The 57,671-nt window shown below is 32.7% G+C and carries 43 protein-coding genes and 3 riboswitches (2 of these 46 cut by a window edge); of the genes, 24 read left to right on the top strand and 19 right to left on the bottom strand.

All coding sequences use genetic code 11. The features are described 5' to 3' along the window. Nucleotides 1-423: the 5' end (the start) of a sugar transferase gene (locus GCQ56_RS13355; RefSeq protein ID WP_152734971.1), read on the bottom strand. It extends 765 nt beyond the left edge of the window; the window shows 423 of its 1,188 coding nt (coding positions 1-423); it begins with the start codon at nt 421-423; its stop codon lies off the left edge, out of view. Between the two features lie 7 nt (nt 424-430). Continuing rightward, nucleotides 431-793 (bottom strand): PleD family two-component system response regulator, encoded by a 363-nt coding sequence (locus GCQ56_RS13350; RefSeq protein ID WP_152734970.1) that lies wholly within the window; start codon nt 791-793, stop codon nt 431-433. Nucleotides 794-1,350: 557 nt separating this feature from the next. On the opposite strand from GCQ56_RS13350, the gene GCQ56_RS13345 reads away from it, so the two are divergent. The 15 genes from GCQ56_RS13345 (at nt 1,351) to GCQ56_RS13275 (ending at nt 18,828) form a co-directional block, all read left to right on the top strand. Then, the gene (locus tag GCQ56_RS13345; protein ID WP_152734969.1) at nt 1,351-5,697 is read left to right on the top strand and encodes a CusA/CzcA family heavy metal efflux RND transporter; all 4,347 of its coding nucleotides are present in this window, start codon (nt 1,351-1,353) and stop codon (nt 5,695-5,697) included. A 2-nt stretch (nt 5,698-5,699) separates the two neighbouring features. Then, nucleotides 5,700-6,803 (top strand): efflux RND transporter periplasmic adaptor subunit, encoded by a 1,104-nt coding sequence (locus GCQ56_RS13340; RefSeq protein ID WP_152734968.1) that lies wholly within the window; start codon nt 5,700-5,702, stop codon nt 6,801-6,803. Between the two features lie 252 nt (nt 6,804-7,055). Beyond that, nucleotides 7,056-7,463 (top strand): hypothetical protein, encoded by a 408-nt coding sequence (locus GCQ56_RS13335; protein WP_152734967.1) that lies wholly within the window; start codon nt 7,056-7,058, stop codon nt 7,461-7,463. A gap of 335 nt (nt 7,464-7,798) precedes the next feature. Further along, the gene (locus GCQ56_RS13330) at nt 7,799-8,779 is read left to right on the top strand and encodes a Gfo/Idh/MocA family protein (protein WP_152734966.1); all 981 of its coding nucleotides are present in this window, start codon (nt 7,799-7,801) and stop codon (nt 8,777-8,779) included. 122 nt (nt 8,780-8,901) lie between these two features. Continuing rightward, entirely contained in the window at nt 8,902-9,162 is a 261-nt protein-coding gene (locus GCQ56_RS13325) for a cysteine-rich small domain-containing protein (protein ID WP_152734965.1), read from the top strand. A gap of 202 nt (nt 9,163-9,364) precedes the next feature. Further along, nucleotides 9,365-10,120 carry an SOS response-associated peptidase gene (locus GCQ56_RS13320; protein WP_152734964.1) on the top strand — a complete coding sequence of 252 codons (756 nt, stop codon included), beginning with the start codon at nt 9,365-9,367 and terminating at the stop codon, nt 10,118-10,120. A 94-nt stretch (nt 10,121-10,214) separates the two neighbouring features. Continuing rightward, on the top strand, nt 10,215-10,832 hold the full coding sequence (locus tag GCQ56_RS13315) for a hypothetical protein (protein WP_152734963.1): 618 nt from the start codon (nt 10,215-10,217) through the stop codon (nt 10,830-10,832). Further along, a complete protein-coding gene (locus tag GCQ56_RS13310) occupies nt 10,829-11,119 on the top strand; it encodes a transcriptional regulator (protein ID WP_299993631.1) in 291 nt (96 codons plus the stop codon). Before GCQ56_RS13315 ends, GCQ56_RS13310 begins: the two co-directional genes overlap by 4 nt. Nucleotides 11,120-11,172: 53 nt before the next feature. Beyond that, on the top strand, nt 11,173-12,519 hold the full coding sequence (gene creD / locus GCQ56_RS13305; RefSeq protein WP_152734962.1) for a cell envelope integrity protein CreD: 1,347 nt from the start codon (nt 11,173-11,175) through the stop codon (nt 12,517-12,519). A gap of 22 nt (nt 12,520-12,541) precedes the next feature. Continuing rightward, entirely contained in the window at nt 12,542-12,931 is a 390-nt protein-coding gene (locus tag GCQ56_RS13300; protein WP_152734961.1) for a diacylglycerol kinase family protein, read from the top strand. Beyond that, nucleotides 12,928-13,461, top strand: coding sequence for an exosortase K (gene xrtK / locus GCQ56_RS20785; protein WP_152734960.1), 534 nt, complete (start codon nt 12,928-12,930; stop codon nt 13,459-13,461). Before GCQ56_RS13300 ends, xrtK begins: the two co-directional genes overlap by 4 nt. Continuing rightward, nucleotides 13,445-16,273, top strand: a complete 2,829-nt coding sequence (locus GCQ56_RS13290; protein WP_152734959.1) for an MSEP-CTERM sorting domain-containing protein — start codon at nt 13,445-13,447, stop codon at nt 16,271-16,273. Before xrtK ends, GCQ56_RS13290 begins: the two co-directional genes overlap by 17 nt. A gap of 58 nt (nt 16,274-16,331) precedes the next feature. Then, nucleotides 16,332-17,564 carry a hypothetical protein gene (locus tag GCQ56_RS13285; protein ID WP_152734958.1) on the top strand — a complete coding sequence of 411 codons (1,233 nt, stop codon included), beginning with the start codon at nt 16,332-16,334 and terminating at the stop codon, nt 17,562-17,564. Nucleotides 17,565-17,622: 58 nt separating this feature from the next. Further along, a complete protein-coding gene (locus GCQ56_RS13280) occupies nt 17,623-18,354 on the top strand; it encodes a bifunctional 2-polyprenyl-6-hydroxyphenol methylase/3-demethylubiquinol 3-O-methyltransferase UbiG (RefSeq protein ID WP_152734957.1) in 732 nt (243 codons plus the stop codon). Between the two features lie 39 nt (nt 18,355-18,393). Beyond that, nucleotides 18,394-18,828: an SRPBCC family protein gene (locus GCQ56_RS13275; protein WP_152734956.1), complete on the top strand. Its 435-nt coding sequence runs from the start codon at nt 18,394-18,396 to the stop codon at nt 18,826-18,828. Nucleotides 18,829-18,894: 66 nt separating this feature from the next. Here GCQ56_RS13275 and GCQ56_RS13270 read toward each other — a convergent pair whose 3' ends face one another. Next, nucleotides 18,895-20,508 (bottom strand): dipeptidase, encoded by a 1,614-nt coding sequence (locus GCQ56_RS13270; protein ID WP_152734955.1) that lies wholly within the window; start codon nt 20,506-20,508, stop codon nt 18,895-18,897. A 189-nt stretch (nt 20,509-20,697) separates the two neighbouring features. On the opposite strand from GCQ56_RS13270, the gene truA reads away from it, so the two are divergent. Beyond that, nucleotides 20,698-21,495, top strand: coding sequence for a tRNA pseudouridine(38-40) synthase TruA (gene truA / locus GCQ56_RS13265; RefSeq protein WP_152734954.1), 798 nt, complete (start codon nt 20,698-20,700; stop codon nt 21,493-21,495). Here truA and GCQ56_RS13260 read toward each other — a convergent pair. Both GCQ56_RS13260 and GCQ56_RS13255 read right to left on the bottom strand, forming a co-directional pair. Continuing rightward, nucleotides 21,492-23,639 carry a PAS domain S-box protein gene (locus tag GCQ56_RS13260; RefSeq protein WP_152734953.1) on the bottom strand — a complete coding sequence of 716 codons (2,148 nt, stop codon included), beginning with the start codon at nt 23,637-23,639 and terminating at the stop codon, nt 21,492-21,494. The two genes, truA and GCQ56_RS13260, sit on opposite strands and share 4 nt — an antisense overlap. 4 nt (nt 23,640-23,643) lie before the next feature. Then, the gene (locus GCQ56_RS13255; protein WP_152734952.1) at nt 23,644-24,780 is read right to left on the bottom strand and encodes an FIST signal transduction protein; all 1,137 of its coding nucleotides are present in this window, start codon (nt 24,778-24,780) and stop codon (nt 23,644-23,646) included. 242 nt (nt 24,781-25,022) lie between these two features. Between GCQ56_RS13255 and GCQ56_RS13250 the strand changes: the two genes are divergently transcribed. After that, nucleotides 25,023-27,422 (top strand): penicillin-binding protein 1A, encoded by a 2,400-nt coding sequence (locus tag GCQ56_RS13250; protein ID WP_152734951.1) that lies wholly within the window; start codon nt 25,023-25,025, stop codon nt 27,420-27,422. Here the strand turns inward: GCQ56_RS13250 and GCQ56_RS13245 are convergent. The 9 genes from GCQ56_RS13245 to GCQ56_RS13205 all read right to left on the bottom strand — a co-directional run bounded on the left by GCQ56_RS13245 (nt 27,419) and on the right by GCQ56_RS13205 (nt 39,874). Continuing rightward, nucleotides 27,419-28,222: a CHAD domain-containing protein gene (locus GCQ56_RS13245; RefSeq protein ID WP_152734950.1), complete on the bottom strand. Its 804-nt coding sequence runs from the start codon at nt 28,220-28,222 to the stop codon at nt 27,419-27,421. The two genes, GCQ56_RS13250 and GCQ56_RS13245, sit on opposite strands and share 4 nt — an antisense overlap. Before the next feature lie 185 nt (nt 28,223-28,407). Further along, nucleotides 28,408-30,555 carry a TonB-dependent receptor gene (locus GCQ56_RS13240; RefSeq protein WP_152734949.1) on the bottom strand — a complete coding sequence of 716 codons (2,148 nt, stop codon included), beginning with the start codon at nt 30,553-30,555 and terminating at the stop codon, nt 28,408-28,410. Nucleotides 30,556-30,675: 120 nt separating this feature from the next. Beyond that, nucleotides 30,676-30,884, bottom strand: a riboswitch (cobalamin riboswitch). A gap of 135 nt (nt 30,885-31,019) precedes the next feature. After that, nucleotides 31,020-33,119, bottom strand: coding sequence for a TonB-dependent siderophore receptor (locus GCQ56_RS13235; protein WP_152734948.1), 2,100 nt, complete (start codon nt 33,117-33,119; stop codon nt 31,020-31,022). Nucleotides 33,120-33,280: 161 nt separating this feature from the next. Further along, nucleotides 33,281-33,490, bottom strand: a riboswitch (cobalamin riboswitch). 81 nt (nt 33,491-33,571) lie between these two features. After that, the gene (locus tag GCQ56_RS13230) at nt 33,572-34,750 is read right to left on the bottom strand and encodes an ABC transporter substrate-binding protein (RefSeq protein ID WP_152734947.1); all 1,179 of its coding nucleotides are present in this window, start codon (nt 34,748-34,750) and stop codon (nt 33,572-33,574) included. 13 nt (nt 34,751-34,763) lie between these two features. Beyond that, entirely contained in the window at nt 34,764-35,795 is a 1,032-nt protein-coding gene (locus GCQ56_RS13225) for an ABC transporter ATP-binding protein (RefSeq protein ID WP_152734946.1), read from the bottom strand. A gap of 8 nt (nt 35,796-35,803) precedes the next feature. Next, the gene (locus GCQ56_RS13220; RefSeq protein ID WP_152734945.1) at nt 35,804-36,859 is read right to left on the bottom strand and encodes an iron ABC transporter permease; all 1,056 of its coding nucleotides are present in this window, start codon (nt 36,857-36,859) and stop codon (nt 35,804-35,806) included. 7 nt (nt 36,860-36,866) lie between these two features. After that, nucleotides 36,867-38,051 (bottom strand): ABC transporter substrate-binding protein, encoded by a 1,185-nt coding sequence (locus GCQ56_RS13215; RefSeq protein ID WP_152734944.1) that lies wholly within the window; start codon nt 38,049-38,051, stop codon nt 36,867-36,869. A gap of 87 nt (nt 38,052-38,138) precedes the next feature. Beyond that, nucleotides 38,139-38,280: riboswitch (cobalamin riboswitch) on the bottom strand. 117 nt (nt 38,281-38,397) lie between these two features. Next, nucleotides 38,398-38,763, bottom strand: a complete 366-nt coding sequence (locus GCQ56_RS13210) for a group 1 truncated hemoglobin (RefSeq protein WP_152734943.1) — start codon at nt 38,761-38,763, stop codon at nt 38,398-38,400. Nucleotides 38,764-38,875: 112 nt separating this feature from the next. Further along, nucleotides 38,876-39,874 (bottom strand): TIM barrel protein, encoded by a 999-nt coding sequence (locus GCQ56_RS13205; RefSeq protein WP_152734942.1) that lies wholly within the window; start codon nt 39,872-39,874, stop codon nt 38,876-38,878. 381 nt (nt 39,875-40,255) lie between these two features. On the opposite strand from GCQ56_RS13205, the gene GCQ56_RS13200 reads away from it, so the two are divergent. Both GCQ56_RS13200 and GCQ56_RS13195 read left to right on the top strand, forming a co-directional pair. Next, on the top strand, nt 40,256-40,849 hold the full coding sequence (locus GCQ56_RS13200) for a T9SS type A sorting domain-containing protein (RefSeq protein WP_152734941.1): 594 nt from the start codon (nt 40,256-40,258) through the stop codon (nt 40,847-40,849). A gap of 423 nt (nt 40,850-41,272) precedes the next feature. Next, nucleotides 41,273-41,932 carry an acetyltransferase gene (locus tag GCQ56_RS13195; protein ID WP_152734940.1) on the top strand — a complete coding sequence of 220 codons (660 nt, stop codon included), beginning with the start codon at nt 41,273-41,275 and terminating at the stop codon, nt 41,930-41,932. Between the two features lie 106 nt (nt 41,933-42,038). On the opposite strand, the gene GCQ56_RS13190 is transcribed toward GCQ56_RS13195, so the two are convergent. Together GCQ56_RS13190 and GCQ56_RS13185 are read right to left on the bottom strand one after the other, a co-directional pair. Continuing rightward, nucleotides 42,039-42,869, bottom strand: a complete 831-nt coding sequence (locus GCQ56_RS13190; RefSeq protein ID WP_152734939.1) for a thioredoxin family protein — start codon at nt 42,867-42,869, stop codon at nt 42,039-42,041. 120 nt (nt 42,870-42,989) lie between these two features. Further along, the gene (locus GCQ56_RS13185; protein WP_152734938.1) at nt 42,990-43,733 is read right to left on the bottom strand and encodes a hypothetical protein; all 744 of its coding nucleotides are present in this window, start codon (nt 43,731-43,733) and stop codon (nt 42,990-42,992) included. 632 nt (nt 43,734-44,365) lie between these two features. Here GCQ56_RS13185 and GCQ56_RS13180 point away from each other — a divergent pair. The 5 genes from GCQ56_RS13180 to GCQ56_RS13160 all read left to right on the top strand — a co-directional run bounded on the left by GCQ56_RS13180 (nt 44,366) and on the right by GCQ56_RS13160 (nt 51,887). Then, nucleotides 44,366-44,692, top strand: coding sequence for a hypothetical protein (locus tag GCQ56_RS13180; protein ID WP_152734937.1), 327 nt, complete (start codon nt 44,366-44,368; stop codon nt 44,690-44,692). A 904-nt stretch (nt 44,693-45,596) separates the two neighbouring features. Then, entirely contained in the window at nt 45,597-45,890 is a 294-nt protein-coding gene (locus tag GCQ56_RS20305) for a hypothetical protein (protein WP_193323786.1), read from the top strand. Between the two features lie 125 nt (nt 45,891-46,015). Continuing rightward, complete coding sequence (locus GCQ56_RS13170) at nt 46,016-47,539, top strand: efflux RND transporter periplasmic adaptor subunit (RefSeq protein WP_152734936.1); 1,524 nt, start codon at nt 46,016-46,018, stop codon at nt 47,537-47,539. Between the two features lie 87 nt (nt 47,540-47,626). Next, the gene (locus GCQ56_RS13165) at nt 47,627-50,719 is read left to right on the top strand and encodes an efflux RND transporter permease subunit (RefSeq protein WP_299993667.1); all 3,093 of its coding nucleotides are present in this window, start codon (nt 47,627-47,629) and stop codon (nt 50,717-50,719) included. Continuing rightward, nucleotides 50,712-51,887: a TolC family protein gene (locus tag GCQ56_RS13160; protein ID WP_152734935.1), complete on the top strand. Its 1,176-nt coding sequence runs from the start codon at nt 50,712-50,714 to the stop codon at nt 51,885-51,887. The genes GCQ56_RS13165 and GCQ56_RS13160 overlap by 8 nt, the downstream gene beginning before the upstream one ends. A gap of 404 nt (nt 51,888-52,291) precedes the next feature. On the opposite strand, the gene GCQ56_RS13155 is transcribed toward GCQ56_RS13160, so the two are convergent. From GCQ56_RS13155 to GCQ56_RS13145, 3 genes are all read right to left on the bottom strand, one after another. Next, entirely contained in the window at nt 52,292-52,897 is a 606-nt protein-coding gene (locus GCQ56_RS13155; protein WP_152734934.1) for a hypothetical protein, read from the bottom strand. 112 nt (nt 52,898-53,009) lie between these two features. Next, entirely contained in the window at nt 53,010-55,124 is a 2,115-nt protein-coding gene (locus GCQ56_RS13150) for an LruC domain-containing protein (RefSeq protein WP_193323785.1), read from the bottom strand. A 161-nt stretch (nt 55,125-55,285) separates the two neighbouring features. Then, nucleotides 55,286-57,671, bottom strand: partial view of an AsmA-like C-terminal region-containing protein gene (locus tag GCQ56_RS13145; RefSeq protein ID WP_152734932.1) — the 3' portion only. The gene runs 98 nt beyond the window's last position; 2,386 of the gene's 2,484 nt are visible here — the last part of the coding sequence; the start codon falls outside the window, past its right edge — the gene reads right to left on this strand; it ends in the stop codon at nt 55,286-55,288.

Genomic DNA, 57,671 nt, shown 5'->3' with positions numbered 1-57,671 from the left:
ATTTTGGTTTTCTTCTGCCTGATTAAAAGACATGTGCACCGTTAAAACCTTGAGAAAGTTTACTCTATTAGTTATGGTTTCAGCATCAACTGGCTTAGTATATACGTCACTAATTTTTTGCTGGATGGCTTTTTTAATGATTTCAGGTTGTTTTTCATCAACCAACAATATATATGGTATCTTTTGTTGCTTATCGAACTTGTTTACAAAAACATCATTATAGTCCAAACCATTCAGTCCTGGTAATTCCAACTCGCAAACAACACCATCAACCAACCCATTATTTTCAATCCATGAAGAAGCTTCCAATGGATTTGCATGGTGCACAAGATTAACTCTTCCATTCAATCCTTTTAGTTTGGAAAGAACCACATCATCAGAGCCAATATACATCAACTTCATTTGTCTGTTTACTGATTCCATAATATCTCTATTTAATCAAACGTTCAATTCTTATCATCAATTCTTCAGGATTAAATGGTTTCATTATGTAATCTTCCGCACCTAGCTTAAGACATTCAACACGCACATTACTACTTTCCTGACTACTTAAAACAATAATTGGAATATCATTAAAATATCCACTTTCCTTAATTCGCTTGATTAACTCGATACCATCCATATTTGGCATCTGTAGGTCTGTTAAAATGATATCTGGAATGTTACCCGATTGCAACCATGAGATAGCTTTAAGTCCATCATCCTTGGTTGTTACATCGAATGAGTTTTGTAGAAATCGAACCATTAATTGGCTCATAGATGGTTTATCGTCAACAACAAGTATTTTTTTCATAGGTAAATTTAATTGGCTCTCCAGTGAAAGCATTCATCAATTTTAAATAGTAAAGTCTTTGGGCTTCCCACTTTTCAGTGAAAACTACAAATCAGATTTACGGAAAGAAGTAATTTTTGTTTCCTTTTACAGCTATAAAACACAAATTGTTTATAAAACAAAAAATTATTCCAACATTCATACAAATAAGGGACACATCTCAGAAAAATAATTCTTTTGTCACAAGCACAACTATTTATGCATATAAGCGTCTGTGTATAAAATCCCTATTGTATCAAAGCCTAATAAATTAATATCTTTTGTTTTACCAGCCATTACATTACACATCAAAAAACATTAATATTATTTATCATATCCAAATCAATAGCTATCTTTTTTGTCATAGGTGTATTATTTTCATAACTTGGAAATAGTTTAAAATTCTAATCAATTGTCAATTTATTAGTATAAATATTTTAAGGTAGTGGCGAAGAATAGGTGCGATGAATATTTATTGCAATGAGTTTTAAGTTGACGCAAAAATTCAATCAAGAATTAAGATTCAAAAAAACTTCGTCATGTTAGAGAAAATAATTGCCTTTAGTACCAAAAACAAACTAATAGTTATCCTATTTACATTTTCTATCGTTCTTTTTGGTTCCTACTCTATTCTAAAAATTCCCATTGGTGCGGTCCCCGATATAACTAATAATCAAGTTCAAGTTATCACAACTTCAGGAAATTTATCTACTCAGGAAATTGAACAATTTATAACTGCACCTGTAGAATTGGAAATGTCTAATTTACCCGGCATTGAAGAAATTCGCTCTGTATCCAAATTTGGTTTATCGGTAGTGACTCTAGTCTTTAATGATAATATGGGAACCTATCTGCCACGACAGTTAATTGCCGAGAAAATTAAAAATGCTACTGCTAATATTCCCAATGGTTTCGGAACTCCTGAAATGGGACCAATTACAACTGGTCTTGGTGAAATATATCAATACATTCTAGATGTAAAACCTGAATTTAAGGATAAATATACTGCGATGGAACTTCGCACCATTCAAGATTGGATTGTGAGAAGACAATTGTCTGGGATACCCGGAGTAGTGGAAGTTAATAGCTGGGGTGGTTTTTTAAAACAATATGAAGTGCAGGTAGATCCTCTTCATTTAAAATCGATGAATGTAAATCTGATGGAATTGTTTGAGGCACTCCAAAATAACAATAGTATAACAGGAGCTGCTTACATTGAAAAAACGAATCAGAGTTATTTTATAAGAGGCGATGGACAAGTAAAATCGATAGCTGATATCGAAAACATTGTAGTTCAGAACAACAATGGAATACCAATTTTGATAAAAGACATAGCCAAAGTTCATTTTGGTTTTGCCAACAGATATGGAGCCATAACGGCAAATGGTGAAGGCGAGAAAGTACTTGGACAAATAATGATGTTGAAAAATGCCAATTCGAAATTGGTAATAAATGAGGTTAAAAAAAGAGTCGAGGAAATACAAAAAAACCTACCTGAAGGTGTCTTTGTAAATCCAATTCTTGAGAGAAGCGAATTGATTGGAAAAACAACCAACACCGTAATTGAAAATTTAGTTTTAGGATGCTTAATAGTAATGATTGTAGTTATAGTATTACTTGGCAATCTTAGGTCAGCATTAGTTATTGCATCAATGATTCCTCTTTCACTTCTATTTACATTATCCGTAATGTATATTTTTGGAATAGATGCTAACCTAATGAGTTTAGGAGCCTTAGATTTTGGTATTATTATAGACGGAGCAGTTATAATCGTAGAATACATTGCCATCAGAATTACAGTAAAATCCCCAGAATTTAATAGTACCAGTAAAGAGAATCGCCAATCTTTATTAGATAAACTAACCATAAGTGGCGCTTCCAAAATGATGAACTCTGCCATCTTTGGACAAATAATCATCCTTATCGTTTTTATTCCTATTTTATCCTTACAAGGTGTTGAAGGGAAAATGTTCCGTCCTATGGCTCTTTCTTTCAGTTTTGCAATAATAGGCGCAATGATTCTTGGTTTTACATGGCTGCCGGTAGCTTCCTCTCTATTTTTAAAACCTGAGCCAATAAACAAAAGGAATATTTCTTCTCGAATTATGGAATGGTTGTATAAATCCTATACTCCAATTATGAAATGGTCGTGTGGACACAAAAGGATAGTATTAGGTCTATCTCTAATAGCTTTGCTTTTTACTGGGGTGATTTTCTCAAGAATGGGAGGCGAATTTGTACCAACGCTCGATGAAGGTGATTTTGTAATTCAGCCTGTTTTAAAAACGGGAACATCCCTATCTAAAACGGTAGAAATGTGCACCGAAATGGAGCAAATTTTAATTGATAGCTTTCCCGAAATTGATCAAATTGTTTGTAGAATTGGTGCCGCCGAAGTACCAACCGATCCAATGTCGATGGAAGAAATTGACATGATTATTAAATTACATCCTAAAAGTGAATGGACTTCGGCAAAAAACAAAGAACAACTTGCGGATTTATTTAAAGATGCTCTATCAATAATCCCCGGAATTGAATATGAATTCACTCAACCTATAGAGATGAGATTCAATGAATTGATTACTGGAGTAAGAGCAGATATTGCCATAAAAATTTTCGGAGATGATCTAAAGTATTTGAGTGCAAAAGCTACTGAAATAAAAAAAACGATTGAAAGAGTTCCAGGTGCCGCTGATATTATAATCGAAAAAACTGAAGGATTACCTCAGATGAATATTGCTTATAAACGAAAGCAGATAGCAAGATATGGTTTAAACATTCAAACACTTAACAATTATTTAGCTATGGCATTTGGAGGTGCTGCAAGTGGAAGTGTTTTTGAAGGAGAAAAAAAATTCGATTTGGTAGTAAGATTAAATCAAGCAAATCGTGTGGATATAAATAATATCAGAAATTTACCTATTCCACTAAACAAATCTCACCTTATTCCAATGAGTGAATTAGCTGATATTACATATACCGAAGGACCTGCTAAAATTTCAAGAGAGAATACTCACCGAATGGTTGCAATTAGTGTAAATGTAAGAAATAAAGATCTTCAATCTGTAGTAGAAGATATTCAAACTCGTATTGATGAAAACATCCAATTAAAACCTGGAAACTATATTCATTATGGAGGACAATTTGAAAACCTTCAAAATGCAAGCAAACGTTTACTATTTGCAGTTCCTGTAGCCTTATTACTAATATTTATCTTTTTACATTTTGCATTTAAATCTTTCAAAGATGCCATTATGATTTTTACCGCAGTTCCCCTATCATCCATTGGTGGAGTTCTGTTTTTATGGATACGAGGGATGCCATTTAGTGTATCGGCTGGAATTGGCTTTATCGCACTATTTGGAATAGCTGTTTTAAACGGTATCGTTCTTATCGAGCATCTAAAGGATTTACAAAAAGGCGGAATGAGCAACATGAGGGAATTAATCCTGACAGGAACAAAAAATCGTCTAAGACCTGTGATTTTAACTGCTGCCGCTGCTGCAACCGGCTTTCTTCCTATGGCAATTTCAACCGGAGCAGGTGCCGAAGTTCAGCGACCTTTAGCAACGGTAGTTATTGGCGGTTTAATTAGTTCCAGTATGCTAACAATGATCGCACTTCCATTGTTATTCGAAATCTTTTACAATGTTACCGGTATTCGTTTCCGACCTCTTCGATTCATCCGTTCTAAATCTGTAATTACGATTCTTCTTATAGCGATGTCCTGTTTTGGAATTCAGGCACAAACAACAAAAGAGTATGATTTAAACGAAACCATTGAATTAGCATTTAAAAACAACAAAGACCTACAAATTTATGAACTCCAATTAAAGCAAGAAGAAACATTAAAAGCTTCATTTTTTAACCCGGATAAAACAAAATTATTTTACGAATACGATCAAAACAATATAGCTGAAAATGGGCATCCACTAAAAATATTTGGGCTGGAACAAAATTTTAGTTTCCCAACCGTTTATTCTGCACAAAACAAAATTAACAAGCAAAAAATATCCTCAGCAGAATTGATTTTCAATCATCGCAAGCAGTTAATTGTGAGGGATATTTCTTTAGCATACAACCAAATATTGTATCTGACTAACAAAATGGAAGTTTTTAAAAAAATAGATTCCTTATTTTCCAATTACACAAAAAGTGCAAAACTGAAATACAAAAATGGAGAAATTAGTCTTTTAGATTTATTGAATTCCAAGGCAAAACAGGAAAAAACAACATTGAAAGTTAAAGATCTTTCACATAAATTAGTGATTGCTTACACAAAGTTAAATTCAATCACTCAAATACAGACACCTTATAAAATTCAGGATCAAAAATTGGAAAAGATTCAATTAGAAGAATTTAAGCCAAAGTCAAGTTTTACAATGCAAGAGGCTAGATTAGATGTACAGCATAAAGAACTTTTATCAAAGCTTCAAATTAACAAAACATTACCTGATATTTCCTTATCTTATTATCGAGGCTCAAACAGTTATTCCAATCATAAAACCTACGAAGGATTTCAAATTGGTTTATCCATTCCTCTCTTTTATAAAGCTCATAAGTCTAAAATAAAAGCAACACAGATCGGTTTAATTATGTCAAAATTAAGTGAAGCCAATACTTTGATTCAACTACACTCTAAACAACGGGAATTAAAATCAGAATTAATAAAATATAAGGAAACAATACAGTACTTCGAAAACACAGGAATTGACTTAAGTAATGAAATTATTCGTAATGCAGAAAAGACTTTTCAACTAGGTGAAGTAGATTTTTTCCAATTTGCAATTAGTATGGAAAATGCATTAGAACTAAGAACCAAACATTTAGACGACTTGTTTAAATACAATCAAGTAGCAATTGAATTGAACTATTTAAGTAAATAATCATGAGACAGATAATTATAATTACAATATTAATGGTTTTAGCAATTGGATGTAAAAATCAAGATTCTAAAGAATCCATAGAAATTATTCCATCAGAAGAATTGATTCAAATCACCAAGGAACAATTCAATAATGACAAAATGGAAATAGGTAAACCTGAAATCCACCGCTTTACAGACAAGATAAGTTGTACCGGCTATGTTTCGGCTAAACCTGATGGATATGCTGAAATTAGTACTCCAATCAAAGGAATAATAAAATCAATCCATTTTTCGTCAGGCGATTTTGTGAAAAAAGGACAAGTGCTATGCCAACTGGTTTCCAACGATTTTATAAATCTTCAAACTGATTTTGCCAATAAAGTAATAGAAACCAATATGCTAAAATCAAACTACTTAAGGCAAAAAGAATTAATGAATGAAAACATTGGAGCCAAAAAAGAATTTGAAATTTCTCAAAGTAAGTATCTTACATCAAAAATATATCTCGAATCTTTGCAATTAAAACTCGAGCTTTTAGGATTCAATACTAGCCGGATTAAAAATGGAAAATTATATACTTATTTTCCCGTTGTTGCTCCAATAAGTGGATTTATTGAAAATAATAAAATTACAATTGGAAAATATACTGAAAATCAAGAGTTACTTGCTAAAATTGTTAATCCTGATAAGCTACAGATAAAGCTTAATCTTTTTGAGAAAGATATTAACTCAATAAAAAAAGGTCAAAGTGTTACTATTATAAGTCCAGGCAAAAATGAAAGTATAGCAATTATTAAAAGTATTGGAAATACAATTGATTCAAAATCGAAATCTATTATTTGCTTAGCTGATGTAATAAAAGGAAATCTTAATTATGGATCATATGTTGATGCTGAAATTAAAACAAATGAAAAAGATGCTTTGGCATTGCCAATATCAGCTATCTTCAAATCAGGAACGGATTCTTATATTTTCATAATTGATAAAGAAATTGAGAACAATATCTTTTTAAAGAGAAAATTTATCGACGTTGGAATCGAATCAAATGAATATATCGAAATTCTTGATGCACAAAACTTATCCAATGTAATTACTAGAGGAATTTACAATATCACACCACTTTAACATTTAAAACAACAAAGCCTCCAAACACCCTATAACACTCAACATCTGCATATTTACAGATTATTTTTAATAACATATTTTTTGGAATTAATTTTAAATTATATTAACTTTCTTATTCGATTATTGACTACAACTTAAATAAGGGGGATTTACAATATGACAGATCTTACGCACACTAATGAACGATTTAGCCTACTAAGTGGCAGCAGTGATTTCTTAAATATTATTTTAAATAATATAAACAGCTGTGTAATGCTCTTAGATAATAATTTAAAACTAAGAGCATTTAATGATCCTTTAACTACAATTTTTTCGAATAAAAAAGATGAACAACTTTTGTATCGAAAATGTGGAGAAGTACTAGGCTGTGCTTATCACATAGAAGAGAATAGAAACTGTGGATCTACTACTCAGTGCAATAGTTGTGAACTTCGAATAGCTGCTCTTTTATCGTATGCCGAAAACAAACCCGTAGAAAACAAGCATCTTATCAAGCCATTTATTGACTACCATGGAATGCGTTCCGATAAACATTTACAATTTTCAACACGCTTGTTTAATTTCGAAAAGGAAAAGTATATCGTTACAATAATTGATGACATTACTGAATTAAAACAATTGGAAAAAGAATTAGTTGATAATTCTAAATTTCACAATTAATACTTCATCAATCTCTTTATTGAATGTAAATCAATTCCATTACTTACATTAATAATCTGTAATTCGTATACAAGCTTCGGTAATTTGTATACCTCTTTCGCATATCTGCTTATTAATTTTGTTTTATCCAAAAAAAATTGATTAGCAAATATGAAAGAAGAAAAAACAGAACCGTTTTAATTATAGGAGCATCATCAGTTTTTGGAAAACTAACCGCCAAATTACTAAATGTAAAATATAGAACTCTAAAAATTGGGGAAGCCATAACAATAAATTCTGTTCAAATTTCTAGCGCGAAAAAATGGTGGAACTAAGTTTTCTTTTTAAAATTGTGCATGGAAAATAAAACTTTAATTCGTTGGGGTATTTTAGGCTGTGGAAGTGTAACAGAACTTAAAAGCGGTCCTGCTTATCAAAAAACAGAAGGTTTTGAACTTAGCGCAGTTATGAGAAGAAATGCTGATAAAGCAAAAGATTTTGCTCAAAGACATAAAATTGCCAAGTTCTATTCCAATGCCGACGAATTAATTCATGATAAAGAGATTGATGCAGTTTATATTGCCACGCCACCTGACTCACATAAATATTATGCTTTAAAAATTGCGGAGGCAGGAAAAATTTGTTGTATCGAAAAGCCTTTAGTTCCAAATTACAAAGAGTGTGTGGAAATTTGTGAGGCGTTTTCCAACAAAGATCTTCCCTTATTTGTCGCCTATTATCGTCGCTCCTTACCACGTTTTGAGCAGGTAAAAACATGGATTAACAATAATAGTATTGGAGAAATCAGACATATACGCTGGCATTTAAGCAAACCTGCCAATCAACTGGATTTATCAGGTCAATACAATTGGCGAACAGATCCAGAAATAGCTCCTGGTGGTTATTTCGATGATTTGGCAAGCCACGGACTTGACCTTTTCATTCACCTATTAGGTGACATTGAAGATGCATCAGGAATAAGTACTAACCAACAGAATTTATACAAAGCAAAAGATGCTATAACCGCGTGTTGGTTGCATAAAAATGGTATAATTGGAACTGGTAGTTGGAACTTTGGCTGTAGTCAAAGAGAAGATATCGTTGAAATTTTTGGAAGCAAAGGTAAAATTACATTTTCTGTATTTGACGAGGCTCCTCTCCTCTTATCTAATCAAAATGGAACAAATGAGGTATTTATAGATAATCCTGAAAATATACAGCTCTATCATGTTCAGAATATAAGAGAACAACTTATTGGCAATATACAACATCCCTCGAATGGCCTAACTGCTTCTCACACAGCTTGGGTAATGGATAAGATACTTGGGAAAATTTAAAGCTAAAATTTACTGAAATCAGTATGAATAGTTATGTTGCACAAGCTGCTATTTTGACAATAATTATACTATACTTGCAAAAAATCTAATTAAACTATTGATTTTAAAACGGAGTTAACGCTATGTCAGAAAATTATAAATTTTTCCAAAATAAAGAGTGCGAATATTTCCCTTGTCATAAAGGAGTTAAAGAGGAAGATTTCAATTGCTTATTCTGTTATTGTCCGCTTTACATGCTAAAAAATAAATGTGGAGGTAAATTTAAATATACAAACGGATTTAAAAATTGTTCCGACTGCACCCTCCCACATGACAAAGGATCTTATGAATATATCATGAACAAAATGGGAACAGTTTGTAAAATTGGAAGTGAACAGGAATAATCATCTCAAAATATTGAATTAAAAATTGATTTGTTGAAACAGTTTTTAAAAGACAGTAAATCAAAAGCGTTACAGAAGAAAGTTCTATAACGCTTTTAAAATTTATAAAAATCACATTTTTGATTCAAACAGAAATCATTAGTATTTTAGTGTGTAAAGGTATCGAACCTCTCATCCTAATTAAATCTAAGATTTCTAAAACATGTGCTACGATATTCAAGCCAAATTAGAGGCTCAACTTAAAAGAGCCAAACGGATGAATCATAAAGAGATTATTCGCGAATTGGAAACTGATTTGGAACCATACCTTACCCAATGGCATCATGTTTCAGGATTCTCTCATCCCAACCTGATAATTTATACAAATGAATCACCTAAACTTCCGACTATAGCAAAATGGGGACTAATTCCTGAATGGACAAAAAACAAAGAACAAGCCAACAAACTGCATAACAACACTATCAATGCTCGTGGAGAAAGTATTTTCGACAAACCATCATTCAGAGATTCTGCAAACCACAAAAGATGTTTAATTACTATTGATGGATTTTTTGAACATCATCATCGCGGGAAGAAAATCTTTCCTTATTTTATCCGTAAAAAAGATGATGAGCCTTTAAACCTAGCAGGCTTATGGTCTGAATGGCTCAATAAGCAAAGTGGAGAAATTGAACGCACCTTTAGTATTGTAACCTGTAAAGCTAATTCTCTACTTTCCAAAATACACAATAATCCAAAACTTTCCGGACCAAGAATGCCACTAATTCTTAATGAGAAATCTACAGATCTTTGGTTGGACATCAATATTCACAAGGTTATAATCAATTCCTTAATTCAGCCAAGTACTGAAGAACTAATAGCTCATACTGTTAAACCATTGAGAGGAAAACACTATCCAGGTAACAATCCTGAAGTTTCTAAAGAGTTTTTTTACGATGAATTAAATGAACTCTTCTAAGCACTTTTATTTCACTTAATAATTGATTTTAAAAATAAATCTTGCAATTAAATATTTTTTTCATATTTTTACTTTGAATTACAAAGTACTTTTCATGAATCAACAAAAATACATTGAAGATTTAAAGGATATTAAAGAGATGATGAACAAATCATCCAAATTTATATCCCTAAGCGGATTGTCAGGAATTTCGGCTGGTATAATTGCTTTGGCTGGAGCTTATTTTGCCTGGGAAACCATTTATTCGAAAACCGGATATCAAGATTTCAATCGTACTCTTTTAAGTTTTGATCAATTAATTCAGTTATTAGCAATTGGATTTATCACGCTGATTCTTGCCGTAGGATTTGGTATTTTCTTCACAAGATTAAAAGCAAAAAAATCGAAAGAAAACATTTGGGATTCTCAGACCAAAAGGCTCGTTATTAACTTATTGATCCCCTTAATTAGTGGTGGAGTATTTTGTCTCCTCATACTATTAAAAGGTTATGTTGGTTTGGTAGCACCTCTCACTTTGTTATTCTACGGATTAGCTTTGGTTAATGCAAGTAAGTATACTTTAACTGAAGTAAGAAGTCTTGGAATATTGCAAATCGCACTTGGACTAACAGCCACATTCTTTATCGGTTACGGATTAATTTTTTGGTGCATTGGATTCGGACTTTTGCACATTATTTACGGAGTAATAATGGAGATAAGGTATACATCGTGAAAGATATCCTTAAAGATTTAAATAAAGCCTTCGAAAATCGAATTCGATTGGGAATCATGTCTGCATTAGTGGTTAATGATTATCTGGATTTTAACGCCCTGAAAAATTTACTCGGCGTTACCGATGGTAACTTAGCAAGCCACCTTAAGTCTCTCGAAAAGAATGAATACATACGCGTTCAGAAAGAGTTTTTAGATCGAAAACCGAACACAAAATACAGCTGCACCAACGAAGGAAAGGCGGCATTCTTAAAACACATTAAAGCCATAGAACAATTGCTTAACTAATTTTTTTTCTCACTTTACTTTGTATTTCAAAGTACTTTTAAATTTATAAAATAATGAATACAGAACAGAGTCCTTTCGAAAAACTAAACAGCTGGTTAAAACAATCGGTTGGATTAAAACTAATGACAATCACCATATTAATGCTACTTTTATTAATTCCTGCCAGCATGATTAAATCAATCATTCAGGAACGAGAGATTTTAAACAAATCAGTTTTAAATGAAGTAAGCTCAAAATGGGCTGAAGGTCAACAAATAAACGGACCAATTCTTACAATTCCATTAATTTACGAATACCAAAAGGATGAAGGTAAAATCATTACCAAAACGAAACACCTATATATTCTTCCCGAAAATTTAAAAGTTACAGGTGATATTGAGCCTAATAAATTAAAACGAGGAATTTACGAAGTGGTTGTTTATCGCAGTAAACTAAAGGTTACCGGGAATTATAATTTAAAAAGTAAAGTTGACCTGAATGGCTTAAAAGAGATTCAATACGATAAAGCTTTTCTTACAATCGGGATATCAGATCTAAGGGGAATTGAAGATCAGATAATTGTGAATTGGGGCGAAAAAAAATTAAGTGTAGAACCAGGTTCTAAATTATTAGATTTGGTAAACTCGGGAATCAGCATTGATCTTCCAAACCTTACAGATCAGATAAATAAAAAAGTTGATTTCTCATTTGACCTAAACCTTCAAGGAAGTCAAAATCTATCATTTGTACCGGTGGGAAGTACTACCGAAGTCAATTTGAATTCACCTTGGTCCTCTCCTAGTTTTAATGGGAATTTTATTCCTAAAAGCCGTAAAATAGACGATTCCGGATTTAAAGCCAGCTGGAAAGTTCTATTACTCAACCGTAACTATCCACAATCTTGGGTCGATCATAATTTTTCTAGCAAATTAATGAGTTCCAGCTTTGGTGTTGACCTTATCATGCCATTAGACGATTATCAAAAATCGATGCGATCAGCCAAATATGCTGCCATGACCATAGCCTTAATTTTCTTAGTTTTCTTTTTGGTTGAAATCATGAATGGACGCAGAATTCACCCGTTTCAATATACTTTGGTTGGACTTGCACTTTGCTTGTTCTATGTTCTGCTAATTTCTATTTCTGAACATTCCAACTTTAATATTGCCTACCTGATATCTGCTGGAATCAGCTCTTTATTGATATTGCTATACTCTCGTAGTGTTTTTCAATCCGCTAAATTCACGGGTATCCTGTCTGCAACAATTTTAGGGATTTATACATTTTTATTCGTCACGCTTCAATTGGCTGATTATGCTCTGCTAATGGGAAGTATTGGCTTAACAACTATTCTGGGAATCACCATGTACTTCACCAGGAATATCAATTGGTATAAACTTCAAGTTAAATCGGAAGATTAACAACAAATAATACTTAATACCGATGGAGAATAAAAGCAAAAAGTTTTCATTAAGAAATAGGCTAAAAAGTTTTAAACACGCATTTCGTGGATTAAAGATTCTATTTTGTGAGGAACACAATGCGAGAATACATTTAGGAATTGGGATTGTAATGTATGTTCTCTCATCGGTACTTAAGCTAAGAAAAATTGAAATAGTGGCTATCCTAATAAGCATTGGATTTGTCTTAGTTACGGAAACCATAAATACTGCTATCGATAACCTATGTGATTTTGTACAAGCGGAACATCACGATAAGATAAAACGAATTAAAGACATTTCGGCTGCCACTGTGCTAAATAGTTCAATTGTATTCCTAATTATCGGTCTTGTTATTTATTTTCCTTTACTATTAAACTTATTTAATCAATGATAAAAAACAAGAATTTAGTTTACTATTTCCTGGCAATTGGAATTTTTATCCTGCTCAAAATTTGGTTCGCCAATGCCAACACAAACAACTTGATATTTATTCTGAAACCAACTAATATATTGGTTGATTTAATAACTGGGATCAAATCCATTTATATACCCGAAACAGGATATTACTATTCCCACATAAACATGCTAATTGATAAATCATGTTCTGGATTTAATTTTTACGTATTGTGCAATGCCATGCTCTATTTCATTGTAGTTGAATCCTTACAAAAGAATTTGCACAAAGCTCTTGCCCTCCCTATAGTTATGATCTGTTCTTACTTACTAAGCTTATTTGTTAATACTTCCAGAATATTTATCTCTCTAAGTGTACAGAACCTACTAATTAAACTACTAAGCATTGAACAACACATCATTCATGAATCCATTGGAGTTGTATGCAATCTAGGTTTCCTGGTTCTATTTTTCCTTTTAACTAAAAACAATGTCATAAAACTTAAATTAAATGAGAAACTTACTTAACCCTAAATGGCTAATAATTATAAATACCCTACCAATACTAGTTCTTTTATATTTGTTCTTCTCGGAATTTAAAATTATTAAAAGTCTCCTAGATGTTACTAATGTACAGCTCTGGAAAAATTTTGCCTTATCCTTAAGTATTATAAGTACTCTTAACCTAGTCTATGCACTCTATTTAATTCTTAAAAAACAAAAAGTCTCAGCAATTTATGGTATTCTTGCCTTATTAGTATACATTTCGTTTATCTATTTATATGGATACAAGTCCAATGATATTATTCCTTTTTCTATTCCAAGATGGATGATATCAGGAGATTTAATTCTTTATGTTGGCACATTCCTAATGCCTACACTAGTTTACTCCTTGATTATTCTTGTTACGCATTTTACAACAAACTCTCAGAATCCAAAAGCATGGATAAGTTTTACCTCAGCTATATTTGTTCCAATTGTTTGGTATCTGTTCTCACAAATAATACTTCCATTATGGAAACCTGTTGAAGGTAATTTTAGAAATCATACGATTATTATTCTAGTAATAATTGGAACACTCATCTTCTTATTCTTCTTAATTAAAGGCACATATATCATTGCAAGTAAGAAGGTTGAAGTTTGGAAAAACTATGAATTAGCCTGGAAAATTCCTATCTCAATTTTTCTCCCACTATTAGGTCTGGCAATAAACAATGGACGTATTTCAAACTTTTTGGGAACTGGAATTTTTGGTAATTTTAATAACAACTGGTTTTATATACTTGCAATTCTGAACGGAATTTTAATTTGTTTACCCAATTTTGAAACAAAAACATACAGACTATTTCTATTTATTGGAAGAAGCGTTTGTTTTTCCTACACGTTTTATTTCTTTCTTGTTTTCTTACCATTTCTACCCTTATCAATTATTGCAATTATAGCTGTAGGCATAGGTTTTTTAATGCTTACTCCTTTAGTATTATTTGTAATACATATTAATGAACTTTCAAGGGATTTTTCATATTTGCAATCATTCCTATCAAAAAATAAACTCCGATTGATTTCACTTCTTGCCTTTGTAACGATACCTGTTTTAATTACTATCACATATCTTAATGACAAAAATACTTTAGAAGAAGTGCTGGAATACATTTATACACCTAACTATTCCAAATCATATCATATCAACAGATCTTCTCTGCAAAGCACAATCGATATCGTAAAACAACACAAAAATAGGAATGAAGTTCCTTTAATCGGAAGCAAACTACCATACCTATCAACTTACTTTAATTGGTTAGTATTGGATAATCTGACCTTATCCGATAAAAAGATTAATACAATTGAAAAGATCTTTTTTAATCATACCTCATTTAACTTGAGAAAGGAAAATATTCGGAATGATCAAGTAGAAATATCAAACATTAATACAGAATACTCCTATGATAAAAACCAAAAAACATGGAAAAGTTGGGTTAATTTGAAGATAACAAACCACAACAACAGCAATTTTTCCGAATATGCCACAACAATACATTTACCAGAAGGCTGTTGGGTTAGTGATTATTACTTGTATGTAGGAAATAGAAAAGAGATGGGCATTTTAGCCGAAAAAAAATCTGCAATGTGGGTATTTTCTCAAATAAGAAATGAAAACAGAGATCCGGGAATTTTGTACTATTTAAGCGGAAATAAAGTTGCCTTTAGAGTATTTCCTTTTGCAAAAGAAGAAACCAGAAGAACTGGTATTGAATTCATACATAAAGAACCAATGAATATTTCCATTGATGGTAAAACAATTTCTCTTGGGAATGCTATTGAGAACCAAAATTATAATTTCGAAAATAAGGATCTTGTTTATGTATCAGCACAACATAAAAAAACTTTGGAACAAATAGAACGTAATGCATATTTCCATTTTTTAGTAGATGTTTCCGAAGGCAATAAAGCTAATCTAAAATCATTTGCATCACGCATAGAACAGCTTATAAAAAAACATAAATCCCTTTCTTATAACGCCAAAATCAGTTTTGTTAACAGTTATACAAATACAATAGACTTCAACTCAAATTGGAAAGAACATTTTAATTCACAAAATTTTGAAGGTGGGTACTATTTAGATCGAGCCATAAAAAAAACTCTTTTCCAATCATATAAATCCCCGACTAACAATTACCCTGTAATGGTGGCAGTTACAGATTCCCTTGATGAAGCTATTCTTGACCAAGATTTTTCTGATTTTAAACTTAGTTATCCCGATTTAGATCTTTTCTTTTGTATTGATGAAAATAATGAACTACAGGCACATTCATTAAGTTCCAAGCCTAAAAAACAAGTATCCAAATTTGGTAAGAATCTATTCAGCAACTCAGTTTTAAAATATAGTAACACAGATAACTCGATTAGTTATCTTGCCAATAATAATGAGGCAAGTATAATTCTTAAAAAAACTGTTTTTCAGAATTCTAACCTGGAAATACAGGAAAAAAATTGGTATTCTGCTCTAAACATACAAGCCAAATGGATATCACAGGTATTTCATCCTGAAGCTACAAATCAAGAATGGATAAGCTTAGTTAAAAGTAGTTTTTCAGCTAAGATAATGACTCCTGTTACATCATTCCTGGCTGTAGAAAACGAATCGCAAAAAGCAATCTTAAAAAAGAAACAAGAACAAATTTTATCTGGAAACCAATCATTAGATCCTGGAGAGGATACACAAAGGATGAGTGAACCAAAATTATTAAGTTTAATTATTCCAATAATAGCTTTTATGTGCATCTACATAAGAAAGAAAAATGCAAGATTATTCAGAAAGAACACTGCTTTAAAGTGTTAAAATGATAAATTTGCCTTATCAATATAAACAATGATTATAATAACTAACCCTACTTGTTATGAAAAAAACAATCCTAATAATTTTATCCTCCCTAATTTCTATTATTACCTACAGTCAAATTAATTATGAACAAGCTTATTTCATAAAAAACAATGATGAAAAGGTAAGCTGCTTAATCAAAAACCTCGACTGGAAAAATAATCCAAGCAGTTTTAATTACAAAATAAATGATACGACAGAAATATTAACTGCCAATATTGAAGGAGTAAAAGAGTTTGGTTTTACTTCAAATATACAGTACGTCAGATTTAACGTAAAAATGGACCGTTCTTCTGATTTAACGGGAAGTTTAAGTCCAAAAAAAGAACCTGAATTTAATAATGAAACACTATTTCTTAAAGTTTTGGTCAAAGGAATAGCTAATTTATATAAGTACGAAGATAAAAGTTTGATCCGATTTTTTTATTCCACGAATCATACTACACCAGAACAATTAGTTTATAAAAGATATATCACTGATTTAAAATCACATTTAAGTAGATCATATAAAAAAGTGTCAAACGATGATAAAACGATTTGCTTTAATAAATCCTACAAAAAACAATTGTATGATGAATTGAGTTCCTCAAACATTTCAAAATCAGAAATCCAAAAGATTTCTTATAAACAAAAAAGTCTAACTAACTTTTTTGAATCTTACAATAAAAGCAATGATGCGAATTTCAAAGCTTTAACTCCCCAAAAAAGAGATAGATTTAACCTTTACCTAACCGCAGGAGTTGATCAAGTCTCACTATCTGTAATAAACAGTGCTTCTACCAACAGATCTGCTGATTTTGGTGATAAAACTCTTTTAAAACTTGGTTTTGAAGCAGAATTCATTCTTCCATTTAACAAAAATAAATGGAGTGCATTCATTTCTCCTTCATTTCTTAAGTTTAGTGGGACAGAACGGTTAGCTATTCAAACTGCTACTATTGATTACAAATCATTAGAGTTACCTATTGGAATTAGACATTATCTATTTCTTAACAAGAAATCAAAATTTCATATAGACGGACTACTAGCCTTCAATACAGATTTGAATTCAACATTAAAGTATTCTGTAAGTCAAACAGATATTGATATTAAACCAGATTATAATTTCGCAATAGGTATTGGTTATGATTATAAAAACATCGCAAGTATTGAAGCGAGATATTATTCTAATCGTAATTTGATTAGTAATGTGTCTGCAATGAAAGCTAATTATGAAACCTTATCTCTAACACTGAAAATCAAGCTGCTTTAATTCTAGTTAGCAATTACTATTTTTTTATATCTTACCAATTTAATCAGCATTAGTTTAAATGGATTTTTACCAGAGCATTGCCAAATATTATCATCATATATTTCCTTTAAACAAGGTACAAGTTGAGTTTATCAAGAATTCTCATCATGATTCTCCTAATCAATTATCATTATTGGACATTGGTTGTGCAATTGGTGATTTATCCTTGGAGCTCGCTAACAACTACAAATCGGTTACTGCGATTGATTTGGACGAAGAGATGATTAATACTGCGATTGAAAAGGCTAAAGACAAAACCAACTTAGAGTTTCGTGATGAAAACATGTTGCATATTGATGATGCTTTTGGTGAATCATCTTTTAATATCATCGCCTGCTTTGGGAATACGTTAGTTCATCTTGAATCAGAAGAAATGGTAGGTGTATTTTTCGAAAAAGCCAAGGCTGCATTAAAACCTAATGGCAAATTATTATTTCAAATCATTAATTATGATAGAATAATTGATCAGAATGTTAACTTTCTTCCAACTATAGAAAATGACACCATCAAATTCGAAAGAAATTACGAATATCTTAAAGAGCAAAATAAAGTTAATTTCGAAACCATTCTAACCATCAAAGAATCGCAATATCAAATCAAAAACTGTATTCCTCTTCTTGCCATAAGAAAATCGAATATTGAAAAATTATTACTGAGTGCAGGATTTTCGGATATACAATTTTTTGGAAATTTTAAAAGAGATCAGCTAATCGAGAACAGTATGCCTTTAATAGTTGAAGCTAAAGCATAAATTTTCGTATCTTCAATACATCCAAAAACAGATGATAATATGAAGTATACCGTTGAAATAGAAATTAATCAGCCAATTGATAAAGTTGTTGCTCTTTTTAATGATGAAGACAATCTTTTTAAATGGATGCAAGGATTGCAAAGTATAGAACACCTTACGGGAGAACCAGGAAAAAAAGGCTCAACAAGTAAAATGCTTTTTGAAGATGGTAAAAGAGATATTGAAATGATAGAAACAATCATTAGCAATAATTTACCGGAAGAATTAATTGCAACATATGAAGCAAAAGGAGTTTACAATTTGGCTAAAATCAGTTTCATTTCAATTACCGATAATAAAACCAAATATCTTACAGAACAAGAATTTCAATTGAAAGGATTCATGAAAATATTTGGCTGGATAATGCCAGGTGCTTTTAAAAAGCAAACTGCGAAATATCTAAGCATGTTTAAAGAATTCGCCGAAGATAATTAAACAAAAAAATGTGATGAACAGATGTTCATCACATTTTTAATATGATAATCTGGTTCTTAAATCTAATTAAAATCCTAATCCAAATTTCCCCCAATACTTGTTCTCTAATTCTTTCCAACGAAGCATTGTAGCTCCTGTAAAATCGCGAGTATATTTATTCAACAACTCTTTTGCTTCTTCTTTTTTACCCTCTTCAAGAAACTTTTTAACTTGCATCTCAACTCTTTCAGATTCTTCGAACCCTTTATTCTCGAAATAAGCCACTTCTTCCATCATGCCTTCACGAGTTTTCTGCCACTGCAAAGTTGCCAGCTTATTCGCTTTTCTATACTGCCATATTGCTGCATCATCGCGATATCTCTTTTGTCCACAAAACTGAAAGCTTTCAGGCAATTCTGTTGTTCCTGAATAAATAGGAATACGAGGACTCTGACCAGGATTATCAAAAGAAAACCAAGCTCTACCTCCAATTTCATCAGGTAACCAGTCTCTCAACTGAATAATATGAGAATACGAACACCAGGCTACAGCAACAGTTCTTTGGTACTCAATAGTTCCCTCTTTTAAATAGTTACGTAGGTTTCTATGATCTCTGGTTGGCCAAGGATGTGCATTTGGAGCAATAAGTGTATCAACTCCAATTTCTTCCTTATTATCGTTATATTTTTTCTTAATTACTTTAAGGTTTTGAGTCATATCATACTTTGTTCCTTCGTAAGTTTCTCGATAAAGAGCAATTACATCACGAACCGAAACTTTTTTATCTGGCTTTACCGAAAAAGGCAATTCATCAGCCTCAAAATCGAGTCCTAAAGAAGGAGCCAAAGAATTCAAAATAAAAAATTCTCTAATTTTAAATGGCTTTTCAACTTTTCCGTAAGCCTTCCAAAATTTAAATTCTTCTTTACCATCCCAACGTTCTAATTCTTTCGCAACAGAAAAAACATTCTCAGAATACATGAAATAATCCTTATTCTTTTTCTCAATTTTACCAATTCGAGAAATATTTGCAGAAACCCCTACGTGATCGTCAGGAATTCGCTGAGCAGCCCAAACACCACCAATATTATCAGGACCTTCACCAAAAATTTCCAATTGCCAAACTTCTTTTTTATCGGCTATTGTAATACATTCTCCCCAATCTCCATAACCATATTCTTTAATCAATTTTCCGATCAATGTAATGGCATCACGAGCAGTTGTACAACGTTCTAAAGCAATTCGTTCCAATTCTTCAATCAGGAACATTCCATTTTCATTTACCAATTCTTTAGGACCAACAATTGTGGTTTCTCCAATAGCCAATTGCTTTTCGTTTAAACATGGATATGCAGTATTTAAAAAAGAATACGTTTCCTTAGCCTGTGGTATGTTACCCACTATTTTCATATTTCTTCGGTCCCATCGGGTTTCTGTCTTTAGGGTTCCTTTGTAAATATTTACGGTAGTATCCTTTTCGAATTTTTGTCCTTTTTCCACATTCAACCAAGTTCTGTAACGTCCGTCGCAAGTATGACTCGTGATTACTGATCCATCGGTTGATGCTTTTTTACCAACCATGATACTTGTACAACTTTCTCCAAAAAAGGGATCATTAACTTGCTCCAATACACTTTGTGCATTAGAAGTTTGACAGTTAAATGCAACTATAACAAATAGTGCAATCAATAATTTCTTCATTCGTTTGTTGATTAAGGTGTTTGTCTTGTTTAAAATTGAGCCCTAATATAGTTTATTCTGAGATAATTCAGAATCAGTAAAACCTATTTATAAACATTTCAATAAATCAAAAAAGTATTTAATCGAATTAAAATTTCCGCCATTTGATTTTTTAACTTTGCATTCTTAACCCATTCAATACTATTTATAATGAGATACTTTTTCCATGCGGCATACAAAGGCAGTTCATATCGAGGCTGGCAAAAACAGATTAATGCCAAAAGTGTTCAGGAAAGTATCGAAGATATTTTATCCGATTTTCTAAAACAGAAGGTACACTGCCAAGGATGCGGCAGAACCGATGCTGGTGTTCATTCATCGCAATACTATTTTCATATTGATGTAAATAAAGAAATCGATAATCAACTCCTGTTTGCAATAAATCGAATGCTTCCTACAGATATTGCTATTTACGATATTATTAAGGTAGATTCCCGGAATCATGCACAACATAGTGCTTGTGAAAGAACCTATAACTACTTTATTCACATTGAAAAAAATCCTTTCTTAAATGATATAAGCTCTCTTTATAATATTGAAATTGATATCGAAAAAATGCAGATTGCTGCCAATCTTTTAATTGGAGATAACGATTTTCGTGCATTTTGCAAAACGCCAAATAGACACAATCATACCAATTGTGAAATCAGAAAAGCACAATTTTATATAGATCAATCAGGTAAATTTTTCCGATTTGAAATTCGAGGGAACCGTTTTCTGAAAGGAATGATAAGAATATTGATGCATGAATTGATAAAGGTTGGTGAAAATAAAATAAGCATTGAAGAATTTCACCAATGCTTACGAAATAAAATTCCACCAAAGCCACTTAATCTTGCTTATCCTCAAGGTTTATATTTATCGAAAATTGCTTATCCTTTTCTCAAACAAATTCCTTCAAAAGAGTTTTGTCCAATATTGAAAATGCACTCCTGGATTACAATTTAATTGTAATGTTTTGCATATTTCTCTAATTTCAAAAATAGCTCTTCAGGATTAATAGGTTTTGTTACAAAATCGTTCATTCCTGCGGCAAGAACTTTTCCTCTAATTTCATTAAAAGCTGAAGCTGTTACTGCAATAATTGGAATTTCCTTATACTTGTTTGCTTCTAGTTTCCTTATATTTTCTGAAGCAGCATAACCATCCATTATTGGCATTTGCAAATCCATTAAAACCATATCAAAATCTTCTTCCTGTATCTTATCTAATGCCGATTGACCATTTTTAGCAACCTCATATGTAACATTCCATTTCTTTAAAAATTGTTTAATTATCAATACATTCATTGGATTATCTTCTGCAACCAAAACGTGCAAACCTTCAATTTTAGAACATTCCTTAAAGTAATCATCATTAAAATTGACCTGTTGTGCCGATTTCATGCTTGTTTTCAACTCTACATCTACAAAAAAAGATGTTCCTTTATCCAATTCACTTTCAACAGAAATGGTTCCATTCATCAATTCAATGAGCTTACCAGTTATCGCCAATCCTAAGCCTGTACCACCATACAAACGTGTTGTATTAGAATCTGCCTGAGAAAATGACTCAAATATTTGATCCTTTTTATCGGCAGGTATACCAATTCCTGTATCAGAAATTTCAAATTGTAATTTAATATTGTCATTCTTAAAGCTGCTAAAATTCACTTTTAATGACACTGATCCTTCATCAGTAAACTTTATTGCGTTTCCACATAAATTTGTGACAATCTGGGATAAACGTGTCGGATCGCCCATCAAATGAGCAGGAATTTTAGGGTCAACCTCCACAATAAAATCTAAATTCTCCTCTTTCGCTTTCATGTGAAAACCTGCCGCCACATTATTAATAAAATTCCGGAAATTAAAATCAATACTTTCCAATTCTACTTTACCCGCTTCAATTTTACTAAAATCTAAAACGTCGTTAATCAATGTCATTAAATTATCTGCTGATAACTTAAGTATATTCAAATTACTCAATTGATCTTCCCTGGGATTATCTTCTGATAAAAGGTGTGTTACACCAATTACGGCATTCATTGGAGTTCTAATTTCATGGGACATAGTAGATAAAAACAATGCTTTTGCCCTAGTCGCTTCCTCGGCTTTTTCTTTGGCCAAAATAAGTTCTGATTCCACTCTTTTTCTCTCCGATAAATCATTCAAAGCAACAAATAATATATTTCCCTCACTTAACTGAATTGGATTTAAACTCACTTCAACAGGGAACTCTGTACCATCAGCTTTTTTATGAACCCAATCAAATTTATTATAACCATTTTCTTTTGCAATACGAATCATTTCCACTACTTTATCTGATGATTTTGAACCATCAGGTTGATATTCTGGTGAAAAATCCTTTACATATTTACCAACAAGATTTTCTTTCCCATCAACACCATATAAATTTGCACAAGCATTATTGCATTCTATAAATCGTGCCTCTTTTATTATTAAATAAGCAACTGATGATTTTTCAAAAATTAACTTGAATTTCTCAATGGTCAAATTCTTCTCTTTTTCAAGATTTTTTCTAGTGGAAATATCTTTAATAAAACCTGTTAAACCTGTGACTATTCCACTATCATTAATTGATACTCGAGCCAGAAGTTCACACCATTTATAACTTCCATTTCTTGTTACAAATCGAACTTCACCCTGACAATCAACCTCTTCTCCATCGATCAATCTCTTTAATTTTATTTTACACAAATCAATGTCAGAAGGATGCATAAATTCAAAAATATTGATCCCAATACTATCGTTTAAATCAAATCCCGTAATATGAGTCCACGCAGAATTTAGATACAACCACTCACCTTCAACATTTGCCTGAAAAATTATTTCACTAATGTTCTCAACTATAGATTTAAGTCTGGTACTTGCAGTTTTAGCTTCCTCTTTCTGAGATTCCAAACTAATTTGCAGTTCACGATTTACATTAAACAATTCCTGAGAACTCTTTTCTAAAACATTCTCAATTTGCTTTATGTCAGTATCAAAACCGGCATAAGCTGAATCAATGACAAACAGAAAATCTTTAAATCGTTCCTGTTCTTCTTGTGATAAATACTTCCGAATTTGTCTCTTCAATAATCGATGCATAAAGTTATTTTTCAGAAATAGTTGTAATTGTCATAGTCTGATTATGCAATAAACATGGTGTATTGCATCTGAACGGAGAAATTTCCCCATAAGAGTAAAATCCAGTTATATTAGCCTGCTTTCCAACTACATCAGCAACTGCCTCAACTTCCTCTTCTATCAATTGTTTTAGTACTAACTTTCTACCAACACAACTTATTAATATAGCCAATTCTGCATCACCTTTAGGAAGCATTTCGGTTGTTGTTATCGCAGAGCTTTCAGCTCCACTTATTAAACGATCAACGTTTGCTTTCATCAACTTTACATACGAACCTTCAGGAATATCACCTGCAAATATCAACGATTGTTCCTCTTCGTTAATTCCTAAAATGGTTCTTACTACCGGTTCCGACACTCCATTTTCTCTCAAACTTAAAGGAAATAATAAACCTGAAGCTGGCAATTCCGATGCCCTTTCTCCCAAAAATGATTTATAAAGCTCGAGTGCAGGTTTATCATCCAACTCAAACAATATATTATCTTTTGATTTTGTGACTAAACGTTCAAGACCAAAACTATCCCAGCCTCCATTGGAACCATATCCTATCGTTATTTGATCGCCATAAAAACCTAAGGCAGCAATGCAGTTTTTAGAAGGATTTCCGTTTTTATCAAAAACAACAGTTTCTTTAAAATCTGTCCCATCTGCTGCTAATCCACCAGTGACCCTAACCTTCGATGGTAAATGTGCTTCAATTCCTTCAACTAACTTAGCACCATTAATATTTAAGCCATCGGAAAATAGCATAACATGTTTTAAATTGTGAGGTGATAAGCTTTTAATTAGTGCTTCGCTTCCTTTTATACCATCTTCATAATCTAATAATGAGATTGATTCTAATTTTACATGTGATTTTTCAAACTTTACTGCAGTAATGGATACAGATGAATCTTTCACTTCAATACCCGATATTTCACCTGCTGATGAACAACCAAAAACAATTGCCTCTGGAAAAGCAGATCTAATCTCTTTCATCAAATTAGGTTTCAGTAATAATGACCTTTCCCCAAATACAAATAGTAAATCAGGAATAATATTAATATTTCTAACATCCTGGAAATTATTCTGATTTTGTATATTTATTCTTTCAACTTTCATATCCCCCCTGGTAAATTTACAAGTAGTTAAATCTTAACAAAAACTGGTTTTACATTAGATATAAAACCATTCGTCAACAGTAAATTACGAAAACCTTTTCATACTGTTACATAAATTACTTACAATTATGATATTTATTAACTAATTTTAATGCCTGAAAGAAAATATTCGGTCTTTATCTCTATAATCTTTACAAAAATTCTTCGTTACTATTTAATAAACCAGCATTACTCAAAAATATAATGTCCAAAACAAAAAAATCAACTTCTAAAAATACACGCTCTAAAAAAAAGAGTGGAAATAAACGTAAATCAAAGAAGTCATCCTTTCGTCGATTTCTAATAAAATTTGGCTTATTAGGTTTATTTTTTGCCATTTTAGCTTTTGGTCTTTTATTTTCTAGTGTTTACATTGGACTGTGGGGTAAATTACCAGATTATTATACGCTGAAAAACATCAAAAATGCTGAAGCTTCTGAAATTTACTCGGAAGATGGAATTTTACTTGGAAGAGTTTATGCCGAAAACCGAACCAATGTAAATTTTAAAGATATATCACCTAACGTAATTAATTCGCTAATTGCAACTGAAGATGCACGTTTTTATGAACATCAAGGTGTGGATCAAAAAAGCTTGTTGCGTGTTTTGGTTAAATCTTTAATCATGCGAGATAGAAGTGCTGGTGGTGGTAGTACTTTGAGCCAACAATTAGCCAAAAATCTTTATCCAAGGAAGAAACTCGGTGCATTTAGCATGCCGGTAAATAAAATGAGAGAAGCTATCACAGCTTCGCGGTTGGAAAAAATCTATTCAAAAAAAGAGATCCTGCAATTATATCTAAATACTGTCTCTTTTGGCGAGAATGTATTTGGAATAGAAAGTGCTTCACGTCAATTCTTTAGCAAACCGGCATCTGCATTAAAAACACATGAATGCGCTGTTCTTATAGGAATGTTGAAAGCACCAACGTCATACAATCCCCGCTTGCATCCAGAGAGATCGAAAAAGAGAAGAAACACAGTTCTTTCGCAAATGGCGAAATATGATTTTATATCGGATAACAAAGCTGAACAATTAAAAAAGCTCCCACTTGTAATTCAATACAACAAACAATCGTCGAGAAGTGGAATTGCTCCATACTTAAGAGAAAAAATAAGATTAGAAGTCAATAAAATATTAAAAGATTATCCAAAAGATGATGGTACTTTTTATGATATCTATAGAGATGGTTTAAGAATAAAAACAACGTTGGATTATAGTCTACAGAACTATGCTGAACAATCAGTTACTGAACATTTAAAGCGACTACAAACTCTTTTTAAAAAGCATTGGGGTAATACTGACCCTTGGCACGACAATAAAAATATATTAGTTGATGCTAAACAAAACTCTATTCGATACAAAACACTCAAAAAACAGGGGAAAACTGAACAAGAAATAAATCAGAATTTCAATAAAAAAACGAACATGAAAATTTTCACCTGGAATGGTGAAAAACAAGTGAAAATGTCACCTCTTGATTCTATCAAGCATTACGTTCAACTTTTAAACACTGGTTTTTTAGCCATGGAACCTAAAACTGGTAAAATAAAAGTATGGGTTGGGGGAATCGATTTTTCCTATTTTAAATACGATCATGTAACTGCCAAACGACAGGTTGGTTCAGTTTTTAAACCCATTATTTACGCATCGGCTTTGGAAGAAGGTTCATCTCCTTTCGATTATTATAAAAACGAAAGAAAGATTTACAAAGAGTATGACAATTGGTCTCCAAGAAATGCTGATAATCTATATGAAGGTAGCTATAGTATGGAAGGTGCATTGGCTGAATCGGTAAATACAATAGCGGTTGATATTTTGTTGGAAACAGGAATTCGGGATGCCATTGTCCTGGCTGAAGAAATGGGTATTGATAGTCATTTACCTAAAGTTCCATCGCTTGCATTAGGTACAGCTAATATTTCCCTACTGGAAATGATACAAGTTTATGCAACACTTGCAAATAGAGGTCTTCATGTTGATCCCTATTATTTAAGCAAAATTGAAGATAAAAAAGGGAATGTTATTATTGATTTAAATTCCAAGCAAGAAGAACCCAGATATGTATTAACGCCTAAAAATGCTGATATTATTAATCACATGCTTCAGGCTGTAGTAAACGAAGGAACTGGAAAATCCTTACGAGAAGTATACAAATTAGAAGGTGATTTGGCTGGGAAAACAGGAACAACCAACTCTCAAGCAGACGGTTGGTATATTGGATACAATTCCAATTTAGTCGCAGGTGCATGGGTTGGTGCAGATGATATGCGTATTCATTTTAGATCGTTAACTCTGGGACAAGGCGCGAGTATGGCTTTACCAATTTATGGTAAATTCATGAAGAAAATTAGCTCTAACCGTAAATACAATAACTATGGATTCTCATCAATAGCTAAACCTGAACCTGAAATTTTAGCGGAACTAAATATCCCTCATTATCTGCCTGAAAATTCGGGAATATTAAACAATATTTTTGGAGTTAAGTCAAAAGATCATGACAAATTGATGAAACGTAAAGAACGGAGAGAAAATCGTAAAAAAGAACGAAAATCAATTTATCAAAAAATCAAAAACATTTTTAAGCGAAAAAACAAAGACTAATGCTTGAGAAAATGAGTTAACATTTTCTTTTTAAACTCTTTACTTAAGTTGTTTTTTTCGGTTCTATTTTTATTTTTTATTTCACGGACCAATGATTTAAACTCTGCATTTGGTGATGTTGATTGCATTTTGGATAGTTTTTTATCCAAAACATCTCGATCGTGCCAATTGCCAAGAATCGTTTCCGTTTCATTTACAATAGACAATTCACTTTTTAATTTTTCATCATCAAGTAAATTGGTAAGCAACTGAAGAATGGATTTAATTATTTTGAAAAACTTTCGAATATCATGATAATATTCCTCCCCTCGTGAAGATGCCCATAACTTATAAATTAGATCTAATTCATCACGAATTATTCTATCTGCCTTTTCTCTAGCATCCTTAATATCAACTTTATCTAAAGCTGAATTTAGAATATCAACTTTCTTTTGAAATTTGGTAATCTTAAATTTACCAAGCCTCTTGCTTAATTCATCTTCATATTTACTTCTTTGTTCTTCAAGAACATTTACTATTGGTTTTTGATTTTTAAGCTTACAGTTATCAACCAGCAATTTACTCACCTGAATTGAACGTAGACGACCCGAATATTTAAATATTGATTGAAGTTGCTGCAGAATTTTACCAACAGCTTCTCCTTCTATCTCGAATGCATCAACTAACAATAATAAACTTCTAATATTTTTAATATCCACTCGCAATTTGTGAACATCCTCTTCTTTCAATCCCTTAGCCTTCGATAAATGAACCAAAAACGAATTGAATCTCTCCTTATAAAATGCGTTTATTTTATTCATATCCTCCCTGTTTTATATACAAGATACACAAAATCAAAATATTAGAAAAAAAAGATCTGAGTATAGAATAAATTCATTTGCGAAATTGAATATCATATTTATTTATGTTTTTTGATACACTTAACAATAAACAATAAAAAAAAGGGCATTTATATAAAATGCCCTTTTCTATAAGTATTCTCTTATTAGAATTTATATGTAAATCTTGCAGTTACCGTTCTTCCCGGCATATTGTAACCATCTTTTTCTGAATAATTTTCATCAAACAAATTGGCAACAGTAAGCCCAACACCATAATGATCATTAATTTTATAATTTACGCTATAATCAAAAACATAATATACAGGATGACGCAATACATCTTCGTTGATTAGATCGGTTCTTACATTTTCTCCTTTATGGTTTATTGGAGCTCGTGTAATATTTGGCCAATTTGAATAATCTGCAGTATACATGTAATTATCTTCATAACGATGACCAATATATCTTCCATTTAAGCGAGTAGAGAAACCTTTAAGGTTATCAAATTCAACTCCAAAAGATGCGTTATTGTCTCTAACGTAAGTCATTTCGGACTTTAAGTAAGAACCATCCAATTGTTTGTTCTTAACAGTTGCGTCAAAAATATGAGTATAGTTTAAATAAAAACGTAAGGAGTATTCGTAATCAGTTAAAGCGCCAAAATCATATGAAGCTACTATTTCAAGACCATTCATATCCGCTTTATCTGCATTAGCAAATGTTTTATCTCCATTATCCATATCCTCATTAACAATTTTATCGGAATGATGTGTATCAAAGTAGGTTAAATCGAAATTGATTCCATTCTTGAAATTCTTATAACCGAAACCAAAATCCCATGTATTGGATTTTTCAGGATCTAAACTTGCTTTCCCAACCGTTTTTCCAAATGCTGTCTGATACTCTCCTGCCACTTGAAATGCACTCGGTGCAAGAAAAGCATCCCCCCAACTTGAGTGAACTGATAATCCACCAACAATATCATATTTCACGCCAATATTTTTAGTAAACACCCAATAGTCTTCTGAGCTTGAATCATTTCCTAAAAATTCGTTTGCTTTGGTTTTAAACTTTACGTTGTCACCACGCATACCAACTGAGGCATTCAGTCTCCCATTAAAAAAGTTCATTTGAAATTGAGAGTACAAACCTGTAGCAATATTATTATAGTCGGGTTGAAATGGAGATTCCAGACTTCCTTCTGTAGTATAATTTAAACTCTCATATTTTTGAGTGTTATTATCGATCCCAATTGCTAAAATATGATCATTTAAATAAATCGCATCGTTTAATTGAAAACCGTAATTCTTATAAGTATATTTCGTATCGCCATAAGAATCGTTTCCTAAATCAAAATTTTGTTCCTCTTGCTTAGAATAGTATGGCGAAAAAGTCAGGTTGTGAATTCCCTGTTTCCCCTTTAAATCAAAACCAACAGTATATCGTTCTAAATCTTTAGAATCCATACCATATACATGCCAAAAAGAACCTGGAGTTTCAACATCATTTCCTTTAAAGAAGGATCCATTCAAATTCAATTTCCAATCGTATGACAAGTTAACTCCAATTCTTGCATTTATACTGTGCTTCTGGAATTTAGTATTCTCCATTCTTTCACCATAGGTTGTCGGATCTAAAATTGTTTCAGCGTAATCCTTATCGTAAAAATTATTGTCTCCTACCATATAATCTTTACCCTGATTGTGAAAAGCATAAGAGAAATCGAAATCTACATTTTCTGAAACAGAACCACCAATACTTACATTTGCCTTAGATGTTTGGAAACTACCATACTCAAGTCCAACCGAACCACCTAATTCTCCTGTACTTTCTTTGGTTACAATATTCACAACACCACCCATTGCATCGGAACCATATTGCGAAGAAAATGGTCCTTTTAAAATTTCAACACGCTCGACATTGTTTAAATCGATACTAGCAATATTATTGGTTCCTGAAGGCTTACCATTAATCAAAATTACAGCATATTTACTCGAAGTAGATGCTGCGAAACCACGAATACCAATCCCTGCATTAATACCTGAATACTGCTGAATATCAATTGCGGAATTAGCTTTTAATAAATCTGCCATATTTACCGCTGGCGATGATTCGATAACTCGTTTGGTAATTACATCCACTTTTTGCGGTAGATCTTTCATTTTTGCATTAACACGTGATGCATTCACTTTAACTTCCGATAAGTTTAAATGCTTAACAGCCGTTGTGTCATTGAAATTCTTTGGCGTTTCTTCTGCCTTAAGGTTAAAAATAGAAGACAAAGCAAAAACCGCAACAATAATTTTTTTCATAACTAAAATACAGTAATAAATAATATTATTAATGCATTACATTCAGGTACAGATAAAAGAATTGATTAGACAAGATATTGTCCATTTTCTTTTGTCCCTTGCTTCAATACCCGAAAGCAATGACGATAAGTTTGCACTGGCAGGTCTTCTGACTTACTCAACTTTTTCCGCCTTCCCATTCTAAGTTAATTCGAACAGTGGCATTGTAGTGAAAAAGCTTATTTATGAGCTTACAGCTACGGGAACAGCTCCGGACTTTCACCGGATTCCCTTTTCATCTCCATCTGACAAAAATCAGATTCACGAGAACCAATTGCACTGCAAATGTATAAAAAAATACAAAATCAGACTCATGAATCCCTTATTTTTACAACACACTGTATTTCAACTATTAATATAATAAACTAAAAATTCGATACTTTTAAAAAGTATCGAATTGACATAAAAACTAAAAATTGTAAGTATTAGAACTTATAATTGAATTTCATTGTTACTGCTCTACCCGGCATATTATAACCATCTTTTTCGGTATAATTTTCATCTAATAAATTAGCAATGCTTAAACCTAAAGTATATTTATCCTTTATTGTGTAATTTGCAGAGTAATCAAAAGTCATAAAGTCAGGGTGTTTTAACACACCATCTGTAACAGTTGGACGCACTGAATACCAGGTATACCAGTTATCTTCGTAACGATGTCCACTATATCTTGCATTCAAACGGGTGTAAAATCCTTTCAAATTATCAAACTCAACTCCAAAGTTTCCAGATTTTTCACGAACATATCTTAGATCATACTCAGTAGGATCTTTTTCCAGTTTCATTTTTGTATCGAATAGATGAGTATAATTCGCATACAATCTCAAAGAATAGTTATAATCTGAAAGAGCTCCAAAATCGTAGGCAGCTTCTATTTCCAAACCATTCATGTCCGATTCGTTGGCGTTATTATAAGTTTTGATATTATTATCCTGATCCTTCCATTCAGAAACGATCATATCATCATGATGAGTATCGAAATAGGTGACATCAAATTTAATTCCCTTCTTAAAATTATCATAGGTGAAACCAAAATCAACAGTTCTTGATTTTTCAGGATCCAATTCTGAATTCCCTTCATAATTGTAATAACCACTGTATGATCCTGCTACCTGATATGCACTTGGTGCAAGAAAAGCTGTTCCAAAACTAGAGTGAACACTTAGATTCTTAACAATTTTATATTTTAAACCTAGATTTGGATTGAAGGTAGAATAGCTCTCATCTGATTTCTTTGCACTAATCAATTCATTGGCTTCAATCTGAAATTTGATGTAATCATATCTACCACCTAGCGAAATATTTAATGCATCATTCAGCAATTTCATGTTCATTTGAACAAATGCGCCATAGTTTCTATCGTAATTGTCCGGGTTATATGGTGCATCCATAGCTCCATCAGCCTCCCAACGTAAATTTTCATACTTATTGGTTTTGCTATCCAATCCTATTACCAGTGTATGTTTGTCAATCACAATTTTATCTTGCGCTTGAAATCCATACACCTTTAAAACACTATTGCTACTGTTGTAGTATTTCTCTTCCGAATTCAATTCGAAATAATCATTATCCTCCTTACTGTAATAGGGAGCAAAGGAAAGATGATGTTGATTGATCACACCTGTAAGATCAAACCCTACCCTATATCTTTCCAAATCTTTTCGATCCATGCCATTTACATGCCAGAACGATCCGGGAGTTTCCACATCATCAGCAAGAAAATACTCTGTATTCAAATTAAGAGTCCAATCATCATTAATCTCATAACCAAGTCTTAAATTGTAATTTGTCTTAGTGAATTTCGTATTCACCATTCTTTCACCATAAGTATCTTCCGAAATAATAGATTTCTCTAATTTTGAAGTATAAGTGAAATTATTATCACCTATTTTATAGTCTTTATTTTGCTGATGTCTGCTGTAGGCAAAATCAAATGAAAATTTCTCTGATAAGTCACCTCCAACATTTGCAATTACATCAGTTGTCTCGAAACTTCCGTAGGCAAAAGAAATATTACCACCTATTTCACCATCAGATTTTTTGGTAATGATATTAATAACACCAGCCATAGCATCAGAACCATAAAGTGACGAGAATGGTCCTTTTAAAATCTCTACTCTTTCAACATTAGCCATATTCAGAGTCGCAATATTCTCTGTTCCAGCTGGCTTTCCGTTAACCAAAATTACATTGTATTTGTTACTTGTTGATGGACTAAAACCACGCATTCCTACAGCCGATTTTATTCCTGGATACTGTATAATATCCAAACCTGTACTCTTTTTCAACAACTCTCCAATATCATTGGCTGGAGTAGATTCAATACGTCTGGCAGTAATTACCTCAACCTTTTGTGGCAAATCCTTCATTTTTGCACTTACACGCGAAGCGTTGATCTTCACTTCTGATAAATTTAAATGTCGTACCGCCGTAGTGTCGTTTGTCGGATTTGGAATTTCATCAGCTTTAACTGCAGTGTTCAATAGTGATAGCAATGCAAAAGCTGTTAAAAATGTTCTTTTCATGTCTTTTAAGAATAAAATGAAAATAAGTTTAACTAATGCATGCAATCAGGGAGCGAAAAGAAAAATCTAACATGAAGAATTAAGGACCAGTTATGGCAAATCAATCCCAATACTCTTTGTGAAAAGTTTTCGTTCACTTGCTCTTTTTCCCGAAAGCAATGACTTAAAATATTCGCAAAGGCAGGTCTTCTGACTTGTTCTACTTTTTGAGGCCTTCCCATTTCAATTAATCGAAACAGTGGCAATAGGTCATTCAAAAAGCTTTTTTTAGAACTTACAGCTACGGGTATAGTTCCGGATTTTCACCGGATTCCCTTTTCATTTTCACAATCGAATAATGGTTGTGAAAAACCAAATGCGTCGCAAATGTATACATTTTTTAATTATACAATAAAAAATTGCATGCTTTTTTCTCAATTACATATTAACAATCTGAACCTAAGAAGAGAATTTTATTTTTTATTCAAAAAGTGAAGCTTACTAAAGAAGTAAGTGGTATCATTAGGTAACAATTCGGGATGCAAAATCTTAATAAAATCTTTTAAGGCTACATCAGGATTTACACTTCCTCTTTCCCACCAATCACTACCTCCTGTAGCATTGGTTCTTTTGTATATATTATATATTTCCTTTTGTTTAAATGGCTTAAATTGAGTGAAAATTTCACCTCCATTTTCAATATCATTCAAACTTTTACAAACGCCAGGATATATCCAAACGTCGGTATTATTACAAGATTCTAAAACAGATTCTACGCTCATTGGAATATTTCCTCTTGATTCATCATCATAAAGAAAATAATTGGCTCCAGCATCCCTTAAATAGCTAACCATATAATTTCGTCCACCCGGCATAAACCATGTTCCTTTATAACTCCACCCAAGCAATACATTTGGTTTTTGCTTCACTTTTGCAACTCTTGATTTAAGCTTGTTATAGTTATTTTCAATTTCAGTAAACATTGAATCAGCTAAACTCTCTTTATTGAAAAAAGCTGCAGTAAATTTCAACCACTCGGCTCTTGCCAATGGTGTAGATTCCATCCAATTAATTGAATAAGACAACTTTAATCCGTTTTCTTCCAATTGTGCTTCACCAGATTTAACCTCATTATAAGCCGAAAGTATGATCAAATCAGGATTCAAATCTACAATGGTTTCTATATCAATATTTTTATTGTGAGCTCCTCCTAAATTTAGAATCTTTCCTCTTTCTACTTTAGCAAATAGTTTTTCATTAAAAACTTTTCTGGCTCTTGTCATTCCCACAACCTTATCTTCTAGTCCCAACTTTACAATTGGTCCCACATGAGTATTCGAAAATAGAGCTACAGTTTTTACTGGAACATTAACTACAACATGTCTCTTACTCACTTCAGCAGGTACAACTTTTCCTCTTGGTACAAGCGCATATTTCCTCAAGATCTCATCATTCTTCCAAGGATTAAATACCTTTATTTCCTTATAGCCATTTTTCATCTCAATACTAAAACCAATGGCATGATTTACCTTACTTGTAAAAGCAAAGTCAGTTAGATCTTCAACTATATCAATTCTGCTTCGCTCATTGCTGTCATTAGACCAACAGCCCATTAGTATAAGTACCAAAAGCACCAGTAGTATTCTCTGCATGATTTAGATAGAGTTAAGATTTAGTCAAGTTACTGCGTAGGTGTAATAATAATTCCTGAATGCTGGTACATTTTATTGTAGAGCCATTTTGTTCTATTTCCCACTCCATAGAATCTTCCAATAAATTAACACAACAATCACCAACTTTTTCGCAACTCACCTGGTAACCTTCTCGTGATAAAGCCCGTTGTGTCCAAAAACCCATTACATCATTACCCAAAAGCTGGATTCTTTGTTTTTTCTGATAATTCATAATAAAATTCCCTGTTTTTCGATCGAAATTAAATGATTTATTATGAAAGGTGTCTTCAATACTTCCATTTAAAACTAAATCTTCAGGAGCACCTATTTTAACCGGCTGATTTCTTGCCATTAACCATATTACATCCGCAGCCTGTAAAGCCAAATCCAATTCATGAGTAGATAAAAGAATAGCCTTATTGGTCTCTCTTGCCAGGCGATGTAACAAGCGCATTATTTCAACTCTATTTGGTAAGTCGAGATGTGCTGTTGGTTCATCTAGCATGATTAAAGGCGTATCCTGAGCCAAAGCTTTTGCAATCATTACTCTCTGTCTTTCTCCATCACTCAGCTGATTGATAAAATGATTTGCATAGTGTAACAGTCCAACCTGTTCCAAAGCCCATTTTATCTTATCATTATCTTCTTGGGACAATTTCCCCATCCAGGAGGTATAAGGATGACGCCCTAAAGAAACAATGTGATAAACAGTAAGATTTCCAACGTTGATTCTCTCAGTTAAGACAATACTCAACAGTTGAGCAATCTCTTTAAAATTTCTATCTTTTATTGGAATTCCTTCAACTAAAGTGCAACCCGAAAGCGGAGGTTGAATTCCTGCAATGGTTCTCATTAAAGTAGACTTCCCCGCTCCATTGGGTCCCAACAGACAAACCATTTCACCTCTTCTAATGGTTAAATCAATATTAGAGAGTAAGCACAAGGTCTCTTTTTTCCCTTGCTTGTACCCAATGGAAAGATCTTGTGTGACCAGTATATCTTGATTTTCTTTTCTTTCTTTCATAAATCCCTCTATCCTGCAAAAGATGCCTTAACATTTCTACTCCTCATGATTACCCAAATAACAACCGGTCCTCCAAACAATGCAGTTACAGAATTGATAGGCAATGTATTTTGATTCCCTGGAATTTGTGAAATAATATCACAAGACAACATGATGGCTGCACCAATTAAAACTACAGCTGGCATTAATACCTTATGACTTGCTGTTCTGAATATGGCGCGAGCAATATGAGGTACAGCAACACCTACAAAAGCAATTGGACCTGTAAATGCTGTTAAGGTTCCTGCAATTAAAGCGGTGCTAATAATTACTGCTATTCTTATTCTATTAACTGATATTCCCACACCTCTTGCATAATTCTCTCCTAATAATAAGGCATCCATAGGTTTAATTAACAAAAATGCCATTATCATACCGATAAATACAATCGGTCCCATTACCTGCATTTCGTTCCAAGTAACACCAGCTAATGACCCAAATGTCCACACGATAAAACTTTGAATTTGCTCAGGATCACTAAAATACTGAAGAATATTTACCACTGCACCAGTGATACTTCCAAACATGATTCCTATAATTAAAAGAGAAACACTATCAGATATGCGAATTGAAGCTAAAGCAACTAATAGAAACACCAATGAGGCACCAGCCACTGCTGCAACCACTAAAGCCCAACTCCCCAAAAGTGCCGAAATTGTTCCAAAAAATGCTGGAACAATAGCCGAAGCCATTACCATAAGGGCAACTCCAAGACTAGCTCCTGAACTTATTCCTAATACAAATGGTCCGGCAAGAGGATTTCTAAATAAGGTTTGCATCATTAATCCTGTGACCGACAAACCAGCTCCTACAAAAATTGCAGTAAGTGCTTTAGGCAATCTAAAATTCAAAACAATATAATTCCAGGAAGATTTAACATCGCCACCAAAAAGTATGGTAAACACCTTTCTAAATGGAATGCTAACTGATCCGAAAATCAAATCCAGAAGAAAAACTCCTACTATAATCACAATCAGAGCTCCAAATAAGATGGAAACAAGTTGTCCACTTTTTCTCTTTATCATTCTTCTACTATTTCAGTTTTTGATAAAAGTGCAATTCATAATCAGGGAGAATTTCCGGATGCAATATCTTTATTACATCTTTGAAAACAACATCTGGCTGCATTACTCCTGATTCGTACCAATCATTAGCTCCACTTTCTTTCATGCGTTTGGTGTAACAGTAAACTTCTTTGGTTTTATAAGATTTAAACAATGAGTATCTCTCATCTAATCCATTCAAATCTTCAATAGTTCTACACTGCCCAGGTCCAAACCAAATATCCGCTTCACTTTGCTTGTCGAATACCACTTCGAAACTTAAAGGAATACTTCCGCTTGAGCTATCAGAAAACCAGCAGTAATCAGCTTTCCCATCGCGTAAAAACTGAGCCAGATACGATTGTCCTCCAGGCATATACCAAACACCTTTAAAGTTGTATCCAGATAGAATACTAGGTTCATTCGCAACTGTTTTTACTAATGATTTTAGCTGATTATATCTTGAATCAATCTCGTTAAAATGTTTTTCAGCTTCAGCTTCTTTATTAAAAAAGGCAGCAATAAACTTAGCCCATTCGGCACGAGCCAAAGGAGAAGATTCCATCCATTCAATATTGTATGCCACCGGTAAACCTGCATGCATCAATTTGCTTTCTCTCTCAGTAACCTTCATAAATCCAGCAACCATCACCAAATCAGGATCAATCTCAAGAATTTTCTCAAAATTTAAAGTTTCAGCATGACCAACAGCTTGAATATTTCCTGCCTTTACCTTTCGATGTATATCTTCATCGTATATTCTATCCTTTAAGGAGACTGCTACAATTTTATCCTCAACACCAAGAAATTTTAAAATTCCTATCTGAGTACTCGAAAGTGCTGCAATACTTTTTACCGGAACTTCAACTAAAAGACCATCCTTAGGTAAATCGACTTGAATTTTTTCTCCACGATTCTTCAGGTAGTATTTTTGAAAAACTTTGCCTGGATTCCACGGATCCCAAACAATTAATTCTTTAACTCCTTTTTGCAGGATTTTAATTTGAAAGCCTTTGGCATACTTAATATCAGATTGATGATAAAAGGAGGAATCAGCAGTTGATTCCTGAGAAAGCACTTCTTTCTTCTGTTTGGAATCTCCCGATTGACAGGCAGAACACCAAAGAAGGCTGAAAAATAGAATTCCAACACTTAAAGATCTTACTAAATTCATTTTCTTCCACAATAATTGTGGGGAAGGTTGACTAGAAAATACAATTCACAAAATTATACCTTCGTTACTCAGTTCCCCGAAGTTACGAAACAGTTTATTTTATCAGGCAGGTATTCCGACTTACTTTCATTAATCCATAAGAAAGATTACGGCTGCGGGGACAGTTCTGGTTTTACACCAGATTCCCTTTTCATTCCCTCAAGAGGAAACCCAATTGTTGCAAATCTATGCAATATTTTGGAAATAATTAGATGATTTAAAATATCAGGTAGCAAAATGAAGGTATAGAATAAAAAAAGAGAGGTGAAAATTGATTTCCATCTCTCTTAATTTCAATTGCTCATTTTTATACAGCAACAATCTCTTTGCGCATACTATAAAGTACAAACAATACTTCCTCTTTTTCTTTTTGCCCTACATTACTCATGTCAAGTGCTTTTAAAACATCATCGACAACCGCATTAAATTCCGCCTCACTAATATTCATACCTTTGTGTGTTGCCAGCATATCCTTTCCCTCGTAAACCGATGGTCCACCTGTTCCCATTATAAAAAAACTTGCTGCGCCATTCTTTAATTTGGAAACATCCATATTTGAATTCTCAAATCGTGTTGCAATAGCTTTATTTTCAAAATGTAAATCCACCGCATCACCTGCAATCTTTGTAATTCCTTCGCTCCCGCCTAATCTTTCGTAAAGTGATTTTTCCATATCCTAACCTCCTCTATATTTGAAATAAAAGAGAAAATACGGAGATTTAGAACCAATGTCAATTAATTAAACAAAAGGAGAAAGTAAATAAGTGCACCAATGATAGGATACCCTACAACAAATTATTTCTTTGTATTTCCAATTTCTCTGAGAATTCATTCATATTTTTCGAAATGAATTCATGAATTACAATTTCTGGTTCAACTTCTGCTACAATTTCTTTTACACGCTCGGTCTCAAAAGGTAAATGCTGATCTATCTGTAAAACATGATCTCTGGCAACTGAATATTTCTTTGTAAAATTCAAATCATTCCATCCTTCAGGTAACCCACTCATTATTTGATTAATCTGATATTCTCCCGACAAGCTACAATTCAAGTGCAAGCTTTTAATCTTAGTTTGAATATCCTTTGACAACCTTGAGATTCTATCCAACACAAAATCGACAGCTTCATCTTCGCAACGCAAAGCAGAATTTGCATTCATTAAGTGACCTGTATCCAAAAGTAAATTCCAATTTGAAAACTCCAATCTCCCAGCAAAATCATCAGCTTGTGCGGGAAATAGAAAATCCAGTCCTGGCCACCACAAATTTTCGATTGCCAATGTAACAGGTGGTTCTCCATCAGCAAACTCCTGAGCAGTCTTATTTAATAAATCAGCAAACGAATCTAAAACTTCAGTACTTTTATAAGTAAAATCTCTAGTAAAAGCATCTTCGAGTTCAACATGGGCAGCATGCAGCACAGCATGAGTAGGATTAAATAAACTGGCATTTTCCCACAATTGCTTTTGAGAAGTCACCATCTCTGTAGCATTTTTTCCCCCACAACAATATTGTAAATGATTCATTGGAGTATTGGGGAAATAATATTTAGCTGCCTCTTCTCCTTTCCTCCAAACGTCTAACCATGTTACCCAAAATGGCAAATGGATACTTTGTACAATTTCACTGGGTATATCACTTGAAGGCTTATCGTAACCAATTAATAGTTCTATTCCATCAAGTTCTTTTTCCTTTATATAATCTTTCAGACCTTCCCATTTGTTATCAAATTTATTCACATCAGATGGATGAACAGAAAAGTCAATTAGGTTTTGGTAGCTCATTCTTGTAAAATTTGTTCCAAAAATAGTCTTAAATGACAATTTTCATACTACGATTTTGAATCAATTTTATTCCCTTTTTCAGATAAGCTCATCAAAAAATGACGTTTTACCCCATTTCGCAAAAATCCGAAAACGTTATCATAAACATGAAAAATGCTCAAATCATGTTAATAATGACAAAATTCTTTATTAAATCTATGTAACGCAAACAATTTCGGGCGTTTCCGAAACCGTTTTAAGTTCATTTTTTTGTTATTTCTTCCATTTTTTGATTTTCTATTTAGATCATTTCTACAAAAATCATATAGATTTACAATATCAGTTTAAGACAAAAACAAAGAACTGATTTTAATTAACATTTAATTATTAAATTTTATCAAAATGAAAACAAAAAATTTAAAAGGAATTGTATTGGGAGTAATACTATTCTTAGGTGCAAGTTCAGCTTTTGCCACAGGTAATGTTCGTATTAATCCATATTTGGATACAGATCTTTCAATTGTTTCAATTATCAATCCAACTGAATCTGCTCTAAAATTGAAAATTTATGACACAGAAGGAAATTTATACTATTCTAAAAAAGTAAGTGGAGAAACTACAAATCAGAAATTATTCGATTTCTCTTATTTAGAAGATGGTGTATACAAAATTGTATTGACTGGAAATAAAGTAAATGTTGAAAAGAAATTTGAAGTAGAAAACAACAAGTTAATTTCTGAAAAGCAGGAAGAGATAGCGGAGAAAACACTTTTCAGATCTGAAGACAATAATTTATTTGTTACTTATTTATCTTTTGAAAACAAAAACTTCAACCTTTCTATTCTTGATTCATTCGGAAACGAAGTATTTTTAGAATCATACAGCTCAGAACCTACTTTTTCTAAAAAGTTTAATGTAGAAGCTTTACCAAAAGGAGAATATAAAGTACGTCTTATTTCTAACGATAAAGAGTACAACTATGCCTTCAGAAAGTAATGATCAATGCGGCTCGTGCGACCAAATGATTCTACTAAAGAATCACAATTTTATAATAAGTGTATCCCTCCAGAAATAGAGATACACTTATTTTTTTGCCATTTATAAAACAGTACTCCACAAACATTTAACTCGAATTGTAAACTTCTTACAAACGAAACAAAGCTTACTCCCCCAGTAATTAAAACTCTTCCTGTTTAATCAGATTTCCATATCGATAATTCAGACCGCCTACAATACCCCATAAAAAGAGAATTATCAATCACTTACAAATTAAATAAATTTGTTTTTTATGTTGATGTTGATTAAATTAAAGAGACAATACTCAAAGCTTTTTTTCTCTGTTATTAAATAATTGCAGAAAATTTGCCTTACGATTCCTTGACTTTTCAACCAAAACCAATCATAAATTAAATTCACATTATGGCTAAAGTAATTATTTTCGGAGTTTTAGACACAGCAGAATTAGCTCATTGGTATTTAGAAAACGATAGTGAGCACGAGGTTGTCGCATTTACAGTTAATCAAGAATATTTAACCGAAAAAACATTCAAAGGGTTACCTGTTGTTCCATTCGAGGAAATTCAAATTGACTACCCACCAACAAAGTACAAACTTTTTGCTCCTATGACCGGGAGAAAAATGAATCGTTTAAGAGAACAAGTCTATTTAGCAGGCAAAGAGAAAGGCTACGATTACATTTCCTACATAAGTACAAAAGCAACGGTTTGCGATAACGAAATTGGTGAAAATTGCTTTATTCTCGAAGACAATACCATACAGCCTTTTACAAAAATTGGTAATAACGTTGTTCTTTGGAGTGGAAACCACATTGGTCATCATGGCGAGATCAAAGATCATGTATTCTTTACATCGCATGTTGTAATGTCGGGTCATTGCGTAATTGAATCGCATTGTTTTTTTGGAGTAAATGCTACAATAAGAGATTATTCACATTTAGCACAAGGAACTTTACTTGCTATGGGTGCAAGTTTAACAGCACAAAAAACCGAAGACTGGGGTGTTTATGTAGGTAATCCTGCAAAAATGTTAAAAGAAAGAATTAGTCATGAAGTTTATTAAAAATTAACTCACATACAGTTTAGTATTAAAAATAGATTTCAAAAACAGAAGGCTGTTGGTTCATATTATCCAACAGCCTTTATTACTATTTCTATTTAAAACATAACTAATTTAAATCTTTTCTATATCCTCCTAAAAAATCGTAATAAGGCAAACTATAATCTTTCACTTTCATATAGTATTCTTTAGCCTTTTCTACATCCTCCAAATCAAAATAAACTTTTGCAAGAATTGCATCTTTTAGATTCACATTCTCTTCACTTTTAGGTTTACATGAATTCATTATTTTTAATGATTTTTTGGGGCTCTTATTTAGGCAGGATAGTAATTGAACTTTTTGAAATAAATCATCATTTTTAGATTTCTTTAATAACTTCTCCGCCTTCTTAAAGCAAGCGTTGCTTTTATTTTTAAGAACCTTTGTAATCTTAATATCCTTAGCAAAACTACTTTCCTGATAACACATTGCAAGTTTTACGGCTTTTTCCACATTATTGTTTTTCTCAAAATCTATTTTTGCCTTATAGATATCATTAACAGAATAACTGTATGCTTTTAGAAGATTCTCCATTCTACTTTTACTTTGATAACCTGTCATATTTTCAAACTGTTCATTCCAGGCGTCAGTAATAAAAATCTTTGGTATAGCTTTTACCATAAAATCAGGATTATTGAAATCCACACTTAAATCTAACTTTACGAAAACGTACTTGGCAGCGTACACATTCATGGCTTCATCATCCCAAACATCTTTGTCCATTCTTTTGCAAGGACCACACCAGTTTGCCCAACAATCTACAACAATTAGCTTGTTTTGTTTCTTAGCAATTTCTTTTGCCTGACTATAAGAACTTAGCCATTGAATCTGTCCGCTAACTAGCAAACTGCAACTGATACAGAGCGAAAGCAAAATAATTTTTTTTAATTCTTTAATCATTTTTTTGTGTTTTGGTTAATTTGACCTCAATCTTAAAAACAGTTGGTCTTTTTAATAATAAAAGAAGAGAAACATTACGAATAGCACTTCTCTTCTTATTTTTTACTAATTAACTATAAATTATGCATTTTGTGTTTCCTCAATTAACTCCTCCACCATTTCAACTTTTTTCTTTTGCTTCTCCACAACAACTGGCTTACGAGCTTTTTTCAAAATGTGAGTAAGCATGTATTCATCTGCCATTTGTTTATCATGAGCCATCACAAGCTTTCCTTTTTTCGAAATATCCGTAAGCATTTTCCAAAGCACATCATACTCAGCAATATTATCCGCAACATACTCCTTACGCTCTCTTAGCTTTTTTTCCTGTTCCAGATTTTTCTCATAAATATCCTTTGTGGCAGTTTTAATTTCAAGCCCTAACTCCTCTTTATAACCTTCACTTTTAAGTTGTTCTATATTTTTTTCAATATTTTGCTCAATATCCTTATGATGAGCACAGTATGCCTCAACATTTCTTACCCTCAAGTCTTTTCTTGCTTCTTTAATTCCAAAATCAGCATACTTAACCACAAGTTGTTTATTCGCGGACTGTACATAGCTTGCCAATAAATTTAACTTTGGAATCATATCATCCATACTTTGATACAACTCACTTGTAATGGTTTTGATTTCTCCAGTTAATGATTTTGTTGAAGTTAGATCTTTAATTTTTTGTATTTGATTGGTTACAGATACAATAAAATCAGCGTTGTATTTTGGGGAATATTCTTCGAATTTTAGACAATCCCTTTGTAATAAGCTTAGCAATAAATCACCTACGACAGGTAATTCTTCACGTTTGAATTTAAAATAAGTTCCCATTTTACTTTTAGTTTGATTATTATTATTTAGATGGTTAAACAATTATTATTCGAAATTTGCTCTTCCTCCTCCGCATTAATAAATCTCAACTTCACAATCCGTTTTCTTATTTTCGCCTTCCTTTACTCTACCTACACATTCTTTTTTGTTACTAATTCATTCCTTTCCAATACATTCCTCTTACTTCTTGCTACCTACACGTAACTTCCTATTACTAATCCGTTCCTTTCTGTTACCTATAAATTACTTCTTATTACTTATTCATGACTTCTTGTTACAAATCTATTCCCTCAAGCTACTTGCTCTCTATTTATTGAAGAATACAGTAATTTCATTATAATTTATGCTGTCTGACAATCAATTTAACTAGTAACCCATTATTATGCAACACTCTAATTTAATACATTTGTAATTATATGTCAAGCCCTTATTCTAAATTATCTTAAATATAATTCCTATATTATTCCTACAAACACCACCATGACTAAATAATAGAAGATGTACTTTTTTCCAAATAAGTTCATTTTGCCTATTGCAAATACCGCAATTATCAGATATATTCACGATTCCTAATTAGCCATAGGAAACCGATTAAAGAATTACTATAATCAAATCATAAATCTAATATCACTATGAAAAAATTATTATTTGCTATTGCAATCTGCGGATTCGTATTTACTTCTTGTGGAAACAAAACAAAAACTGCTTCAACTGAAGAAAAAGCTTGTTGTTCAAAAGAGAAAACTGAAGTTGTAGCTGAAAAAGAAGAAGGATGTAAGTCTGATTGTTCGAAAGGTTGCACACACACTGCGAAACCAGAATGCACAAAAGATGCTGCTACTGCAGAAACTAAAACAGAATGTTGTAAAGGTCACAAAGCTGAAGAGACAACTGCAACAATTGAAACTAAAAAGGAATGCAAAGGCGATTGCGCAAAAGATTGCAGCAAAAAATCATAAGGTGTAATACCTTCAGAATACAAACCGTGGAGATCTTCTTCACGGTTTTTTTATGTCCTGTAAAATATTCACCTCAAACAAATATTACAATAGCATAGTGTTTTGAATTCAGAAATAGAATAGGAAATTAACAATATTACAAATCAATTCCAACGCAAGGGAGCATGCCTTATTGAGCTCAATTTCAATAATATATTTTTATTTTTTTTGTTAATGATTTATTAATACCTTAATCTAGGTATAGGAAATCAAATTCTGATAAATTATATTTGTCCGCAACATATTACAAAATGAGGAGTTTAAAAAAATACATATTGTGCCTGATTATGGTAATACCTATGCTGGTATTACTAGCACATGATATTATTCCTCACAATCATCACGTTCACCAGCAAGAAAATAATCATGTATCAGTAATTCAGATACATCAACATGCCCATTCTCACAATCATGGTCATAGTGGTTTACATTGGAATCACAGTCACAATACCACTGAAGAAACTTGCTGCATCCTCACTCATAACAGAGTACAAAAGGAAATAAAATACCAGATTTTCCTAAAATCTGATGAAATAAAACTGGACTCAGAAGACAGTCAAAGAGTACAACAATTTAAAGTGTACAACAGTATACTTATACCTGAGCCACTTAAATCACCACCTCTAAGGAGAGGTCCGCCTTCACAACACTTAGCATAGTTATATAAGCAAATTGTTTAGTACAGTTTATGCATTAAAAAAATAATGCTAATTTGTCTCAAACAGTCTTTATACTCTATACTAATCTTCAAGCAGAATACTTTTAATTATTTATATACAAGCACTTTGGTCTTGTTAATTGAAATAATCAGGATTCTATGAAATGTTTCGATTAAACAGATCAAAGACCATCTAAAATTCAATTTATGAAGAAGGTATTATTTGTTTTGGCAATTTGTGGTTTGGTTTTCACTTCGTGCACTAGTACAGGAAAGAAAGCCAAAAAAGAAGAAACTCACCAGCATGACGGACATGATCACGAAGGGCATGACCATGAGGGACACGATCACTCAGGACATGAAGGTCACGATCACGGAACTGAAGGACATGATCATCACCAAGAAGAATTTACGGTAGATGCTGACAGTTCTAAAACTCATTCTGAACATGAAGGACATGACCACGATCACGATCATGAAGGTGACAACCACAAACACTAAGAAATAGAATAGGGTTGGTAAAAGCCTTCCCTACTCTTTTACTTTTTCACATCCTAAACAAAATATCTACTGCAAGTAAGATACTTACAAACGAAAAATTGAATTTCACATTTAAATTGAGAACAATGAATAAAATATATTTGATAGCCATCGGCTTATCTCTATCAATAATAGCTTGCAAACCCTCTACACAATCCGGACATGGACATTCTCATGATGAAGTTTCGGGTGGTGCAACACATGCAGATCACAACAATCAAACAGTAACACTTTTTTCTGAAACAACAGAAGTATTTGCTGAATTTCATCCATTGGTAGCAGGTCAGGTTTCTAAATTTCTAACGCATTTAACTCGTTTAGATACTTACCGACCATATACTGAAGGTAAGCTTAGCATCTCTTTAATTAAAGGCAATAAGGGGATCCGTAAAACGGTAAAATCTCCTAGTTCTCCAGGAATATTTACTCCAAGTCTGAAACCATCTACTGCAGGTTTGTACACACTGGTAATTGAGGTAAACTCAAAGTTTGGTAAGGAAAGATTCGAAGCCAAAAACATACAGGTATACGCAAGCGAAAAGGAAGCAACAAAAGCCATGGCAGAACTGAAGAAAGAAAATCAGACTGCATTCTTAAAAGAACAAGCGTGGAAAATTGAATTTGGATCTGAAGATGTGAAGTATGATATTTTTAATAAGGTAATTAAAACTACGGGTGAATTAATAGCTTCCAGTAACAGCGAAATTCGAATTTCAGCAAAATCAAGTGGAATTGTTCGTATTCCGTCATCAGATATTGTAAATGGCAAAACGGTTTCCAAAGGAGAAACGATCTTTTATATCTCGGGAGAAGGACTTTCTGATAACTCATTAACCAGTCGCTTTATAAGTGCTCGCTCTGAGTTTGAAAAAAGCAAAGCAGAATACGATAGAGCCAAATCTTTGTCTGAAGATCAAATCATATCTAAACGAGAATTTAATAAAGCCAAAGCAAATTTTGAAAAAGCAGAAATTAACTTTCAGTTGATTTCAAAAGATTATAGTACCAAAGGAATTAAAGTGGCTTCGCCTGTTAGCGGATATGTTTGCAACGTATTTGTAAAGGAAGGTGAATACGTTGAAAAAGGTCAGGTAATTGGTATTGTAGATCGAAACACAACACTAATTTTAAAAGCTGATTTGTATCAAAAACATTTAACGCAACTCTCAAAAATCCACTCAGCAAACTTTAAATTACCATATCGAGATGAAATATATAACACAGACGATTTAGGCGGAAAACTAATTGCCTACGGTCGTGATATTCATGAAGATGATTACACCACACCTCTTTATTTCGAAATCAACAAAATTCCAGAGCTCTATATGGGATCTTATATTGATGTTTATTTAAAATCAGAGAGTACTCGCAAAGTTTTAAGTGTGAGCAAATCTGCAATTCTTGAAGATCAATCCATTTTCTACGTTTTTGTACAAACCGAAGGTGAAAGTTATGAAAAACGCTTTGTCACAATTGGTTCAGACAATGGCAAAGAAGTAGAAATTCTAAGTGGACTAAAAGCTGGAGAGCGAGTTGTTAGCAAGGGTGTTTACTTTGTAAAATTGGCTTCACTGGCTGGTGCATTGCCTGCTCATGGACATGAACATTAGAATTTCTGAATTCAGAACAATTGTATTTCGAAGCATTGGTGTAAAAGTATAAATCAATCTTCAATCATTAATTTAAAAGAAACAACTGTGTTAAATAAAATCATACAATACGCACTACACAACCGTATATTGGTGATGTTTGCAGCTTTCCTCCTTATTCTTGGAGGTAGCTACACAACAGCAAATATGGATGTAGATGTGTTTCCGGATTTAACTGCACCAACCGTAGTGGTTATGACCGAAGCACATGGAATGGCACCTGAAGAGGTAGAAAAACTGGTTACATTTCAAATAGAAACAGCCGTTAACGGCGCAACTAATATTAGACGATTACGTTCATCATCTTCGGCAGGATTCTCCATCGTTTGGGTAGAATTTGAATGGGGAACAGACATTTATCTGGCTCGACAAATTGTAAGTGAGAAATTAATGGCTATTTCTGATCTTCTGCCAGAAGGAACTGGAAGTCCAACTCTTGCTCCTCAATCGTCCATTATGGGTGAGGTTATGATGATTGGTCTACAAGCAGAAAAAACTTCTCCAATGGACCTCAGAACCTTAGCCGATTGGAGTATCCGTCCGCAAATTCTTGCTCTTAACGGAGTGGCTCAGGTAGTTGTAACTGGTGGCGATTACAAACAATACCAGATTCAAGCCAATCCTCAGAAAATGCGTCACTATAACATCAGCATGGATGAATTGATGAAAGCTGCGAATGCAACGAACCAAAATTCCGCTGGTGGTTTCATTAACGAATTTGGAAACCAATATAATATTCGTGGAATTGCTCGTACCTCTGATATTAATAAACTGGGTAATTCTGTAGTCAAAGTCTATAAAAAAGCACCTGTACGCATTAGCGATATTGCTGATGTTGTTGAAGCTCCAGCACCAAAAATTGGTTTGGCAAGTGTTAATGCCAATGCTGCAGTTCTATTAACTGTGAAAAAGCAGCCTGGCATAAATACTTTAAAACTTACCGAAAAGCTAGATGCTACCATTGAAGATATAAAGAAAGGTTTACCAGAAGATGTAAGCGTTAATACTCATATCTTCCGCCAAGCAGATTTTATCGATAATTCAATTGGAAACGTTAAAAAGGCACTGTACGAAGGATCTATTTTTGTGATCATTATCCTTTTCGTATTCCTGATGAATTACCGCACAACGGTTATTTCTCTTTTGGCAATTCCATTGTCACTATTATTTACCATTATCGCTCTAAAACTAATGGGCATTACCATTAATACGATGACCTTGGGAGGTATGGCTATTGCTATTGGTGACCTTGTTGATGATGCAATTATTGATGTTGAAAATGTTTATAAGAGACTTCGTCAGAATTTCCAACTTTCGAAAGAGAAAAGAGAGAATTCGCTAAAAGTCATTTACAATGCTTCTTGCGAAATTCGTTCTTCAATTATTAATGCAACCTTTATTATTATTGCAGCTTTTGTACCGCTTTTCTTCTTATCAGGAATGGAAGGAAGAATGCTACAGCCATTAGGTATCGCATTTATCGTTTCCTTGTTTGCATCACTAATTACAGCTCTTACAGTTACTCCAGTGCTTTGTAGCTTTATGCTTACCAGCGATAAAATGCTTAACAAAAAGAGCAAAGAAAGCTGGCTGGTTTCAAACTTGAATAAAATCTATGAGAAATCATTAAATCAGGCTCTTCAATTTAAATATTTTATTCTTAGTTCGGCTACCATTCTTTTTATAGCTTCGCTAATTATCATGAGCGGCTTGGGACGTAATTTCCTTCCTGATTTTAATGAAGGATCTCTTACTATTACAGCGATTACAAAACCAGGAATATCATTAGAAGAATCTGATAAGATTAAAATTTTAGCCGAAGAAGCACTACTTACCATACCAGAAGCCAGGCTAACTGCTCGTAGAACTGGTCGTGCAGAATTAGATGAGCATTCCTTTGGTGTAAATACTTCTGAAATTGAAGTTCCTTTTACATTAACAGATCGAACCAAAGCTGAATTTCTAGCTGAAGTAAGAGAAAAACTGGGTCAGATTGCTGGTGTCAATTTTGCCATTGGTCAACCTTTGAGTCATAGAATTGATCATATTTTATCGGGAACTAAAGCAAATATTGCCATTAAAATATTTGGAAGTGATTTATCAAAAATGTTCCAAATGGCTAATGAGATAAAAGGATCGATTGAATCTATTGATGGCGTTGTAGATGTTAATGTCGAACAACAAGTAGAAATTCCACAAATTCAGATTCGTCCTAAGCGCGATATGTTGGCAAAGTATGGTATTTCCATTTCTACGTTTTCCGATTTTATTGATATTGCCTTTGCAGGAGAGAAAGTTTCTGATGTTTTCGAAGGAGTGAAAGCTTTCGACTTGGTAGTAAAATACAATGAAGAAAATCGTGGAAACATTGCCGCACTTCGTAATGCTTTAATTGATACTTGGGATGGTAAAAAGATTCCCTTTAGCTATGTTGCAGATATCCAATCTTTGTCTGGACCAAACACGGTAAGTCGTGAAAATGTACAGAGAAAATTAGTAGTTTCGGCAAATGTAGCTGAAAGAGATCTACGATCGGTTGTAACTGATATTAAAGCAGCTGTAGATAAAGACATCAAAATTCCTGAAGAATATAGAATTGAGTTTGGTGGACAATTTGAAAGTGAGGCAAAAGCCTCTAAAACGCTAGCTTTAACTTCATTAATTTCATTCTTAATCATATTCCTACTGTTATTTCAAGAGTTCCGTTCATTCCAATTGGCTAGTATCATTTTAATAAACCTTCCACTTGCATTAATTGGTGGTGTGTTTACAATATACTTTACTTCAGGAATGTTGAGCATTCCTGCTATTATTGGTTTCATAACTCTATTTGGTATTGCAACTCGTAATGGTATTCTCCTTATTTCGAACTACCAAAACATGTTAGGTAAAGGACTAGAAATAAAGGAAATAATTGTCCAGGGATCCATTCACCGTTTGAGTCCTATTTTAATGACTGCTTTAACTGCCGCTTTGGCATTAATTCCAATGGCATTAGGTGGTGATGAACCAGGTAATGAGATTCAAAGTCCAATGGCTGTTGTTATTCTTGGTGGACTATTAACTTCCACCTTACTTAACGTGTATGTTATTCCTATTGTATATCTGTTGTTAAATTCTAAAAACAAAGGAAATGCTTAGATCATTATTACTAATAATTATATTAGTCTTGAGCTTACAAGGATTTGCTCAAGTTACAATTCAGGAAATTTTATCCACAATTGAAAAAAACAATCCTGAATTAAGAGCACATGAACAATATATTGATGCTCAAAACTTAGGATACAAAGCTCAAAACAATCTGGCTAATCCTGAGTTCGAGTGGGAAAAAAGTTTTTCTTCGGAAGAAGGCAAACCATATGAAATTTTGGTAAGCCAAAGTTTTGATTTCCCAACCAGCTATATTTATAAGAATCAACTTAAGAAAGAACAAATTGCTAACTCAGAAAATTACAAAACGGAGCTTAGACAGAATATTCTATTAAAAGCGAAATTACTCTGCATAGAATTGATTTATCTCAACAAACAAAAAACTGAACTTAATAAGCGATTATCTGCTTCGAGGAAATTGAATGATTATTTTGATAAAAGATTGAAAGAAGGTGATGCAAATATTCTCGAGGTCAACAAAATAAGAATGCTTCGTTTAAATACACAGAATCAGTTAAAAATGCTTACTTCCAAAATTTTTAACCTTCATGAGGATTTAAAAAAATTAAATGGAGGTAAATCATTAGCTATTAACTCTATAGTATATCCAGAAATTAGTTTGGATAAAAACATGAATGTGCTTTTGCAAGAATCATTAAATGCTGATCCTAGACTAAAATTATTAAGTGCAAACGAAATAATTGCGTCAAAACAAACTTCATTGGTAAAAACAAAATCATTACCAAAAATTAGTATTGGCTACAGATATTTGAATTCGGATGTGATGAAAAAAGCTAATGGCATAAAATTGGGTTTAAGTATTCCTTTATGGGAAAATAAGCACAAAGTGAAACAAGCTAAATTGATTGAGCAATTCAGAAAAGAAGAGTATAGCATCGGTAAAATGGAAAAAGAAAATAATTTTTTGAAGCTTTTTCACAACTATTTAAGTCTGGATAAAAGCTTAAAAGAGTACCAGAAAATCTTCTCTGAAAAGCAATACGATCAATTATTACAAAAAGCTCTAAAATTCGGTGAAATATCAGGAATAGAATACCTTACAGAGAGCATTTATTACTACGATAGCTTTGATACATATCTAGAAATAGAGTATGAATACAACAAAACCATAGCACAAATTCAGAAATTTAAACTGTAATATTATTTGGAATGTGTTAAAATACCACATTTTATAAAACCTTTTTGAAACATGCGGCGTACAACATGCAAAACGATTTCCGTTTTTTAAGGTTTAAAGTGAATAGATAGAAGAGGATGGAGTGGTTACCATCCTCTTTTGTATTTTACCAGCCCAACACAAATTCTCAAAAAAACACTTTATTAGAAAAGAAAATATGCTAGATCAATTTATCTAATTGATTAATTCACAGTGATAAAAAATCATTTTAATTAAAATTTCTTAAACTTTTTATTGACAATAAAAATATTAACCCTTATATTGCAATTGAATTTTCTATGGAAAGTTCAGGTTTTAAAGTGAATATGAAAAGGACGGAGTGGTTGCCGTCCTTTTTCGTTTTATAAAATTTCATCTTTTTATTTTCACTTTAAAACACCTAATTTGAGGTTTATCCCTAAACCAAAGACGGTTGTTTTTTCATTTAGAACGATAAACGCAGACAAACCGATACCAACATATTTAGAAAATGCAATTTCCAATTCAGGTTTAAAAACAATGCTTAGCATTTCTGAATGGCGCTTTTTATAACTGTAATTACCTATAAAAAATTCACTAGATACTGCATCATCAATAATATTATAAGCATAAGCTTCTTTAAATTCCGAATACGCCAAACCAGCTCTCAAATTCCATCTTCCTTTCTCGCTTCCTTTGTATGGTAAAATAAACCCTCCCAAAATAGAATAAGATTTCAGTTCATCTTTTGGTGTATTTGCTCCCAATGATACAATACTTGAAAGTCCTCCAGAATAATCATCTGGTCGAGATGGATCCTTTCGCTCAAAATGAGAAAAAGAAAATTGAAACGATATTTTTTGATTGTGAATGTAATTTGCGGCTAGATCTCCTCCAATGTAGTTTCCAACTGATCCACCAGCATCCAAATAAAATAAATTCTCTTTAAGAATTTGAGCATTTACTATTGTGGATCCGATTAAAATATAAAGAGCAATTACAAACTGTTTCATAGATACTTTAACTTTTTACAAATAGTCAATACTAAATCTACACTAACTGTGCTTAAATCACAAAAAAAAGAGAGACTAAAAGCCTCTCCTTAAATATATCTGTTTTTAAAAACTATTTGCTATAAATATTGGATGAATTTCTGTAACCAGATCCATTCATATACCAATCTTTATTGCTATTTCCGTTACTACTAGCCCAATTATCAAAAAGTAAGTAAGAATTCAAAATACTCTTCTTTTCAGATGGATAGTCGAAGGATACGGGAACATTAATTGCCCATGGCAAATATTGATCTGAAACGTAATACTTTCCATTATTCTCATTACTATCGTCATCGTATTGCCCCAATAAACTTGTGTCTGCCAAGTCAGTTGGTTCATGATTTGGTAAATGAACTTCTTTTCCTCTTTGCTGATCAATAATAATAAATGGATTGTAAGGAGGCGTACCTAAATCATCTCCATTAACTGGATTCGTAAAATTAATTGTCATTTTGAGAGTGTCAGGTGTTGAATATGGTGAATTCGGATCTGTATTAACACCACTACCTGCTCCAGGATAATCAATTACATTATAAGGATCGTCAAAACAAATAATAGTTGCCTTTGATTGTCCATTCTCTGTTCCATTCGAAGAGATATCCAAATAACCATCGGTAATTCTTTGTCCTGTCACAGATTCAATACTAGCTGGTGTCGTCTCTAAAGCAAAACCAAAAGCATTTTTAAACGATGCTCCAATTGCTTTTACCAACAGTTTTGCGTCTATCTGTACAATATCATTATCAGAATTAGTAATCTGATTAAAATTATAAGCAACTACCAAATCGTTAAAATCAAAATCACCTTTACTTGGCCATAAATCTTCAAATGCTAAGGAACCAAATTCACCTTCTGCAACATAGTAATTATTAAAGGCTTTTGTTGGGTCCGAAGGGTATTCATCAAACTCATCAGGTGTACCATCATTATCTTCATCGTCTGCCTCTTTGTCTACTTCCTGATAATCTTCAGGTTTAACAGCACTCATAGGATTTATAGTTGCGTAAAAAATCGCATCATTAAAATCATGATCACAGGAAGGTGAACTTCTGTCAATATCCTCAAATCCCAAAATCATTCGCTCGGTATCTCCATCATACAATAAGACATTGTGCTTACGTAAAGCACCCGAATTTTCGATATTTAAACTTGTATTTGAATAATGTGTATATACCTTATTATTTACTTCACGTTTTCCATCTTGCCAACCATGAGCAACCAAAAACCATCCTACCGATCTACCAGCAGGAAATAATTTTACATATTCATTCTCATTCTGATCCAAATAAAGCAATTGAACTTTGTTTCCAGAGACGATTTCATCTTTATTCCCCATTGATACATTTGGGAAAATGATGGTTAAATCATCAATATCATTAACACTTGATGGAGGATTATCTGTTGGATAAGTGTAATATCCTAAAGCGTTTTTCCAACCAGCCCCTTCATGAACAAAAGTAACCCAAATTTCACCCTCTTCATACATAGAAAGGTTAGTATCCTCACTATTTGCAAGGTATTCAGGATGTGTATTCATTAAAGTATTCCCTTCAGGTAAAGAAGCATTTACCATTTCTAGAAAATCATTTGTAATTTCATCATTTGCTGATTCCAAATAATCCGGCTTACCTTTTTTACCCCAGGATCCTAAAATGTAATAACCGTTATCACTATCAACATTAGGTATATTATCAATTTTCACCGCTGTTTTGACTGACGATTTTAAATTATCAGAACCACCTATGGCAATATTAACATTCTCTCCCTGCAAAGCAAAAGAATTATACCTAGGCAAACCTGCATGATAAGTTAATACATATATACTGTCTATACTGGAAGGAGGATTTAATTTGCACTCAATGGCACCATTAGAATTGGTTAAACCCTTATAAAATAAAGATTTCTTATAATCTGGCACGAATACTCCGGCAGTATCCACCGGGTTATTCATATACATCTCCAAATAAACACCATTTAGAGGTTCATTCTGAGGATTCGAAGTAGTCAAAGATATCTGATATTCCACAACAGTTTCAAAATCAAAACCTGCATATTTACCATCGGGTTCTTTAGGATTTTCTATGCCTCCACCATCATCTTCCGGAGAACTATCAGAACAGGAATAAAAGCTAATCCCTATCAAAAACAAAATGGATAAACACAAGGTAATTTTGGTTAATTTCATAGTCAATAGCAGTTTTATAAAAATTAAACTCTTCATTAAAATTTAGAATACGCTGATCTTTTAAAAAAGTTTGTCTTTGGGCATTTCGTCAATAAAAAAGCGGATAATCTATCTGATTACCCGCCATTTATCACAAAAATGATTTTTTATTTAAACTCTTTCTACTTGAATAATTTCTTCAAAAGATCCTTTCCTTTTTTCTCCAATTCCTTTTTAGCTTTGCGTTCCAATTCTTTAGCAACCGCCTTTTGAGCCTGTTTAATTGCCTTACTTAAATCCAACTTTACTTCCGGTTTATCAACTGTACCCTTAATCTTAACTGCAACATCAAAAGCAGGAACATTATCCATACCAGGTAACTTATCAAAGTACTGATTCACCTCTTTACCAAGCTCTTCTTTAGGCAATTTCATATCCATAGTAAAATCCAACTTGCCATCAACCGATTGTGTGCCGTAAATAGTTGCAGGATGACCAGCAACCTTAGCCTTAAATGGTTTCACCTCAACATTACCATTCGTAATTACAAAATTCATTTTGAATTCTGTTACCGATATCCTTTTGTACTGATCGTTCTTTAAAGCTTTAGCCAACGCATCAAACGCTTTATTGTCTTTAATCAGAATTTTTTGAGAATGCAATGAACCTTTTCCATTCATACTTGCTGGTATAGGATTCATTTCTTTATCTAAAGCAGCTGTAACAATTAAATCAGAAGAAACTTTTCCTTCGCAATTCATTGCTATTGGCATCATCTCCTTAATCATACTTAAAGAATGATAAGCAGAATTGATATCAAAATTATTGATATCCATACCAAAATTTGTTGTCGGTCTTTCTATATTCCTGGTGCTGTATTCTCCATCTAAAGTTAAATTTCCTTTTAGCATATCCATCGACAAATTCGTAAGTCTTGCCGTAGCATTCTTCACCTCAATCAATCCCTTCACATTCTTCATATCCATTTTATCGAAACGAATGTTTTTCATGTTAGAAGTCAGTCTCAAGTTCAAGTTAGCAGGAATTTCAATTACTGATAAAGGAATGGTATCGATACTCTCAGCCTGTGCTTCATCTTCTTCGGTCATGAATTCATTTAAATCTATTGAATTTGAAGTAAGGTTAAAAGTTCCTTTTAAGGTTTCATTCTTCATAGCATATGGAATAAAATTCTCAATTTTTCCTTTAAGTTGAATGTCCGTTTTCCCAATTCTTGAATCGAATGAATTTAAGCTAATGTATCTTGGGGTAAAATCCATTACTGATTTAATAATCTTTATCCCTTGAGGAAAATCGGGAGTTGTAAAAACGAAATTGTTCAATTTCACATCACCCTTTGCACTGAATTTTTCGTATTGCTCTTTTTCAATCGAAGAGTATCTGCCATTAAAAGATACATCAGAGGTTACCATTCCCGAAATCTTAATACTATCCATTGGAATAGCATGTCTGATTTTTTCAAAATCGATCACTCCTTTAAAGAGTCCACTTAATAATGGATCTGTCATAGGATTCTTTACATGAAGCTCCGCATTAAATGGATTGTTTGCCACTTCAAAATGGAATGAATTTACATCGGCAGTTAATAAATCCAAATCTCCACCAGGGTGATTCACCTGAGCATCTACATTGATAGATTTAACTGATTCAGGTAAATCAGCATATTTAATATTGGCATCATTCACTTTTAACTTGGCTCCAAAAGCAGGAAAGTTCTCTTCTTTGTATTCCCCTTTTACAAACGCATGCAACTCCAAATTTCCAGTTGTTTCCAAACCTTCCATTTCCGATTTGAACACATCAGGAACCATGGCTAATAAAGATTTAAAATCTGTTTTGTTGGCATTCATCTTCAGATCCATATCATAACCATCATCAATCATACCCACTTTACCATCAATACCAAAACTCAGGTCATTTATCGAAAGCTTGTTCTCTTTAAAAGTAAAGATCATATTCTCAAGATCAGCTGCAAGAATCGCTTTTAAGTCAACTTTTGCCTTATTCAAGTATCTTGTTTCTTCATAGTCGAAATCAATTCCTGAAACGGTAGTTAATACATCTAAGTTGGTTGATTTTGCAGAGAAATCACCACTCAAAACCAAATCTAGATCAGCAACTGACAATACCGTTTTCATACTGGCATCATCGTAAATCAATGCAAAGTTTTCAATCTTTACCTCCTCAAATATTACCTTAAAATCGGAAGTTTCACCCGTTTCTTCAACAACTACTTCCTCTTCTCCACTCGACTTTACAATATCCCAATTGGCTTTTCCCGATTGCAAAACCTTAGCCTTAATTTTAGAATTCGCTAAAACAATGGTTCCAACCTCAATTTTACTTCCTGATAAAGCTGAAGACAAATCAACCGCAGTATATAAACTTCCAACTGAAGCCAATGTATCTTCGGCAAATTCATTTTTGCCAACTACACTTACATTTTCAAGTTCTACATATAAATTTGGGAAGTTCTTCAGCATCGAGAGAGAGATCCCTCCAATTTCAACTTTTGCATCAAGAGTATTATTGATTTCTGTCTTTACT

Source organism: Marinifilum sp. N1E240 (assembly GCF_009295825.1).
Lineage (GTDB): Bacteria > Bacteroidota > Bacteroidia > Bacteroidales > Marinifilaceae > Marinifilum_A > Marinifilum_A sediminis.
This window is presented reverse-complemented; position numbering and strand designations above follow the sequence as displayed.

Excerpts from the sequence above, each read along its gene's own strand:
- GCQ56_RS13350 (WP_152734970.1), bottom strand. The coding sequence starts at position 793 with ATGAAAAAAATACTTGTTGTTGACGATAAACCATCTATGAGCCAATTA.
- GCQ56_RS13345 (WP_152734969.1), top strand. The coding sequence starts at position 1,351 with ATGTTAGAGAAAATAATTGCCTTTAGTACCAAAAACAAACTAATAGTT.
- GCQ56_RS13340 (WP_152734968.1), top strand. The coding sequence starts at position 5,700 with ATGAGACAGATAATTATAATTACAATATTAATGGTTTTAGCAATTGGA.
- GCQ56_RS13335 (WP_152734967.1), top strand. The coding sequence starts at position 7,056 with ATGCTCTTAGATAATAATTTAAAACTAAGAGCATTTAATGATCCTTTA.
- GCQ56_RS13330 (WP_152734966.1), top strand. The coding sequence starts at position 7,799 with ATGGAAAATAAAACTTTAATTCGTTGGGGTATTTTAGGCTGTGGAAGT.
- GCQ56_RS13325 (WP_152734965.1), top strand. The coding sequence starts at position 8,902 with ATGTCAGAAAATTATAAATTTTTCCAAAATAAAGAGTGCGAATATTTC.
- GCQ56_RS13320 (WP_152734964.1), top strand. The coding sequence starts at position 9,365 with ATGTGCTACGATATTCAAGCCAAATTAGAGGCTCAACTTAAAAGAGCC.
- GCQ56_RS13315 (WP_152734963.1), top strand. The coding sequence starts at position 10,215 with ATGAATCAACAAAAATACATTGAAGATTTAAAGGATATTAAAGAGATG.
- creD (WP_152734962.1), top strand. The coding sequence starts at position 11,173 with ATGAATACAGAACAGAGTCCTTTCGAAAAACTAAACAGCTGGTTAAAA.
- GCQ56_RS13300 (WP_152734961.1), top strand. The coding sequence starts at position 12,542 with ATGGAGAATAAAAGCAAAAAGTTTTCATTAAGAAATAGGCTAAAAAGT.
- xrtK (WP_152734960.1), top strand. The coding sequence starts at position 12,928 with ATGATAAAAAACAAGAATTTAGTTTACTATTTCCTGGCAATTGGAATT.
- GCQ56_RS13290 (WP_152734959.1), top strand. The coding sequence starts at position 13,445 with ATGAGAAACTTACTTAACCCTAAATGGCTAATAATTATAAATACCCTA.
- GCQ56_RS13285 (WP_152734958.1), top strand. The coding sequence starts at position 16,332 with ATGAAAAAAACAATCCTAATAATTTTATCCTCCCTAATTTCTATTATT.
- GCQ56_RS13280 (WP_152734957.1), top strand. The coding sequence starts at position 17,623 with ATGGATTTTTACCAGAGCATTGCCAAATATTATCATCATATATTTCCT.
- GCQ56_RS13275 (WP_152734956.1), top strand. The coding sequence starts at position 18,394 with ATGAAGTATACCGTTGAAATAGAAATTAATCAGCCAATTGATAAAGTT.
- GCQ56_RS13270 (WP_152734955.1), bottom strand. The coding sequence starts at position 20,508 with ATGAAGAAATTATTGATTGCACTATTTGTTATAGTTGCATTTAACTGT.
- truA (WP_152734954.1), top strand. The coding sequence starts at position 20,698 with ATGAGATACTTTTTCCATGCGGCATACAAAGGCAGTTCATATCGAGGC.
- GCQ56_RS13260 (WP_152734953.1), bottom strand. The coding sequence starts at position 23,639 with ATGCATCGATTATTGAAGAGACAAATTCGGAAGTATTTATCACAAGAA.
- GCQ56_RS13255 (WP_152734952.1), bottom strand. The coding sequence starts at position 24,780 with ATGAAAGTTGAAAGAATAAATATACAAAATCAGAATAATTTCCAGGAT.
- GCQ56_RS13250 (WP_152734951.1), top strand. The coding sequence starts at position 25,023 with ATGTCCAAAACAAAAAAATCAACTTCTAAAAATACACGCTCTAAAAAA.
- GCQ56_RS13245 (WP_152734950.1), bottom strand. The coding sequence starts at position 28,222 with ATGAATAAAATAAACGCATTTTATAAGGAGAGATTCAATTCGTTTTTG.
- GCQ56_RS13240 (WP_152734949.1), bottom strand. The coding sequence starts at position 30,555 with ATGAAAAAAATTATTGTTGCGGTTTTTGCTTTGTCTTCTATTTTTAAC.
- GCQ56_RS13235 (WP_152734948.1), bottom strand. The coding sequence starts at position 33,119 with ATGAAAAGAACATTTTTAACAGCTTTTGCATTGCTATCACTATTGAAC.
- GCQ56_RS13230 (WP_152734947.1), bottom strand. The coding sequence starts at position 34,750 with ATGCAGAGAATACTACTGGTGCTTTTGGTACTTATACTAATGGGCTGT.
- GCQ56_RS13225 (WP_152734946.1), bottom strand. The coding sequence starts at position 35,795 with ATGAAAGAAAGAAAAGAAAATCAAGATATACTGGTCACACAAGATCTT.
- GCQ56_RS13220 (WP_152734945.1), bottom strand. The coding sequence starts at position 36,859 with ATGATAAAGAGAAAAAGTGGACAACTTGTTTCCATCTTATTTGGAGCT.
- GCQ56_RS13215 (WP_152734944.1), bottom strand. The coding sequence starts at position 38,051 with ATGAATTTAGTAAGATCTTTAAGTGTTGGAATTCTATTTTTCAGCCTT.
- GCQ56_RS13210 (WP_152734943.1), bottom strand. The coding sequence starts at position 38,763 with ATGGAAAAATCACTTTACGAAAGATTAGGCGGGAGCGAAGGAATTACA.
- GCQ56_RS13205 (WP_152734942.1), bottom strand. The coding sequence starts at position 39,874 with ATGAGCTACCAAAACCTAATTGACTTTTCTGTTCATCCATCTGATGTG.
- GCQ56_RS13200 (WP_152734941.1), top strand. The coding sequence starts at position 40,256 with ATGAAAACAAAAAATTTAAAAGGAATTGTATTGGGAGTAATACTATTC.
- GCQ56_RS13195 (WP_152734940.1), top strand. The coding sequence starts at position 41,273 with ATGGCTAAAGTAATTATTTTCGGAGTTTTAGACACAGCAGAATTAGCT.
- GCQ56_RS13190 (WP_152734939.1), bottom strand. The coding sequence starts at position 42,869 with ATGATTAAAGAATTAAAAAAAATTATTTTGCTTTCGCTCTGTATCAGT.
- GCQ56_RS13185 (WP_152734938.1), bottom strand. The coding sequence starts at position 43,733 with ATGGGAACTTATTTTAAATTCAAACGTGAAGAATTACCTGTCGTAGGT.
- GCQ56_RS13180 (WP_152734937.1), top strand. The coding sequence starts at position 44,366 with ATGAAAAAATTATTATTTGCTATTGCAATCTGCGGATTCGTATTTACT.
- GCQ56_RS20305 (WP_193323786.1), top strand. The coding sequence starts at position 45,597 with ATGAAGAAGGTATTATTTGTTTTGGCAATTTGTGGTTTGGTTTTCACT.
- GCQ56_RS13170 (WP_152734936.1), top strand. The coding sequence starts at position 46,016 with ATGAATAAAATATATTTGATAGCCATCGGCTTATCTCTATCAATAATA.
- GCQ56_RS13160 (WP_152734935.1), top strand. The coding sequence starts at position 50,712 with ATGCTTAGATCATTATTACTAATAATTATATTAGTCTTGAGCTTACAA.
- GCQ56_RS13155 (WP_152734934.1), bottom strand. The coding sequence starts at position 52,897 with ATGAAACAGTTTGTAATTGCTCTTTATATTTTAATCGGATCCACAATA.
- GCQ56_RS13150 (WP_193323785.1), bottom strand. The coding sequence starts at position 55,124 with ATGAAATTAACCAAAATTACCTTGTGTTTATCCATTTTGTTTTTGATA.